General features: G+C 72.2%; 50 protein-coding genes and 1 pseudogene (2 of these 51 cut by a window edge). 16 read left to right on the top strand and 35 right to left on the bottom strand.

The genetic code is table 11. The features are described from left to right. A protein-coding gene (locus QF034_RS28835; protein ID WP_307177654.1) for a proline dehydrogenase family protein crosses the window boundary here: on the bottom strand, window positions 1-286 show its 5' portion. It extends 641 nt beyond the left edge of the window; only the first 286 of its 927 coding nucleotides appear in the window; the start codon lies at window positions 284-286; the stop codon falls past the left edge of the window. A gap of 190 nt (window positions 287-476) precedes the next feature. On the opposite strand from QF034_RS28835, the gene QF034_RS28830 reads away from it, so the two are divergent. The 5 genes from QF034_RS28830 (at window position 477) to QF034_RS28810 (ending at window position 7,315) form a co-directional block, all read left to right on the top strand. Beyond that, entirely contained in the window at window positions 477-2,090 is a 1,614-nt protein-coding gene (locus QF034_RS28830) for a helix-turn-helix domain-containing protein (protein WP_307177653.1), read from the top strand. Window positions 2,091-2,426: 336 nt separating this feature from the next. Then, window positions 2,427-3,920, top strand: coding sequence for an ABC transporter substrate-binding protein (locus tag QF034_RS28825; RefSeq protein ID WP_307177652.1), 1,494 nt, complete (start codon window positions 2,427-2,429; stop codon window positions 3,918-3,920). Then, window positions 3,917-5,680 carry an ABC transporter permease subunit gene (locus tag QF034_RS28820; protein WP_307177651.1) on the top strand — a complete coding sequence of 588 codons (1,764 nt, stop codon included), beginning with the start codon at window positions 3,917-3,919 and terminating at the stop codon, window positions 5,678-5,680. Before QF034_RS28825 ends, QF034_RS28820 begins: the two co-directional genes overlap by 4 nt. Further along, window positions 5,670-6,638 carry an ABC transporter ATP-binding protein gene (locus tag QF034_RS28815; protein ID WP_307177650.1) on the top strand — a complete coding sequence of 323 codons (969 nt, stop codon included), beginning with the start codon at window positions 5,670-5,672 and terminating at the stop codon, window positions 6,636-6,638. Before QF034_RS28820 ends, QF034_RS28815 begins: the two co-directional genes overlap by 11 nt. After that, window positions 6,635-7,315 (top strand): ATP-binding cassette domain-containing protein, encoded by a 681-nt coding sequence (locus QF034_RS28810; RefSeq protein WP_307177649.1) that lies wholly within the window; start codon window positions 6,635-6,637, stop codon window positions 7,313-7,315. The genes QF034_RS28815 and QF034_RS28810 overlap by 4 nt, the downstream gene beginning before the upstream one ends. Here QF034_RS28810 and QF034_RS28805 read toward each other — a convergent pair. Next, window positions 7,302-7,886, bottom strand: coding sequence for a TetR/AcrR family transcriptional regulator (locus QF034_RS28805; protein WP_307177648.1), 585 nt, complete (start codon window positions 7,884-7,886; stop codon window positions 7,302-7,304). The two genes, QF034_RS28810 and QF034_RS28805, sit on opposite strands and share 14 nt — an antisense overlap. A gap of 87 nt (window positions 7,887-7,973) precedes the next feature. On the opposite strand from QF034_RS28805, the gene QF034_RS28800 reads away from it, so the two are divergent. Further along, a complete protein-coding gene (locus QF034_RS28800) occupies window positions 7,974-9,515 on the top strand; it encodes an MFS transporter (protein ID WP_307177647.1) in 1,542 nt (513 codons plus the stop codon). Window positions 9,516-9,571: 56 nt separating this feature from the next. Here the strand turns inward: QF034_RS28800 and serA are convergent, their stop codons facing one another. From serA to QF034_RS28770, 6 genes are all read right to left on the bottom strand, one after another. Next, on the bottom strand, window positions 9,572-11,161 hold the full coding sequence (gene serA / locus QF034_RS28795) for a phosphoglycerate dehydrogenase (protein ID WP_307177646.1): 1,590 nt from the start codon (window positions 11,159-11,161) through the stop codon (window positions 9,572-9,574). Between the two features lie 268 nt (window positions 11,162-11,429). After that, complete coding sequence (gene ilvC / locus QF034_RS28790; RefSeq protein WP_020271499.1) at window positions 11,430-12,428, bottom strand: ketol-acid reductoisomerase; 999 nt, start codon at window positions 12,426-12,428, stop codon at window positions 11,430-11,432. A gap of 121 nt (window positions 12,429-12,549) precedes the next feature. After that, on the bottom strand, window positions 12,550-13,074 hold the full coding sequence (ilvN, locus tag QF034_RS28785; protein WP_010048631.1) for an acetolactate synthase small subunit: 525 nt from the start codon (window positions 13,072-13,074) through the stop codon (window positions 12,550-12,552). A 21-nt stretch (window positions 13,075-13,095) separates the two neighbouring features. Next, the gene (locus QF034_RS28780) at window positions 13,096-14,943 is read right to left on the bottom strand and encodes an acetolactate synthase large subunit (RefSeq protein WP_307177645.1); all 1,848 of its coding nucleotides are present in this window, start codon (window positions 14,941-14,943) and stop codon (window positions 13,096-13,098) included. A 231-nt stretch (window positions 14,944-15,174) separates the two neighbouring features. Continuing rightward, the gene (locus tag QF034_RS28775) at window positions 15,175-18,195 is read right to left on the bottom strand and encodes a putative bifunctional diguanylate cyclase/phosphodiesterase (RefSeq protein WP_307177644.1); all 3,021 of its coding nucleotides are present in this window, start codon (window positions 18,193-18,195) and stop codon (window positions 15,175-15,177) included. A 424-nt stretch (window positions 18,196-18,619) separates the two neighbouring features. Further along, window positions 18,620-19,570, bottom strand: coding sequence for a 2-hydroxyacid dehydrogenase (locus QF034_RS28770; protein WP_307177643.1), 951 nt, complete (start codon window positions 19,568-19,570; stop codon window positions 18,620-18,622). Between the two features lie 77 nt (window positions 19,571-19,647). Between QF034_RS28770 and QF034_RS28765 the strand changes: the two genes are divergently transcribed. Together QF034_RS28765 and QF034_RS28760 are read left to right on the top strand one after the other, a co-directional pair. After that, window positions 19,648-20,646: an aldo/keto reductase gene (locus QF034_RS28765; RefSeq protein WP_307177642.1), complete on the top strand. Its 999-nt coding sequence runs from the start codon at window positions 19,648-19,650 to the stop codon at window positions 20,644-20,646. A gap of 126 nt (window positions 20,647-20,772) precedes the next feature. Next, a complete protein-coding gene (locus tag QF034_RS28760) occupies window positions 20,773-21,945 on the top strand; it encodes a PQQ-dependent sugar dehydrogenase (protein WP_307177641.1) in 1,173 nt (390 codons plus the stop codon). Here the strand turns inward: QF034_RS28760 and QF034_RS28755 are convergent. From QF034_RS28755 to QF034_RS28725, 7 genes are all read right to left on the bottom strand, one after another. Next, window positions 21,942-22,139: a DUF6191 domain-containing protein gene (locus tag QF034_RS28755; RefSeq protein WP_307177640.1), complete on the bottom strand. Its 198-nt coding sequence runs from the start codon at window positions 22,137-22,139 to the stop codon at window positions 21,942-21,944. The genes QF034_RS28760 and QF034_RS28755 overlap by 4 nt on opposite strands. A gap of 50 nt (window positions 22,140-22,189) precedes the next feature. Continuing rightward, entirely contained in the window at window positions 22,190-25,270 is a 3,081-nt protein-coding gene (locus QF034_RS28750) for a helix-turn-helix transcriptional regulator (protein WP_307177639.1), read from the bottom strand. Window positions 25,271-25,962: 692 nt separating this feature from the next. Beyond that, window positions 25,963-26,148 (bottom strand): hypothetical protein, encoded by a 186-nt coding sequence (locus QF034_RS28745; protein ID WP_307177638.1) that lies wholly within the window; start codon window positions 26,146-26,148, stop codon window positions 25,963-25,965. A gap of 199 nt (window positions 26,149-26,347) precedes the next feature. Then, the gene (locus QF034_RS28740) at window positions 26,348-26,878 is read right to left on the bottom strand and encodes a hypothetical protein (RefSeq protein ID WP_307177637.1); all 531 of its coding nucleotides are present in this window, start codon (window positions 26,876-26,878) and stop codon (window positions 26,348-26,350) included. Between the two features lie 35 nt (window positions 26,879-26,913). Beyond that, the gene (locus QF034_RS28735; RefSeq protein WP_307177636.1) at window positions 26,914-27,486 is read right to left on the bottom strand and encodes a GNAT family N-acetyltransferase; all 573 of its coding nucleotides are present in this window, start codon (window positions 27,484-27,486) and stop codon (window positions 26,914-26,916) included. Next, a complete protein-coding gene (locus tag QF034_RS28730; protein WP_307177635.1) occupies window positions 27,464-29,710 on the bottom strand; it encodes an MMPL family transporter in 2,247 nt (748 codons plus the stop codon). The genes QF034_RS28735 and QF034_RS28730 overlap by 23 nt, the downstream gene beginning before the upstream one ends. Before the next feature lie 158 nt (window positions 29,711-29,868). Next, complete coding sequence (locus tag QF034_RS28725; protein ID WP_307177634.1) at window positions 29,869-30,282, bottom strand: hypothetical protein; 414 nt, start codon at window positions 30,280-30,282, stop codon at window positions 29,869-29,871. A 190-nt stretch (window positions 30,283-30,472) separates the two neighbouring features. On the opposite strand from QF034_RS28725, the gene QF034_RS28720 reads away from it, so the two are divergent. Further along, window positions 30,473-31,282 (top strand): SAM-dependent methyltransferase, encoded by an 810-nt coding sequence (locus tag QF034_RS28720; protein ID WP_307177633.1) that lies wholly within the window; start codon window positions 30,473-30,475, stop codon window positions 31,280-31,282. 56 nt (window positions 31,283-31,338) lie between these two features. On the opposite strand, the gene gatB is transcribed toward QF034_RS28720, so the two are convergent. From gatB to QF034_RS28695, 5 genes are all read right to left on the bottom strand, one after another. Further along, entirely contained in the window at window positions 31,339-32,853 is a 1,515-nt protein-coding gene (gatB, locus tag QF034_RS28715; RefSeq protein ID WP_307177632.1) for an Asp-tRNA(Asn)/Glu-tRNA(Gln) amidotransferase subunit GatB, read from the bottom strand. A gap of 15 nt (window positions 32,854-32,868) precedes the next feature. Then, window positions 32,869-33,108 carry a hypothetical protein gene (locus tag QF034_RS28710; protein WP_010041822.1) on the bottom strand — a complete coding sequence of 80 codons (240 nt, stop codon included), beginning with the start codon at window positions 33,106-33,108 and terminating at the stop codon, window positions 32,869-32,871. Beyond that, the gene (gene gatA / locus QF034_RS28705; RefSeq protein ID WP_307177631.1) at window positions 33,105-34,604 is read right to left on the bottom strand and encodes an Asp-tRNA(Asn)/Glu-tRNA(Gln) amidotransferase subunit GatA; all 1,500 of its coding nucleotides are present in this window, start codon (window positions 34,602-34,604) and stop codon (window positions 33,105-33,107) included. Before gatA ends, QF034_RS28710 begins: the two co-directional genes overlap by 4 nt. A 6-nt stretch (window positions 34,605-34,610) precedes the next feature. Further along, the gene (gene gatC / locus QF034_RS28700; RefSeq protein ID WP_004925108.1) at window positions 34,611-34,907 is read right to left on the bottom strand and encodes an Asp-tRNA(Asn)/Glu-tRNA(Gln) amidotransferase subunit GatC; all 297 of its coding nucleotides are present in this window, start codon (window positions 34,905-34,907) and stop codon (window positions 34,611-34,613) included. Between the two features lie 179 nt (window positions 34,908-35,086). Next, window positions 35,087-35,458 carry a DUF4267 domain-containing protein gene (locus QF034_RS28695; protein WP_307177630.1) on the bottom strand — a complete coding sequence of 124 codons (372 nt, stop codon included), beginning with the start codon at window positions 35,456-35,458 and terminating at the stop codon, window positions 35,087-35,089. 88 nt (window positions 35,459-35,546) lie between these two features. On the opposite strand from QF034_RS28695, the gene QF034_RS28690 reads away from it, so the two are divergent. After that, the gene (locus QF034_RS28690) at window positions 35,547-36,134 is read left to right on the top strand and encodes a TetR/AcrR family transcriptional regulator (RefSeq protein WP_307177629.1); all 588 of its coding nucleotides are present in this window, start codon (window positions 35,547-35,549) and stop codon (window positions 36,132-36,134) included. A gap of 53 nt (window positions 36,135-36,187) precedes the next feature. Here QF034_RS28690 and QF034_RS28685 read toward each other — a convergent pair whose 3' ends face one another. The 6 genes and pseudogenes from QF034_RS28685 to QF034_RS28660 all read right to left on the bottom strand — a co-directional run bounded on the left by QF034_RS28685 (window position 36,188) and on the right by QF034_RS28660 (window position 44,051). After that, window positions 36,188-38,464 (bottom strand): putative bifunctional diguanylate cyclase/phosphodiesterase, encoded by a 2,277-nt coding sequence (locus QF034_RS28685; protein ID WP_307177628.1) that lies wholly within the window; start codon window positions 38,462-38,464, stop codon window positions 36,188-36,190. 257 nt (window positions 38,465-38,721) lie between these two features. Beyond that, the gene (ligA, locus tag QF034_RS28680; RefSeq protein ID WP_307177627.1) at window positions 38,722-40,917 is read right to left on the bottom strand and encodes an NAD-dependent DNA ligase LigA; all 2,196 of its coding nucleotides are present in this window, start codon (window positions 40,915-40,917) and stop codon (window positions 38,722-38,724) included. Window positions 40,918-40,932: 15 nt separating this feature from the next. Continuing rightward, window positions 40,933-41,940 carry a methionine synthase gene (locus QF034_RS28675; RefSeq protein WP_307177626.1) on the bottom strand — a complete coding sequence of 336 codons (1,008 nt, stop codon included), beginning with the start codon at window positions 41,938-41,940 and terminating at the stop codon, window positions 40,933-40,935. A 29-nt stretch (window positions 41,941-41,969) separates the two neighbouring features. Continuing rightward, complete coding sequence (locus tag QF034_RS28670) at window positions 41,970-42,659, bottom strand: SDR family oxidoreductase (RefSeq protein WP_307177625.1); 690 nt, start codon at window positions 42,657-42,659, stop codon at window positions 41,970-41,972. A 50-nt stretch (window positions 42,660-42,709) separates the two neighbouring features. Further along, window positions 42,710-43,251, bottom strand: a pseudogene (locus tag QF034_RS28665) (LOG family protein). Next, window positions 43,248-44,051 carry a class I SAM-dependent methyltransferase gene (locus tag QF034_RS28660; protein WP_307177624.1) on the bottom strand — a complete coding sequence of 268 codons (804 nt, stop codon included), beginning with the start codon at window positions 44,049-44,051 and terminating at the stop codon, window positions 43,248-43,250. The pseudogene QF034_RS28665 and the gene QF034_RS28660 overlap by 4 nt, the downstream one beginning before the upstream one ends. Before the next feature lie 81 nt (window positions 44,052-44,132). Here QF034_RS28660 and QF034_RS28655 point away from each other — a divergent pair, with 81 nt between their 5' ends. Beyond that, window positions 44,133-44,456 (top strand): DUF427 domain-containing protein, encoded by a 324-nt coding sequence (locus tag QF034_RS28655; RefSeq protein WP_307177623.1) that lies wholly within the window; start codon window positions 44,133-44,135, stop codon window positions 44,454-44,456. A 61-nt stretch (window positions 44,457-44,517) separates the two neighbouring features. After that, entirely contained in the window at window positions 44,518-45,300 is a 783-nt protein-coding gene (locus tag QF034_RS28650; protein ID WP_307177622.1) for an alpha/beta fold hydrolase, read from the top strand. Between the two features lie 55 nt (window positions 45,301-45,355). On the opposite strand, the gene mnmA is transcribed toward QF034_RS28650, so the two are convergent. Further along, window positions 45,356-46,486, bottom strand: coding sequence for a tRNA 2-thiouridine(34) synthase MnmA (gene mnmA, locus QF034_RS28645; RefSeq protein ID WP_307177621.1), 1,131 nt, complete (start codon window positions 46,484-46,486; stop codon window positions 45,356-45,358). Between the two features lie 60 nt (window positions 46,487-46,546). Between mnmA and QF034_RS28640 the strand changes: the two genes are divergently transcribed. Then, on the top strand, window positions 46,547-47,212 hold the full coding sequence (locus tag QF034_RS28640) for an N-acetylmuramoyl-L-alanine amidase (protein ID WP_307177620.1): 666 nt from the start codon (window positions 46,547-46,549) through the stop codon (window positions 47,210-47,212). Between the two features lie 29 nt (window positions 47,213-47,241). Here QF034_RS28640 and QF034_RS28635 read toward each other — a convergent pair whose 3' ends face one another. The 3 genes from QF034_RS28635 to QF034_RS28625 all read right to left on the bottom strand — a co-directional run bounded on the left by QF034_RS28635 (window position 47,242) and on the right by QF034_RS28625 (window position 49,047). Next, complete coding sequence (locus QF034_RS28635; RefSeq protein WP_307177619.1) at window positions 47,242-48,411, bottom strand: cysteine desulfurase family protein; 1,170 nt, start codon at window positions 48,409-48,411, stop codon at window positions 47,242-47,244. Window positions 48,412-48,560: 149 nt separating this feature from the next. Beyond that, on the bottom strand, window positions 48,561-48,827 hold the full coding sequence (locus QF034_RS28630; protein WP_307177618.1) for a DUF4190 domain-containing protein: 267 nt from the start codon (window positions 48,825-48,827) through the stop codon (window positions 48,561-48,563). Between the two features lie 52 nt (window positions 48,828-48,879). Then, on the bottom strand, window positions 48,880-49,047 hold the full coding sequence (locus QF034_RS28625) for a hypothetical protein (protein WP_307177617.1): 168 nt from the start codon (window positions 49,045-49,047) through the stop codon (window positions 48,880-48,882). A 116-nt stretch (window positions 49,048-49,163) separates the two neighbouring features. On the opposite strand from QF034_RS28625, the gene QF034_RS28620 reads away from it, so the two are divergent. Next, window positions 49,164-49,802: a TetR family transcriptional regulator gene (locus tag QF034_RS28620; RefSeq protein ID WP_307177616.1), complete on the top strand. Its 639-nt coding sequence runs from the start codon at window positions 49,164-49,166 to the stop codon at window positions 49,800-49,802. A 576-nt stretch (window positions 49,803-50,378) separates the two neighbouring features. On the opposite strand, the gene QF034_RS28615 is transcribed toward QF034_RS28620, so the two are convergent. Then, window positions 50,379-51,356, bottom strand: coding sequence for a helix-turn-helix transcriptional regulator (locus QF034_RS28615; RefSeq protein ID WP_307177615.1), 978 nt, complete (start codon window positions 51,354-51,356; stop codon window positions 50,379-50,381). 101 nt (window positions 51,357-51,457) lie between these two features. Between QF034_RS28615 and QF034_RS28610 the strand changes: the two genes are divergently transcribed. Further along, window positions 51,458-52,042: a TIGR03086 family metal-binding protein gene (locus QF034_RS28610; protein WP_307177614.1), complete on the top strand. Its 585-nt coding sequence runs from the start codon at window positions 51,458-51,460 to the stop codon at window positions 52,040-52,042. Here QF034_RS28610 and QF034_RS28605 read toward each other — a convergent pair. Continuing rightward, window positions 52,029-52,889: a thioesterase family protein gene (locus tag QF034_RS28605; RefSeq protein ID WP_307177613.1), complete on the bottom strand. Its 861-nt coding sequence runs from the start codon at window positions 52,887-52,889 to the stop codon at window positions 52,029-52,031. The two genes, QF034_RS28610 and QF034_RS28605, sit on opposite strands and share 14 nt — an antisense overlap. Window positions 52,890-53,024: 135 nt before the next feature. On the opposite strand from QF034_RS28605, the gene QF034_RS28600 reads away from it, so the two are divergent. Continuing rightward, entirely contained in the window at window positions 53,025-54,260 is a 1,236-nt protein-coding gene (locus tag QF034_RS28600) for an alpha/beta hydrolase (protein ID WP_307177612.1), read from the top strand. Here QF034_RS28600 and QF034_RS28595 read toward each other — a convergent pair. The 3 genes from QF034_RS28595 to QF034_RS28585 all read right to left on the bottom strand — a co-directional run. Beyond that, window positions 54,151-54,825: a trimeric intracellular cation channel family protein gene (locus QF034_RS28595; protein ID WP_307177611.1), complete on the bottom strand. Its 675-nt coding sequence runs from the start codon at window positions 54,823-54,825 to the stop codon at window positions 54,151-54,153. The two genes, QF034_RS28600 and QF034_RS28595, sit on opposite strands and share 110 nt — an antisense overlap. Window positions 54,826-54,889: 64 nt before the next feature. After that, window positions 54,890-56,029 carry an ABC transporter ATP-binding protein gene (locus tag QF034_RS28590; protein ID WP_307177610.1) on the bottom strand — a complete coding sequence of 380 codons (1,140 nt, stop codon included), beginning with the start codon at window positions 56,027-56,029 and terminating at the stop codon, window positions 54,890-54,892. Continuing rightward, a protein-coding gene (locus tag QF034_RS28585) for an ABC transporter ATP-binding protein (RefSeq protein WP_307177609.1) crosses the window boundary here: on the bottom strand, window positions 56,026-57,096 show its 3' portion. The gene runs 12 nt beyond the window's last position; the window shows 1,071 of its 1,083 coding nt (coding positions 13-1,083); the start codon falls outside the window, past its right edge; it ends in the stop codon at window positions 56,026-56,028. Before QF034_RS28585 ends, QF034_RS28590 begins: the two co-directional genes overlap by 4 nt.

Here is a 57,096-nt window from a genome sequence, read left to right as displayed (position 1 = left end):
ACATCTCGGCGCGGGTGCCGAGCTCCAGCGGCTTCAGGCGGTCGATCAGCTCCAGGTAGGCGTCCCGCGCGGCGGCGGCCTGGGTGGGGTTGGTGATGTCCTCGCCGACGACGTCCATCGTCAGCTCCAGGCCCTGCCCGGTGAGCTCCCCGATGACCGGCACGACGTCGTCGACGTCCTCACCCGCGATGAATCGGTCGACGACCTGTTTGGTCACCGGGGCCGCCGAAACCAGGCGTCGCATCCGGTCGCTGCGCGACGCGGCGAGAATCACGGGACCCAGCACGGGGCACCTCCAGAGCACAACCAACGGATGGCCGGACCCCGGGCGGATGACGCTTCGGGTACGGCGCGGAGAACCACCGTGAAACCTAAGGATCCCCCCGATCGTCGGCCATCGACAGCTGTCACGCATCCGTGCCGCAGATCTCAGACAGATGTATGAAGGGGCTCCTGGAGTGCGGGACAATGCCGGGATGACGTCGGAACACAGGGATGACTACGAGGAGCTGGTCGACGAGATCTCGGAGCTGCTCGGGGCGCCTGCGACGCTGGAGAACCGGGATTTCGAGCTGATCGCCTTCGGCGCGTACGACAGCGAGGGCGACCTCGATCCGTCGGCCCTGGACCCGGTGCGCACCCGCTCGATCCTGACCCGCCGCTCGACGGCGGCCGTCCGGGCGTGGTTCGAGGGCTTCGGCATCACGCGGGCGACCGGCCCGGTCCGCATCCCGCCGACGCCGGAGGCCGGGGTGTACCGGGGCCGGATCTGCCTGCCCGTCCGCCACCGGGGCGTGGTCCACGGCTATGTCTGGCTGCTGGACGACGATCCCGGCCCGAGCGAACGCCAGCTGTCCGCCGCCATGCAGGTCACCACCCGGATCGGGGCGCTGCTCGCGGACGAGGCCCAGCACGGCGCCGACCTCAGCCGCGAGCTGCGGGCCGTCCTCACGGCCGACCGCGACTGGCAGCGCGACATGGCCATCGCGGAACTCCGCACCGCCCTCGGCCCGCGCGCCGACGGTCTCCACACGGTGCTCTGTGTCGCCCCCTGGCCCACGGCCGACCCCGACGACGCCCCGTCGGTCCGCACGATGCCGGGCGCGACAGCCCTGTGCACCCTGCCGTGGGGGGCCTCGTCCCAGTGCGTGGCCGTCCTGATCCGCCTGCGCTCGCCGGACGTACTGACCCCGGCGACGACAGCGGCGACCCGCCTGCTGGAACGGGCGGGCGAGGGGAGTGGGCCGGGCGGCGGCACGGGGCGGGTGGCGACCGGCCTGGGCTCGCGCGGAACGGCCGGCGCCTCGGGTGCAACGGCCTCACGCGGAACTGCCGGCGTCTCGGGCGGAACAGCCGACCCCACCTCCCGCGAACCAACCGGCAGCCCCTCCCCCGGGCCAACCGGCACCACCTCCCGCGGACCAACCGGCATCTCGCCCGGAACGGCCGACCCCACCTCCCCCGGCCCCACCCCTGCCGGAGCAGCCGGAGACGCTTCGCGTGCGGTCGGTGCCTCGGGCAGGACGGCCTCCGGTCCCCCTTCGTCCGGAGCGGGCGGCACCCCGCGCAGTGCCCGGGCCGGACAGCCCGGGACCGCTTCCCACGGGCCGGCCGGTCGCGCTTCGCGCGGGGCGGGCGCCGGGGCCGGGGCCGCCGCCGCGGGTCTCTCAACGCCCCGCTCCGGGCTCGCCGAGCTGGGAACCGCCTGGTGGGAAGCCTCGGCGGCGGCGCGGGCCGCGTTGGCCGAACCCCGGCTGGGGCCCGTCGCCGAGTGGGCGTCCATCGGGCCGTTCCGGCTGCTCACCGCGCTGCCGCCTGAGGTGGCCCGCGACCCCGCCGTGCACGCCCTGCTCTTCCCCGTCCACCGGGAGCTGGCCCGTACCGCCGAGGTCTACCTCGACTGCGCCGGCCAGGCCGCCCGGGCCGCCGCCGAGCTGGGCATCCACCGCCAGACCCTGTACTACCGCCTCTCCCGGATCGAGAAGCTCACCGGCCTGGACCTGGACGACGGCGAGGACCGCCTGCTCCTGCACATGGCGTTGAAGGGCGCCCGGCTCGCACAGGGGCACGGCATCGGACCGTCCGGGTAAGTCCGTCGCCCGAACGGGCGGTTTCAGGGCGGGCCCGCGCACCGCCGGACGCGCGCCCCGGCCACGGTTTCTCCTGGTGCGCCATCGGGGATCCTCGGCACCGCCCGCGTCGATCTGCACACCCGGCCGACCACCACCGGCGCGTCCCGCCACCACCGCTACGCCCACGCGTACCGGCGACGCCACCGGGCGCCGACTCGCCGCCCGGGCGCTGCGGACGTACTTCCGCCCCGTCCCCTGACGGCCGGGCCGTCGGGCCGCTTATGAAAACGATTGTCATCATGCTACGGTCGTGGCGCCTTCAATCATTTACCTGGCCTTGACCGAGGTGTCCCCGTGCGCGTCCCCGCTCGACTCATCCCCCTGGCCGCCGTGACCGCGGCCTCCGCCCTGCTCACCGGCTGCTTCTCCGGTGGGCCGTCGGCCACGGACGACGCCGGGGCAGGGGGCAAGCGCATACGCGTCGCGATGATGCAGCCACCGCGCTCGGCGCTGTCCCCGCTGTCGGACGACGCCTTCAAGCTGTCGCGCTGGTCGACGGCGGAGACCCTGGTGAAACTGGACGCGGACGGCGACGCGGAACCGGCACTGGCCACCGAGTGGGCCCGGTCCGGCCGGAGCTGGACCTTCACCCTGCGCGACGGCGTCACCTTCCACGACGGGACGAAGCTCACCGCCGCAATCGTCGTCAACTCCCTCACCAAGGCCGCCGCCGCCTCCCCCAAGCCCCGCATCCTCGACGGCGTCGACCTGACCGCGAAGGCCGACGGCGACAAGGTCACCGTCACCACGGCCACCGAGGACCCCCTGGTCCCGCAGCGGCTCAGCTCCCCGCAGCTGTCGATCCTGGCCGCCAAGGCCTACCGGGGGAAGACCGTCAACCCCGTCGGCGCGGGCACCGGCCCGTTCGAGCTGACGAAGGTCAACGGCACCTCCTCCGCCGCCCTCGACCGCTACGACGGCTACTGGGGGAAAAAGGCCAAGGCCCCCGGCATCGACGTCCGGTTCGTGCCCGACGGCACCGCCCGGGCCGCCGCCCTGCGCAGCGGCGAGGCCGACATCGTCGAGGCGGTGCCGGTCTCGCAGGCGGCGGTGCTGGACCAGGACCTGATCACCGAGGTGCCCATGCCGCGCACCAACACCCTGTACCTGAACACCGAGAAGGGCGTCTTCGAGGACGCCGCGCTGCGGGCGGCGGCCCGTGAGGCGATCGACGCCGAGTCGATCGTGAAGGGCGTGTACGAGGGTCGCGCCGATGTCGCCGAGGGGCTGCTCGGCCCCGCCCTGCCGTGGGCGGCCGGATTGCGCAAGCCGGTGAGGCGGGCCGAGGCCGGCGACCCGGCCGGCAAGACGATCACCATCGGCACCTTCACCGACCGCGCCGAGCTGCCCGAGGTCGCCGCCGCGCTGCAACAGCAGCTCCAGAAGGCCGGGTTCAAGGTGAAGCTCGACGTCCGCGAGTACGCCAACATCGAGTCCGACGCGCTGGCGGGCGCGTTCGACGCGTTCATCCTCTCCCGCGCCACCGTCCTGGACTCCGGCGACCCGGCCGCCTACCTCTACAGCGACTTCGCCTCCGACGGCTCCTTCAACATCCCCCAGCTCGCGGACCCGGCCGTGGACAAGACCCTGAAGAAGGCCGGCGAGACACCGGCCGGCGACGCCCGGCGCAAGGCGGTCAGCGCCGCCGAGGCCGCCGTCCTCGGCACCGACGCGGCCGTGCCCATGCTGCACGAGCGCGTGATCCAGGGTGACGCCGCCGGCGTGACCGGCGCCGCCCACGACCCACGCGAGCGGGAACTGGTCACGGCGGACACCCACGTCAAGTGAAAGCCCGTATACGACGGTTGGCCGGCGCCGCCGCGCTGACCCGCCTGTTCTGCCTGATCACCGTCCTGGCCGCCGTCGGCCTGCTGCCCTGGCTCTCCGGCCGGGACCCGGCGCTCGCCGTGCTGCGGGCCCGCTCCGCCGAGCAGGACCGGACCGAGGAAGCCCTGGACTCCGTACGCCGGGACCTCGGTCTGGACGCCGGGCCCCTGTCCCTGCTCGGCGGCTGGGCCTCCGACCTGTTGCACGGCGACCTCGGCACCTCCTGGGTGTCGGGCACCGAGGTCCTGCCCTCGGTGGTGGCCGGGCTCCAGGTGTCACTGGCGCTGATGGGCGCCTCGCTCGGCCTGGCGCTGATGGTGGCGTGCACGCTGGTCGCGCCGGTGCTGGTGCGGGACCGGTCCTCGGCCGGGGCGTGGGCCGCGATGCTGGTCGCCGTACCCGAGTTCCTGCTGGCCACGGTCGTGCTGCTGGTGTTCGGGGTGTGGCTGGGGTGGCTGCCGACGTCGGGCTGGGTGGGGCCGGAGAACATGGTCCTGCCCGCCGTGGCCCTCGGCGTCCCCGGCGGCGGCCTGCTCGGCCGTCTGGTCGCGGACGCGCTGCCCGCCGTGCTCGACGAGCGGTGGGTGGAGCTGTGGCGGGGCGCCGGGGTGAGCCGGGCGCGGATCGCGGGGGCGGCGCTGCGCCGCGTCCTGCCGCCGCTGGTCCCGCAGTTCGGGATGGTCGCCGTGGGGCTCACCGGGGGCGCGGTCGCCGTGGAGACGGTCTTCGCCGTGCCGGGCATCGGCCGTACCGCGCTCGGCGCGGCGAAGTCACAGGACCTGCCGCTGCTCCAGGGCGCGGTGCTCGCGCTGCTCGCGCTCGGCCTGGTCACGGGCGCGCTGGCGGCTCTCGCCCGGCGGCGGCTGCTGGGCCCGGCCCTGCGGGACGCCTCGCTGGCGCTGCCCCCGGCACGGCCGGTGCGCGCCCATCCCGCGATCCCGCTGTCGCTGTTCACCGTCCTCGCCGTGACCATCGGCTGGGGCCTGCTGCGCGACCCGTACACCGTCGACACCACGGCCCGGCTGGCCGCGCCCTCCCTGACCCACCCGCTCGGCACCGACGGCCTCGGCCGTGACGTGCTCGCGCGCCTCGGCCACGGCGCCGCGTCCACGGTCGGCACGGCCGCGGCCGTCTGCCTGCTGAGCCTGCTGGTCGCGCTCGCCCTGGGCTTCCTGCCCCGGATCGCGGAGGGCGCGTCGGACATCGCCAACGCCCTGCCTCCGGTGATCGTCGGCATCCTGGTCGCGGCGGCCGTCGGCCCGGGCACCGGCGGCGCGGCCCTCGCGGTCGCGCTGATCTCCTGGCCCGCCCTGTCCGCGCACGCGGCGGCGCTGGTGCAGGAGGTGCGCGCGTCGGCGTTCCTGACCGCCCAACGGGCCATCGGGGCGAGCCCGTTGTGGATCCTCACACGGCACGTCCTGCCGTCGGTGGCCGCCCCGGTCGCCCGCCATGCCGTGCTGCGCCTGCCGGGCATCGCCCTGGCCCTGGCCTCGCTGGGCTTCCTGGGGCTGGGCGCCCAGCCGCCCGCCCCCGAGTGGGGCCTGCTGCTCGACGAATCCCGCGCCTACGTGGAACGCGCCCCGTGGGCGGCCCTCGCCCCGGCGGTGGCGCTGGCCCTGCTGGCGGGACTCGCGGTGTCGGGAGCGGCACTCACACGGGGCCGGAGGATACGGCGCGCCACCCCGGCTCCAGCCCAGAAGGAGGCCCCCGTTGGAGTCTGAACCACTGCTGTCGGTGCGTGAGTTGCGGATCGCCTTCGACGGGGTCGAGGCCGTGCGCGGCCTGTCCTTCGACGTCCGGCCTCGCGAAGTGCTGGCGATCGTCGGCGAGTCGGGAGCGGGCAAGTCCCTGACGGCCCGCGCGCTCCTCGGCATGCTGCCGCGCGGCGCGACGACGAGCGGGACGATCGGCCCGGACCTCTCGGCCCACCGGGGCCGGCGCATCTCCCTGGTCCCGCAGGACGCCCTGTCGGCCCTGTCCCCCGTGCACCCGGTGGGCGACCAACTCGCCGCGGCCGTACGGTCGGTGGCCCGGGTCTCCCGCAAGGAGGCCCGGGCCCGGGCGGTCGCGGCCCTGGACCGCGTCGGCATCCCGGACGCGGCACGCAGGGCGCGTGCGTATCCGCACGAGTACTCCGGCGGGATGCGGCAGCGCGCGGTGATCGCCATGGCCACGATCAACGAACCGGACGTCGTGGTCGCCGACGAACCCACCACCGCCCTCGACGAGGAGCGCCGCGACCAGGTGCTGCGGCTGCTCGCCCAGCAGCGGGAGGCGGTCGGCGCCGCGCTCGTCCTGGTCACGCACGACATGGACGCCGTGGCGGGTCATGCGGACCGGGTGCTGGTCATGTACGCCGGGCGCCTCACCGAACTCGGCCCGGCGGGCGAGGTGCTGGCCCGTCCCCGCGCCCCCTACACGGCCGGCCTGCTGGCGTCGCTCCCGCAGCACGCGCCCCCGGGCCGCCGTCTCCCGGCCCTGCGCGGCACCCCGCCCGCCCCGGGCACGCTCCCGCCGGGCTGCGCCTTCGCCCCACGCTGCCCGCTCGCGGCGGACCCCTGCCACACGGACGAGCCGGATCCCCGGCAGGTGTCCGGACGCCTGGTCGCCTGCCATCGCTGGGAGGAACTCCCCCACCCGGCCACAGAGTTGTTCCTGAAGGAGGGGCAGCCCGCATGACCGATCCCCTGCTCGACGTCCGCGACCTGGTCGTCCGCTACGGCCCGGTCACCGCCGTGGACGGCGTCTCCTTCGCCGTGGCCGCCGGCGAGACCCTCGCCCTGAACGGCCCGTCCGGCTGCGGCAAGTCCTCCACGGCCCTGGCGGTGCTGCAGCTGCGCCGCCCGGCCGGCGGTGAAGTCCGCTTCGATGGGCGGGAGTTGACGTCCCTCACCGAACGCGAGCTGCGTCCGCTGCGGCCCCGTATGCAGCCCGTCTTCCAGGACCCGTACGGCTCGCTGAGCCCCCGCCACCGCATCCGCGACGCCATCGCCGAACCGCTGAGGGTCCAGGGGCGCTGGGATCCCGCCGCCGGCCCGGCCCGGGTCGCCGAACTCCTCGACCGGGTCGGCCTCGACCCGGCGTACGGCGACCGCCGGCCGCACGAACTGTCCGGCGGCCAGTGCCAGCGCGCCGGCATCGCCCGCGCCCTGGCGTCCGAACCGCGGCTGCTGGTGCTCGACGAGCCGGTGTCGTCACTCGACCCGTCGGTACGCGCGGGCGTGCTGAACCTGCTCGCCGGCCTCCAGGACGACCTGGGTCTGGGCTACCTGTTCATCTGCCACGACCGGGCGGTCGTACGGCACTTCGCGGACCGGGTCGTCGAGATGCGCGAGGGGCGGATCAGCGCTTCGTGACTCCGGCGATGACCTGACGCAGACCCTCGGCCAGTTGCTCGGCATCGGGCGCGGTCTTCGGATCGAAGGTCCACTGCGCGATGAGGCCGGTCATCAGGGTCACGTAGAACATGCCGAGGGTGTCCACGGTCTCGTCCGAGACGTCCTCCTCCCGGCCGCCCATGAGCAGCGGGACGAGTCCGCGCGCGGCCTCCCGCTGGGCCAGCGCCAGGTGATCGCGCACCTCGGGCATCTCGTCGCCCATGACCAGGATCTCCATGCTGAGGTGCCAGATCGAACCCGGATCCCGCATGGTGCCGATGATGTTCGACCATACGCCCCGGAACCGTTCGAGGGAGCCGGGCTCGGTGACGCTCGCGGCGTTCCCGTTCCCGTCGAAGGCGTCGCCCATTCCCTCGACCAGTGACACGTACGCCTGCGCCAGCAACGCGTCCTTCGACCCGTAGTGGTAGCCGATCGACGCCAGGTTGGTGCCCGACTCCTTCACGATGTCGCGCGCCGTCGTACGCGCGAACCCCTTCTGCAACAGGCAGCGCTTGGCGCCTTCGAGCAGATCCTCACGGTGTCCCATGACTCGTCACCCTACTCCGACATCCAGACGTCCGTCTTAAACAGCCGTACTAGACAAGCGTTTAAGACGCCCGTACAGTCCTGCCCCATGACGACGAACCCCACCCCGCCGGCCCGCGCCGGCCGCCGCGAATGGACGGCGCTCGGCGTGCTGATGCTGCCGTTGCTGCTGGTCTCGATGGACGTCTCCGTCCTCTACTTCGCGATCCCCGCGATCAGCGCCGACCTGGAGCCGAGCGGCACCCAACAGCTGTGGATCTTCGACATCTACGGCTTCGTCCTGGCCGGCCTGCTGATGACGATGGGCTCGCTGGGCGACCGCATCGGCCGCCGCAGGCTCCTGCTGTTCGGCGCCGCCGCCTTCGGCACGGCCTCCCTGGTCGCGGCCTACGCGAACAGCGCCGAGACCCTGATCGCCGCCCGCGCGGTCCTCGGTATCGGCGGTGCGACGCTGATGCCGTCGACGATGGCGCTGGTGCGCACGATGTTCACCGACCCCGCGCAGCGCACCAAGGCGATCGGTGTGTGGTCGGGTGTGATGACGGCCGGCATCGCGCTCGGCTCGGTGCTGAGCGGGGTGCTCGTCGAGCACTTCTGGTGGGGCTCGGTCTTCCTGGTCAACCTGCCCGCGATGGTGCTGCTCCTGGTCCTGGGGCCCGTCCTGCTGCCCGAGTCGAAAAGCCCGCGCCCGGGCCGCTTCGACTGGCTGAGTGTTCCCCTGTCGATGGCGGCGGTGCTCCCCGTGATCTACGGCCTGAAGGAGCTCGCGTCGCAGGGCTGGAACGTGCGGTACGTGATGTCGGTGACGGTCGGCCTGCTCTTCGCCGCCCTGTTCGTCCACCGCCAGCGCACGGCGGAGTCCCCGCTGATCTCGCCGGCACTGTTCCGGGGCCGCGGCTTCACCCCGGCCGTCGTCCTCAACCTCGTCGCCGCGTTCGGGATGATGGGCTCGGCCTACTTCACGACCCAGTACATCCAGTCGGTCCTGGACAAGAGCCCTCTCGAAGCGGCGCTGTGGAGCCTGCTGCCGTCGGTGCCCATCGGGCTGGCGGCCCCGGTCAGCGCCCAGCTCGTGCAGCGGGGCGTGCCCCGCGCGTACGTCGTCGGCACAGGCTTCGCGGTCACCGCGGGCGGCTACGTACTGCTGGCCCTGACCGGCACGGACTCCCTGTGGCTGCTGCTGGCCGCGTGCGCCGTCCTGGCCTGCGGTGTCGTCGCCGTCATGTCCCAGGTGGCGGACCTGGCCCTGAGCGCCGCCCCGGTGGAGAAGGCGGGCGCGGCCTCGTCGCTGCTGGAGACCGGCACGGAGTTCGGCGGCGCGCTGAGCATGGCGTTCCTCGGCTCCATCGGCACGGCCGTCTACCGCCGTGAAATCCCGGCCTCGGCGCCCGCTCCGGCCCGCGAGACCCTGGGCGGCGCCCTGGCCGTCGCCGACCGGCTTCCGGGGCGCGCGGGGGACGCCCTGGCGACCGCGGCACGCGAGGCCTTCACCAGCGGGATGCACGCGGCGGCGGTCACGGGCGCGGTGCTGCTGGTCGGGGCGGCGGCAGCGGCGACGGTGACACTGCGGCGGGTCCGGGTACGGGAAAACGCCGGACGAGCTGATCAACTCAGCCCGTCCGGCGTGTGAAGTCGAACCCGTTCGGGGGCGAACGGGGGTCCGGGGGCGTCAGCCCCCGGGACGCATCAGACCAGGTTCACCGAACGAGCCGAGGTCGCACCGATCTCGGCCGCGACCTCGGCCAGCACACCGGAGGTCACCGTGTCGTCCACGGTCAGCACCGCCAGCGCCTCGCCGCCGGCCACGGCCCGCGACACCTGCATACCGGCGATGTTGATGCCCGCCTCGCCGAGGATGCGGCCCACCGTGCCGACGACACCCGGTCGGTCCTCGTACTTCAGGACGACCATGTGCTCGGCGAGCGCGAGGTCGACGTCGTACTCGCCGACGGCGACGATCTTCTGGAGGTGCTTGGGGCCGGCGAGCGTGCCGGAGACCGACACCTCCTCGCCGTCGGCGAGGGTGCCGCGCACGGTGACGACGTTGCGGTGCTCGGTCGCCTCCGAGCTGGTGGTCAGCCGCACCTCGACGCCGCGCTCCTGGGCGAACAGCGGGGCGTTGACGTACGACACCGTCTCGGCGACGACGTCCTCGAAGACACCCTTGAGAGCGGACAGCTCCAGCACCTTCACGTCGTGCTGGGTGATCTCGCCGTACACCTCGACGTCGAGGCGGACCGCGACCTCACCGGCGAGCGCGGTGAAGATACGGCCGAGGCGCTCGGCGAGGGGCAGGCCCGGCTTGACGTCCTCGGCGATGACGCCGCCCTGGACGTTCACCGCGTCGGGCACGAGCTCACCGGCGAGGGCGAGGCGCACCGAGCGGGCGACGGCGATACCGGCCTTCTCCTGGGCCTCGTCGGTGGAGGCACCGAGGTGCGGGGTGGCGACGACCTGGTCGAACTCGAAGAGCGGGGAGTCCGTGCAGGGCTCCTTGGCGTACACGTCGAGACCGGCACCGGCGACCCGGCCCTCCTTGAGGGCGGAGTACAGCGCCTCCTCGTCGACGATCCCGCCGCGCGCGGCGTTGACGATCCGCACGCTCGGCTTGACCTTGCGCAGCGCCTCGTCGCCGATGAGACCGACGGTCTCGGGGGTCTTGGGCAGGTGGACGGTGATGAAGTCGGAGACCTCGAGCAGCTCGTCCAGGGACAGCACCTTGACGCCCATCTGGGCGGCGCGGGCGGGCTGGATGTAGGGGTCGTAGGCGACGACCTTCATGCCGAAGCCGGACATGCGCTGGGCGACCAGCGCACCGATCCGGCCCAGACCCACGACACCGAGGGTCTTCTCGGCGAGCTCCACGCCCGTGTACTTGCTGCGCTTCCACTCGCCGTTCTTCAGCGCGGCGTTGGCCTGCGGAATGTGGCGGGCAGTGGCGACGAGGAGACCGCAGGCCAGCTCGGCGGCGGTCACGATGTTCGAGGTGGGGGCGTTGACGACCATCACGCCGGCCTTGGTGGCGGCGGAGACGTCCACATTGTCCAGGCCGACGCCGGCTCGCGCGACGACCTTGAGCTTGTTTGCGGCGGCGATCGCCTCGGCGTCGACCTTGGTCGCCGAGCGGATCAGGATCGCGTCCACCTCGGCGATGGCCGGGAGCAGCTCGGCTCGGTCCGCCCCGTTGCACTGCCGGATCTCGAAATCCGGGCCAAGCGCGTCGACGGTGGCGGGCGACAGCTCTTCAGCGATGAGTACGACGGGTTTCGAGCTCACGTGAGTCCTCACAAGTCCAGTGCTGCGGACGGCCGTCCCGACGGCCGCAGGCGGTGGAGGGGGCTAGCCGCGTGGAAGACGCACGACGCTGTGGGCCTGACGCGTATGTAGTGCAGCAGTCTAGTGGCGCCGAGGGCGTCGTCTTACGCCGCTGCGGAAGGATCACCCGTCCGTGGCCGGACGGGATGGACAACGCCGCACTTCCGACGTTACCCCGGGTCAGCCGAAGGGGCCGGGGCCTGTCGCTCCGGCCCCCCGGCCGTGAGGCTTACGCCTCCTCGTCGACCCAGCTCATGAGCTTGCGCAGCTCCTTGCCGGTGGTCTCCAGCAGGTGCTCGGAGTCCTGGGTCTTGTACTCGTTGTACTTCTTCAGACCGCCGTGGTACTCGTCCATCCAGGCCTGGGCGAACGTGCCGTCCTGGATCTCGGCGAGGACCTTCTTCATCTCGGCCTTGGTGGCGTCCGTGATGATGCGCGGGCCGGTGACGTAGTCGCCCCACTCGGCGGTCTCGGAGATCGACCAGCGCATCTTCTCCAGGCCGCCCTCGTACATGAGGTCCACGATCAGCTTCAGCTCGTGCAGGCACTCGAAGTACGCGATCTCCGGCTGGTAGCCGGCCTCGGTCAGCGTCTCGAAGCCCGCCTTCACCAGCGCGGCCGTACCACCGCAGAGGACGGCCTGCTCACCGAACAGGTCGGTCTCGGTCTCCTCGGTGAAGGTCGTCTTGATGACGCCGGCGCGGGTGCCGCCGATGCCCTTGGCGTACGACAGGGCCAGCGCGAAGGCGTTGCCCGTGGCGTCCTGCTCGACGGCGGCGATGCAGGGAACGCCGCGGCCCTCCTCGTACTGACGGCGGACCAGGTGGCCCGGGCCCTTCGGGGCGACCATGCAGACGTCCACACCGGCCGGGGGCTTGATGAAGCCGTAGCGGATGTTCAGGCCGTGGCCGAAGAACAGCGCGTCGCCGTCGTTCAGGTTGGGGGCGATGTGCTCCTCGTAGACCTGGGCCTGGATCGGGTCCGGGACGAGGATCATGATGACGTCGGCCTCGGCGGCGGCCTCCGACGGCGTCACCACGCGCAGGCCCTGCTCCTCGGCCTTGGCCTTGGACTTGGAGCCCTCGTGCAGACCGACGCGGACGTCGACACCCGAGTCACGGAGCGACAGCGCGTGGGCGTGGCCCTGGCTGCCGTACCCGATGACCGCGACCTTGCGGCCCTGGATGATGGACAGGTCGGCGTCGGCGTCGTAGAACAGCTCGGCCACTTTGGGTTCTCTCCTCGGGAGTGCAGGTGTTGCGTCCCACCGTATGACGGGGGGCGGAAGGGAAGTCTGAGGGTCTCGGAATACGGGCGGCCGACGGCGCGCCGACCGCCCGTTTCAGGTCTTACGCCGACCGGTCCAGCGCGCGCAGCGACCGGTCCGTGATGGAACGGGCACCGCGGCCGATCGCGATCGTGCCCGACTGGACGAGCTCCTTGATGCCGTACGGTTCCAGCATCTTGAGCATGGCGGACAGCTTCTCGCCGGATCCGGTGGCCTCGATGGTGACGGCCTCCGGGGAGACGTCGACGGTCTTGGCGCGGAACAGCTGGACGATCTCGACGATCTGGGAGCGTGTCTCGTTGTCGGCGCGGACCTTCACCAGGACGAGTTCGCGCTGCACCGCCTGCGACGGCTCCAGCTCGACGATCTTCAGCACATTGACGAGCTTGTTGAGCTGCTTGGTCACCTGCTCCAGCGGCAGGTCCTCCACCCCCACGACGATGGTGATCCGGGAGATGTCGGGGTGCTCGGTGACGCCGACGGCGAGCGAGTCGATGTTGAAGCCGCGGCGGGAGAACAGCGCGGCGATCCGGGCGAGGATGCCGGGGGTGTTCTCCACCAGGACGGAGAGCGTGTGCTTGGACATGATCTCTTCGGTCTCTCTCGCTCAGTCGTCTTCGTTGTCGCCGAAGTCGGGGCGGACGTCCCGTGCGGCCATGATCTCGTCGTTGGAGGTGCCGGCGGCGACCATCGGCCAGACCATCGCGTCCTCGTGGACGATGAAGTCGACGACGACCGGGCGGTCGTTGATCGAGTTCGCCTCCTCGATCACCTTGTCGAGGTCGTCCGGGTTCTCGCAGCGGATGGCGTAGCAGCCCATGGCCTCCGACAGCTTCACGAAGTCGGGGACGCGGGTGCCGCGGGCCTGCGGATTGACGTCGTCCGGGCCGGAGTGCAGCACGGTGTTGGAGTACCGCTGGTTGTAGAAGAGCGTCTGCCACTGGCGGACCATCCCGAGGGCGCCGTTGTTGATGACGGCGACCTTGATCGGGATGTTGTTCAGGGCGCAGGTGGTGAGCTCCTGGTTGGTCATCTGGAAGCAGCCGTCGCCGTCGATCGCCCAGACGGCCCGCTCGGGGGCTCCGGCCTTGGCGCCCATGGCGGCCGGGACGGCGTAGCCCATGGTTCCGGCGCCGCCGGAGTTCAGCCAGGTGCCCGGCTTGTCGTACTCGATGAAGTGGGCGGCCCACATCTGGTGCTGGCCGACGCCCGCCGCGAAGATCGTGCCCTCGGGGGCGAGCTGCCCGATGCGCTCGATGACCTGCTGCGGGGAGAGCGAGCCGTCGCCGGGCTGGTCGTAGCCGAGCGGGTAGGTCTCGCGCCAGCGGTTCAGATCGTTCCACCACATGCTGTAGTCGCCCTGGTGGCCCTCGCTGTGCTCCTTCTGCACGGCCTGGATCAGGTCGGCGATGACCTCGCGGGCATCACCGACGATCGGCACGTCGGCGACGCGGTTCTTGCCGATCTCGGCCGGGTCGATGTCCGCGTGGACGATCTTGGCGAAGGGCGCGAAGCTGTCCAGCTTGCCGGTGACGCGGTCGTCGAAGCGGGCGCCGAGGGCGACGATCAGGTCGGCCTTCTGCAGGGCGGTGACGGCGGCCACGGAGCCGTGCATGCCGGGCATGCCCAGGTGCTGCGGGTGGTCGTCGGGGAACGCGCCGAGCGCCATCAGGGTGGTGGTGACGGGCGCGCCGGTGAGCTCGGCGAGGACCTTCAGCTCGGCAGTGGCCTTGGCCTTGAGCACGCCGCCGCCGACGTACAGCACGGGCCGGCGGGCCTGGGTGATGAGCTTGGCGGCCTCGCGGATCTGCTTGGCGTGCGGCTTGGTGACGGGCCGGTAGCCGGGCAGGTCCATGGTCGGCGGCCAGGAGAACGTGGTCTTCGCCTGGAGGGCGTCCTTGGCGATGTCGACCAGGACCGGGCCCGGGCGGCCGGTGGAGGCGATGTGGAACGCCTGGGCGATGACCCGGGGGATGTCCTCGGCCTTGGTGACGAGGAAGTTGTGCTTGGTGATCGGCATGGTGATGCCGACGATGTCCGCCTCCTGGAAGGCGTCCGTGCCGATCGAGGCGGAGGCGACCTGGCCGGTGATCGCGACCAGCGGCACCGAGTCCATGTGGGCGTTGGCGATCGGCGTGACCAGGTTGGTGGCGCCCGGTCCGGACGTCGCCATGCAGACGCCGACCTTGCCGGTGGCCAGCGCGTAGCCCTCGGCCGCGTGACCGGCGCCCTGCTCGTGGCGGACCAGGACGTGGCGCACCCTGGTGGAGTCCATCAGCGGGTCGTAGGCCGGGAGGATCGCACCGCCGGGAATGCCGAATACCGTGTCGGCGCCGACCTCCTCGAGGGAGCGGATGAGGGACTGCGCGCCCGTCACCTGCTCGGGGGCGGAGTGCTGTCCTCCGGATCGGGGCCGGGGCTGCGGGTGATGGGCCCCGGTGGCCTGCTCGGTCATCGGCATTCTCTTCTCAGATGCTGAGGGCTTTTTGCGAAGTTTCTGCGGTTTTCGACTGCTGCACGGAAGGTGCCCGTGCAACAAAAAACCCCTCGTGCCGTAAGGCAAGCGAGGGGAGCGCGCCGGGTGGGGTCGCTGAGCGGTCGAGGCTCAGCGTCAGCCGACGCGCTGTCCAAGTACGAGAATTCGGGTGCGCATGGCACAGACCCTCCCCCCGGCACGCACTCACTGTCAAGTGGGTGGGACGGGAGTCTCATTATGTGAGCGGAGGGCCGTACCGCCTCCGATGACGGCGGACACACCCGAGCTGTACACCCGCGGAGCACCGCCCGCGAACGCCGGTTCGGCCGGTCCGTGCGGCACCGGATAACGGCCGGAAGCGAGCGCCCGGCGCAGCCGGTGCTCGTCGAGCGGCCCGGAGAACGCCATGCCCTGCCCGTGCGTACAGCCCATCGCGCGCAGGGCGACGACCTGCTCGGGCAGGTCGACCCCGTCGGCCACGGACTTCAGCCCGAGGTCGCCGGCGATGCGCAGCAGCCCACTGGTGATCTTGTACAGGCGGGCCGACTCGACGACGCCCTCGACCAGACTGCGGTCGAGCTTCAGCACGTCGACGGGCAGCCGCCGCAGGGCCGTGATCGCCCCGTAGCCGCTGCCGAACCCGTCGAGCGCGATCCGGACCCCGACCCGCCTGAGGGCACCCAGCCGCCGCTCCAGCTCGTCCAGGCCGACCCTGGGGTCGGCGTCGGACAGCTCGATGATCAGCGACCCGGACGGCAGCCTGTGCCGCGTGAGCAGCGCCTCGATGGTGCCGAGCGGCATCGACCGGTCCAGCAGCCGGCGGGCGCTCATCCGGACGACGACCGGCGCGGACAGCCCGGCCGCGTGTCGCTCGGCGGCCTGCTCGACGGCCTCCTCGATCATCCACCGGCCCAGCTCGGCGGTCTTGTCGCTGTCCTCGGCCACGCGCAGGAACTCCGCCGGGGTGAACAGCACCCCCTGCGAGGAGCACCAGCGCGCCTGCGCGGACACCGACGCGATCCGGCCGTCCTCCAGGCACACCACCGGCTGGTGCAGCAGGGCGAACTCCCCGTCGTGCAACGCGGCCCGCAGTCGCGTGGCCAGCTCCGCCTTGCGCACGACGTCCTGCTGCATCTGCGGCTTGTACAGCTCGACGCGGCCCTTGCCGCCGGCCTTGGCGCGGTACATGGCCAGGTCGGCGTTGCGCAGCAGTTCGCCCGCGCCGAGGCCGGCCTCCGCGAAGGCCACGCCGATGGAGGCGTTGACACGGACATCGTTGCCGTCGATGACGTACGGCTGGGACAGCGTCGTCCTGAGGCGGTCGGCGAGCTCCAGTATGTGCCGCTGCCGGGCCTCGCGGTCGCGGGTGTTGTCCCCGACGATCAGGGCCGCGAACTCGTCGCCGCCCAGCCGGGAGGCGGTGTCGCCGTGCCGGACGGAGTCCTGCAGGCGGCGGGCGGCCTGGACGAGCAGCTCGTCCCCGGCCTGGTGCCCGATGGTGTCGTTGACGGCCTTGAAGCCGTCGAGATCGATGAACAGCACGGCCGTGTTCCGCAGGGCCACGCCCCGGTCGGAGGCGCGGCGGCCCGACAGCGCGTGCTGGACGCGCTTGGTGAACAGGGCGCGGTTGGGCAGGTCCGTGAGCGGGTCGTGCTCGGCGTTGTGCTGCAACTGGGCCTGGAGCCGCACCCTTTCGGTCACGTCCCGGCTGTTGAAGATGAGGCCGCCGTGATGGCGGTTGACGGTCGACTCGACGTTCAGCCAGCCTCCGTCACCCGAGCGGAAACGGCACTCGATGCGCGTGGTGGGTTCCTCGACCGGATTGGCGGCGAGGAAACGCCGTACCTCGTGCACGACGCAGCCGAGGTCCTCCGGGTGGATGAGATGGGCCAGCTCCGTACCCACCAGCTCCTCCGCCGGGCGGCCGTAGACACCGGCGGCGGCCGGGGAGACGTACCTGAGGACGCCGCTGGGTGCGGCGATCATGATGACGTCGCTGGAGCCCTGCACCAGGGAGCGGAAGTGGTTCTCCTTCTGGGCCAGTTCCTGGGTGAGGGTGATGTTGTCGAGCAGCATGATGCCCTGGCGCACCACCAGCGCGAGCACGACCGTGCCGCCGGTGATCAGGACCACGCGGTCGACGCTGCGGCCGTTGAGGACGTTGTAGAGGATTCCCAGGGTGCACACGGCCGCCGCCAGATACGGCGTGAGCGCGGCGAGGGATCCGGCGATGGGCCGGGCGGCCGGGTACCGGCCGACCTCGCCTCCGGGCAGGGGCGGAGGGTGGTGCGGGCCGCTGCGCTGCCCGGGTACGTGCTCGTGCACCACGCGCGTGTGCCCTGCCGTGTTCTGCCGGTTCGCGCCGTGCCGGTCGGTGTCCGGCGTGCGGGACCCGGCCCACGGGGCGTAGGCCAGGAGCAGCGAGCCGGCGAACCAGCCCGCGTCGAGCAGCTGGCCGGAGTGGTAGTCGTGGTGCATCAGCGGTGAGGTGAACAGGGCGTCGCACATCACGGTCAGCGCGAGCGCGCCGATCGCGGTGTTGACGGCGGAGCGGTTCACCGCGGACCGCCTGAAGTGCAGCGCGAGGACCATGCTGACCAGTGCGATGTCGAGCAGCGGGTAGGCCAGCGACAGCGCGGTGTGCGCCACGCCGGGCCCTTCGGACTTCGCGGCCTGGGCGAGGGCGAGGCTCCAGGCCAGCGTGAGCAGCGAGCCGCCGATCAGCCAGGCGTCCAGCCCGAGGCAGACCCAGCCGGCCTTGGTGACCGGCCGCTTGGCGAGCACGAGCAGCCCGACGATCGCGGGCGGCGCGAAGCAGAGGAAGAACAGGTCGGCGTAGCTGGGACTGGGCACGGGCTGTCCGAGGACGACCTCGTACCACCCCCAGATCAGGTTGCCCAGGGACGCCATGGCCGAGGAGAGGCCGAACAGCAGCCAGGCGGGTCGAAAGCGGGTGCAGCGGCTGCGGCCGTAGAGGAAGCACGACACGGCTGCGGTGGCCGCAGCGGCGCTCAGTCCGAAGTCACCCATGATCAGGGCCAGTTCGCGCGAGCCCCAGCTGAACGCGGAACCGACGGCGTATCCCGCGCAGATCAGGGCGAGGACGAGCTGGAGGGCCGGGCCCGGCCGGGGGCCGGGGGCCGGCGTGCGGGGCAGCAGCGCCCCGGGGGACGGAGGCTGTGCCCGCAGCGCTCCGTCGAGCGTGGGGGCGGGGGTCGGCGGCGCGCTCACCGGACCCTCCCGGTCCCTGCCGCCCCCGGGTCCCGCGGGCCCCGGTGCACCGGCTGGGCATGCCTTCTGCGGCTGCCGGGCCTGCGGCGGTGATGGCTCTGGTCGGCGTGATGGTCGCTGTGGTGGGTGTGGTGCCCGCCGTGATCGGCGTGGTGACCGCGTCTGCTCGCGGCCGTCCGCCAGGGTCGCCGCCGGCAGCCCCGCCTCGTCGGATCGCTCGTCCATAGGCCGTGCATCGCCTGTCGCCCCCCTCACAGTCTGAAGTGTCCGTCCCCGGCGCCGAACGGTCCGCGGCGCAGCCCCTGTCGGGACGATACACCAGTCTCGTCACTCAGGGACATAGGTTCTCTACTCTGCGTAACGAGCAACGGTTATATGAGTACCCACCGCGCCCGAAGGATTGCGGACAGTACTCGGGTTCGGATCAGTCGGTTGATGCACCCGTCGTAAGGATCACGTTGCGCAGCGGCTCCCGGTTCACATAACGGTTCAACTGGTCCACCAGGAGCCGCCTGGCGCGCGGCAGGAACGCGGAGGTGGGACCGCCGACGTGCGGGCTGATGAGTACCCCCGGCGCACGCCACAGGGGATGTTCGCGCGGCAGGGGCTCCGGGTCGGTGACGTCGAGGGCGGCGGTGATGCGGCCCGTCTCCAGCTCGGCGAGCAGCGCCTTGGTGTCGACGACGGGGCCGCGGGCGACGTTGACGAGGAGCGCCCCGTCCTTCATCCGGGACAGGAAGTCGGCCCCGGCCAGGCCACGGGTGGTTTCGGTGAGCGGCGTGGACAGGATGACGACATCCGCTTCCGGCAGCAGCGCCGGGAGTTCGGTGAGCGGATGCACCGGCCCGCGCGCCGTGGTGCGCTCGGAGCGCGCGACGCGCGCCACCCGCGCCACCTCGAACGGAACGAGCCGGTCCTCGATGGCCTCGCCGATCGACCCGTACCCGACGATGAGGACGTTCTTGTCGGCGAGCGCGGGCCGGAACCCGGCGAGCCACTCCCCCCGGTCCTGCGCGCGGACGAAGTCGGGGACCCCGCGCAGCGAGGCCAGGATCAGGGCGAGGGTGAGCTCTCCGGTGCTGGCCTCGTGCACCCCGCGCGCGTTGCACAGCCGCACGCCCGGACGCAGGTGCCGCAGCCCGGGCTCCACGTGGTCGATCCCGGCCGAGAGGGTCTGCACGACCTGCACGTGGCTCATCTCCGGCATCGGACGCACGCACAGCGGACTGGGCTTCATGTAGGGGACGACGTAGAACGCGCAGTCCGCCGGGTCCGCGGGGAAGTCCTCCTCACCGTTCCAGAAGCGGTAGGCGAGGCCCTCGGGGAGTCCCTCGATCTCGCCCGGCGGGATGGGCAGCCACACGTCAGCAGTCATGCACAGGAGGCTATGTCAGGACGGTGCGACGGCAGAGGTTAGGTTGGGGTGGCCGGAACAGGGAGGGTCACGACCAGGTGGAGCGCAGGACGATCGGCGCGGCGGCGCTCGCGGTGGGGGCCGTCGGACTCGGGTGCATGCCGATGAGCTGGGCGTACAGTGCGTCGCGGCGGCGCGGCGACGAGTCGCTCAGGGCGGTGCACCGGGCGCTCGACCTGGGGTCGTCCCTGCTCGACACGGCCGACATGTACGGCCCCTTCACCAACGAACTGCTGGTGGGGCGGGCGTTGAAGGAGCGGCGGACGGACGCGTTCGTGTCGACGAAGGTCGGTCTGCTCGTGGGCGACCAGCACATCGTCGCCAACGGCCGCCCCGGGTATGTGAAACGGGCCTGTGACGCGTCGCTGCGGCGTCTCCAGACGGACGTCATAGACCTCTACCAGCTGCACCGGGCCGACCCGGAAGTGCCCGTCGAGGAGACCTGGGGCGCGATGGCGGAGCTCGTCCAGGCCGGGAAGGTACGGGCGTTGGGCCTGTGCGCGGTGGGCGCGCGGGCCGGCCGCCGCTCCGGGGCCCGGCTGCACGACGCGACGATCCGGCAGCTGGAGCGGGTGCAGCAGGTGTTCCCCGTGAGCGCGGTGGAGGCCGAGCTGTCCGTGTGGTCGCCGGAGGCGCTGGAGACGCTGCTGCCGTGGTGCGAGACGCGGGGCATCGGGTTCCTGGCGGCGATGCCGCTCGGCAACGGCTTCCTGACCGGCCGGCTGCGGCCCGGCGCGGGCTTCGAGGTGGACGACCTCCGGGCCCGGCACCCCCGCTTCACGGCCGAGATGATGGCCGCGAACCAGCCGATCGTCGCGGGCCTGCGCCGGGTGGCCCGCCGCCACGGCGAGCGCGTCACCGCCGCCCAGGTCGCCCTCGCCTGGGTCCTCGCCCAGGGCCCGCACGTGGTCCCGGTCCCCGGCACGAAGCAGGAGCGCTGGGTCACGGAGAACGCCGCCGCGGCGGCCCTGCGCCTGACGGCGGACGATCTGCGCGAGGTGGCGGAACTGCCGCCGGCACGGGGGTCCTGGGACTGAACCCCGTCCCGCGTCGGGGGCGTTTTCGGGCAAACCCCGTGTTCGGGGCCGCGCGTTCCGTGATCGGGAACTTGAGAGGCGCCGGCGGTGTATGACAGGGAGAGGACCTGCCCCGTCGAAGGGACCATGATCGTGCAACGTCGAGCCGTGCCGACCGTGTTGGCCGCCGCCGCGCTCCTGCTGACGGCCGGCTGTTCGTCCGACGGCGGAGGTGCGTCCGGCACGGACGGGAGCGCCTCCCCGAGCCGGAGCGCACCGGGGTCGTCCGCACCGACGGGACAGGCCGCGCAGGAGGCACCGCCCGCCAAGGGCTCGGTGAAGGTGGTGCGCACCGTCGCCGAGGGCCTGGACTCCCCCTGGGGCCTCGCCCCGCTGCCGGGCGGCGGCCTGCTCGTCTCCTCCCGGGACGACGGCACGATCGTCCGGGTCGACGAGAAGACCGGCAGGAAGACCGAGCTGGGCGAGGTGCCGGGGGTATCGGCCGCGGGCGAGGGCGGCCTGCTCGGCATCGCCCTGTCTCCCGACTACGCCTCGGACCGCATGGTCTACGCGTACTTCACCTCGGCCTCCGACAACCGCATCGTCCGCATGCTGTACGACGAGAAGAAGCCCTCCGGCGAGCAGCTCGGCGCTCCCGACACGGTCTTCAAGGGCATTCCCAAGGGCTTCATCCACAACGGCGGCCGGATCGCGTTCGGCCCGGACAAGATGCTGTACGCCGGCACGGGCGAGAGCGGTGACACGGGCCTGTCCCAGGACAAGGACTCCGTGGGCGGCAAGATCCTGCGGCTGACCCCGGAGGGCGAGCCGGCGCCGGGCAACCCGTTCGGGAACTCGCCGGTGTACTCGTACGGCCACCGCAATGTGCAGGGCCTGGCCTGGGACGCGAAGCAGCGCCTGTTCGCCTCGGAGTTCGGCCAGGACACCTGGGACGAGCTCAACGCGATCAAGCCGGGCGACAACTACGGCTGGCCGGAGGCCGAGGGCAGGTCCGGCGACTCGGGGTTCCACAACCCGGTCGACCAGTGGACCACGGCCGAGGCCTCGCCCAGCGGCATCGCCTACGCCGAGGGGTCGGTCTGGATGGCGGGCCTGCGCGGCAAGCGGCTGTGGCGCATCCCGCTGAACGGCACACAGGCCTCGGCCGAACCGCAGGCGTTCCTGGAGGGCGAGTACGGCCGGCTGCGCACGGTGGTCGCGGCGGGCGGCGACCGGCTGTGGCTGGTGACCAGCAACACGGACGGCCGGGGCAGTCCCAAGGACGAGGACGACCGGATCCTGGAACTGCGGGTGACCTAGCCCTCGGAGTCTTCGGAGTTTTCGTCCTCCGGCTCCTGCGGCGGGCGTACGACGACCTTTCCGGACGACAGGTCTATCGGCCCGCGTCCGGGATCGGCGTCCCCGGTGTCCTGCCGGGTCAGCTCCAAGCGGTTCTGTTCGTCTCGGGTGTGTTTGCGGCCGGGTGCGAACAGTTCCTCGAACATGTTGAACACGGAGCCCTCCCTGGGCCGCGACACCCCCGATGTCCTTTACAGCGTATACCTCAGCCTGCCGGACCGGGCATGACGGATTCGGCCGGGAACAGCCCCAGCCGGTGCGCCACCGCCGCCGCCTCGCCGCGCCCGGAGACGCCGAGCTTCGCCAGGATGTTGGAGACGTGGACGCTCGCGGTCTTCGGGGAGATGAACAGTTCCTCGGCGATCCGGCGGTTGGTGTGACCGGCGGCGACCAGGCGCAGCACGTCCCGTTCCCTGCTGGTGAGGCCCAGGGCCTCGGCGGGGTCCATGGGGGCGAGGGCCGGTTCCGCGGCGGGCGTGAGCGGCAGGCGGGCGCGCCGGGCGAGCGCGGAGGCGGCCTCGGCGAGCGGCCGGGCCCCCAGGTGGCGGGCGACGGCGTGGGCGAGGCGGAGCAGTTCGGTGGCCCGGTCGCGCTCGTCGGCCTCGCCGCCGCCGGTCAGCAGCGACTCGGCCAGGCGGTACCGGACGCGGGCGAGGTCGTAGGGGCGCTCCAGGGGTTCGAAGGCGGTGACCACCTCCGACCAGAGGTCCGGGACGCTCCGGCTTCCGGTGCCAGGGAATTCGGCGTGGTGGATGTCGGCGCGGTGGAGTTCGGCGCGGACCCACTTCTCGTGGGCGAGCCAGACGGGGGCGTTCGTGGTGAGGCGTTTGACGGCCGCGAAGATGCTCTGAAGGGTCTCCTCGCGGCCGTCCCGCGCGGTCGGCAGGGCCCGGGCGTCGGCCTCGGCAGCGGCGGCTTCGAGCAGCAGGGGCCAGGCGTAGCGCTGGGTGCCGGGCGGGAAACCGGACTTCAGGGTGCGGGCCAGTTCGGCGCGGGCGTCGGCGAGGCGGCCCTCGGCGACGGCGACCTGGAGGGTGAGGCAGGCGATCGGGAGGTCGTGCTGCGGCATGGGGTCGTGCGGGCCGTAGGAGGCGCGGCTGTCGGCGAGATGGCGGGCCGCCTCGGGCACCCGGCCGCGGGCGAGCGCGAGGAACGCCAGGCTGTTGGCGCCCGACCCGTACGGCGCGGCCGTCTGCCCTCGCCGCTGGGCGTTGACGGCCGCCTCGGCGGCCTCGTCCCAGCGGCCCAGGGAGATGAGCGACTCGGCGAGGTTGCTCCAGACCCAGCCCTCGGAATCCCGCAGGCCCATCCTGCCGGTGAGGCGCAGGCCCTCGTGAAGGACGTCCACGGCCTCCTCGGAGCGCCCGATGCCTTCCAGGGCGGAGGGCAGGTTCACGTGGCTGCGGCCCACGACCGCCGGGAGCCCCCGGGCCACGACCTCGTCCCTGACCTCGTACATGTGGGCCAGCCCGGCCTCGATCTGCCCGGCGTCGATCATGAGTCCGCCGAGGGTGAGCCGGGCGTTGGCCTCGATGTCCTCGGCGCCCACCATGCGCGCGTACTCCACCGCCCGCTCGGCGGCCGTCAGGGCCTCCGGGCCCGGCTGGTGGAGCATCGACCAGTGGGCGACCGTGGCGAGCACCTCGGCGTGCACCTCGGACGGCGGCAGGCCGCGGACCAGGTCCTGCGCGGTGGCGATCTCCTTCCAGCCGTCACCGCGGGCGAGCCGCTGCACCAGCCGGGAGCGCTGGATCCAGAACCAGGCGGCGCGCAGGGGGTCGTCCTCCTCGTCCAGCTGGCGCAGCGCACGCTTGGTGATCTTCAGGGCGCGTTCGCGCTCCCCGCAGAGCCGTCCGGCCACGGCCGCCTCGGCCAGCAGGTCGAGGTGGCTCAGCGCGGTGGCCTCCGGGCCGCAGGGCGGATAGACCTCGGCGTAGTCGACGGGGCGCAGGGTCCGGCGTACGGCTTCGGGGGCGGTGTCCCACAGTTCCATCGCCCGTTCCAGCAGCCGTAGTTGCTCGGCGTAGGCGTGACGGTGGCGGGCCTCGACGGCGGCGTCGAGGACGGCGGGCAGGGCCTTGGCCGCGTCGTGCGCGTGGTACCAGTAGCTGGCCAGGCGCGTCGCGTGCTGGTCGGCCGGGACGAGGGTCGGGTCGGCCTCCAGGGCTTCGGCGTAGCGGCGGTTGAGGCGGGAGCGCTCACCGGGGAGCAGGTCGTCGCTGACGGCCTCGCGGACCAGGGAGTGGCGGAAGCGGTAGCCGTCGTCGGCGGGCGCGGGGGTGAGGATGCTGGCGTTCACGGCGGCCCGCAGTGCCTTGATGAGGTCGTCCTCGGCGAGCCGGGCGACGGCGGCCAGCAGCCGGTACTCGACGGTGGAGCCGCCCTCGGCGACGATCCGGGCGACCTGCTGGGCGGTCTCCGGCAGCCCCTCCACCCGGACGAGCAGCAGGTCGCGCAGGGAGTCGGTCAGGCCCGTGCGGCAGCCCTCGTGGGCGGCGACGGCGAGTTCCTCGACGAAGAAGGCGTTGCCGTCGGACCGTTCGAAGATCGCGTCGATCTGGTCCGGGTCGGGCTCCTGGGCGAGGATGCCGGCGACCTGGCGGCACACCTCCTCGCGGTTGAACCGGGCGAGTTCGATGCGGCGGATGGTGCGGAGCCGGTCGAGTTCGGCGAGCAGGGGCCTGAGCGGGTGGCGGCGGTGGATGTCGTCGGAGCGGTAGGTGGCCAGGACGACGAGGCGGCCGGTGCGCAGGGTGCGGAAGAGGTAGGAGAGCAGGTGGCGGGTGGAGGCGTCGGCCCAGTGCAGGTCCTCCAGGGCGAGGACGACGGTGTGCTCGGCGGTGACGCGCTCCAGCAGGCGTGCGGTGAGTTCGAAGAGGCGGGCCATGCCGTCCTCGTCGTGCCGGGCGGCCTCGCGGGCTGCGGCCGTGCCGATCTCGGGGAGCAGCCGGGCCAGCTCCTCCTCCTGTCCGGCGGCCGCGGCGGCGAGTGGCCCGGGCAGCTCGCGGCGCAGGGCGCGCAGGGCGGTGGAGAACGGCGCGAACGGCAGCCCGTCGGCGCCGATCTCGACGCAGCCGCCGAGCGCGACGACCGCGCCCCGCCTGCGGGCAGCGGCGGCGAACTCCTCGACGAGCCGGGTCTTGCCGACTCCGGCCTCGCCGCCGACGAGCAACGCCTGGGGGTCGCCCGCGGCGGCACCGGCGAGCACCTCGTCGAGCAAGCCCAACTCGGCGTCCCGGCCGACGAACACGGGGCTGACGGACCTGGTCTCCACGGACCCGAGCATCGCATGCGGCTCCGACAGCCCGGCACCGGTTTTGCCACGCCGGCCCCCGGCCCCGGCACCGCGGACGCCCGCGGGACCGACCGCCGCCGCCGTCCGGACGTCCCCGGGCCCCGTTGTCGCCCCCGTCCGGGCACCCACGGGACCGGCCGCCGCCCCCGCCCGGACGCCCCCAACGACGGCAGCCGCCTCCCGGCGGACCGCCACCACGTCAGCACCCCCGCCCGCCCCGACGGCCACCGCATCAGCAGCCACCTCCGCCCGCACACCCCCGGGGCAAGCTGTCGCCCCCATCCGGACGCCCCCGGAACCGGCCGCCGCCCCCGCCCGGACGCCCCCGGCATAGGCAGCCGCCTCCCGGCGGACCGCCACCACGTCAGCACCCCCGCCCGCCCCGACGGCCACCGCATCAGCAGCCACCTCCGCCCGCACACCCCCGGGGCAAGCTGTCGCCCCCATCCGGACGCCCCCGGAACCGGCCGCCGCCCCCGCCCGGACGCCCCCGGCATAGGCAGCCGCCTCCCGGCGGACCGCCACCACGTCAGCAGCCCCGCCCGCCCCGGTGGCCACCGCATCAGCAGCCTCCTCCGTCCCGATGGCCACCACATCAGCGCCTCCGTCCGTACGGACGGCCACCACATCAGCGGCCGCCTCCGTGCGGGTGATCGCGGAGGCGGCCGGTGTCGGTCCCGTGTTCACGCGGCGCGGGCTGACCGTGGCCGGCGGAAGCGGCGGGTATGGCTCTCGTGCTCGGCGGAGCCTTCCGCGGCTTGACGGCGGGCGGCGCGGCGGGCCCGGGCGGCCTCGCGGACCAGGCGCTCGTGGTCGGCCCGGCGGATGAGGTCGGCGGCGCGCAGCTGCTGGAACTCGTACTCGTACATGGCGTGTCCTTGGTGAGAGGTCGGGCGGAAGGGATTCGCTTTCCGCGATGCCTCCACCTTCGTCTCCCGGGCCGGGCCGCCACATCGGGAGAGTTCCGCATCTTCCGGGGCCCGCGGGGCCTTAGACACGGCTGAGGGGCCTCAGGGACTCCGTAAGGTGCTCGCGGATTCCCTAAGACCCCTCAGGACCTGCGGTGACTCAGCCCGCCGACGGCAGGGAGAGCAGGATGCCGGTGTACTTGAGGACCGCCAGGAACAGGCCGATCACGCCGAGCGCGACACCCGCCCAGGCGACCGACTTGATCCAGGGGGCCTGGATCCTGCCGGGGGTGCCGAAGGCCGGCCGGGCCAGTACGACGACGCCGACGATCAGCGCCGTCACCGCGAACAGGCCGCCCCACAGGGCGGTGGTCTGCCAGGCGTCGCCGTAGACCGCCTGGATCTGCTTGGCCACGCCCGCGTTCTGCGCCGTCTCCAGCTGGCCGATGAGGTTCTGCCGTGCGGCAGCCACCGTGCCGAGCCAGCTGCCGGTGAGCGAGACGACGCCCAGCGCGGCGGAGACCACGGCGCCGGCGCCCTGGCCGACGCCGGAGGCGCCCTCCTCCTTGGTGCCGGCGGTCTCGGCCGGGACCTCGGTCCGGGTCACCTCGTCGGACTTGGTGGTGTCCACCGCCTTCTCGTCGGTCGTGGCCTCGGTGGCCTCGGTCTCGTCCACTGCGTTCGTTGCCATGTGTCGCACCGTAGGGTCGCTGTCTGAGAAGTCTCTTAATGATCGTCGTGAGCGGCACGCGCGCGTGCGGCGCGCCACTCGGGCGCCAGCACCGACCAGACTTCGAGATCGTGCCGTACGCCACCATAGGGGTGCGCCTCGCGTCGCACACCGTCACGGGTCATGCCGAGGCGCCGCGCCACGTTCAGGCTCGGCTGATTGGCGGAGGCGGCGACCCACTCGACCCGGTGGATGCCGCGCTCCTCGACGGCCCAGTCGATGAGAACCCGCATCGCGCGTGTGACCAGGCCCCGGCCCGTTCCGGCGGGCTCCAGCCAGCAGCCGACCTCGCAGTTTCCGGTCGCCGCGTCGAAGTTCAGGAACAGCACCCCGCCCACCAGCGTCCCCTCCAGCCACACGCCGTGCAGGGACCCCGTGTCGGCGGCGCGCATGTCGGCGTAGAGCTGGAGCTTCGCACGGGCGGAGAGCAGGTCCGTCTCATTCGTCCCGAACGGGATGTACCGCCCGATGAACTCCCGCCCCCGCTCCAGGTGCGCCAGGAACTCCCCGGCGTGCCAGGGCTCCAGGGGCCTCAGCTCGGCGTCGTCACCCAGGGATATCGCGTACATCCCGCTGCCGTTCCTCCTCGGCCAGGACGTCCGCCACCTCGGCGTCCGTCGCGGCGGCCAGCCTCTCATGCGCGGCACGGCACTCGGGCGGTTCGATGCTGATCCGCGGCAGGCGCTTGTCCATCCAGCGCGGCAGCCACCAGTTGGCGCCGCCGAGCAGGTGCATCAGGGCGGGGACGAGGAGCGTGCGCAGCACGAAGGCGTCCAGGGCGACGGCGGCGGCCAGGGCGATGCCGAACATGGCTATCACGCGGTCGCCGCTGAGCACGAAGGCGAGGAAGACGGAGATCATGATGACGGCCGCCGAGTTGATCACCCGGCTGGTCTCCGCGAGGCCGACCCGGACGGCACGCCGGTTGTCGCCGGTCTCGAGCCACTCCTCGTACATCCGGCTCACCAGGAAGACCTGGTAGTCCATGGAGAGGCCGAAGAGCACCGAGACCATGATCACGGGCAGGAAGGGCTCGATGGGCCCCGCGCTGCCGAGGCCGAGCAGTTCGCTGCCCCAGCCCCACTGGAACATCGCGGTGACCACCCCGAAGGCGGAGGCCACGGCGGCGACGTTCATCGCGGCGGCCTTCAGCGGGATGCCGATCGACCGGAAAGCGAGCAGGAGCAGCAGACAGCCCAGGCCGATGACGACCCCGACGAAGACGGGCAGCTTGGAGACGATGATGTCGGCGAAGTCGTCGTAGCCGGCCGTCATGCCGCCGACCTGCGTGTCGAGCGAGGTGCCCGCCTCGGCCCGGGGCAGCACCTCGTCGCGCAGCCGGTCGACGAGGTCGCTGGTCTGCTTCGACTGCGGCGAGGACTCCGGTACGACGGTGAGGTACGCGGTGTCGCCGCCGGAGCCGAACGTCACCGGCGTCACCGAGGCGACGCCCTCGGTGGTGCGGAGCGTGGCGTCGAGGTTGTCCAGGGCGAGCTTGTCGTCGGCTCCGTCGACCTTCGTGACGAGGGTGAGCGGGCCGTTGACGCCGGGGCCGAAGCCGTCGGCGAGGAGGTCGTAGGCCTGCCGGGTGGTGGATGTCTTCGGGTCGTTGCCCTGGTCGGAGGTGCCCAGGTGCAGGGAGAACGTGGGCAGCGCGAGGACGGCCATGACCACCAGGGCGACCGCGCCGAGCGCCTTGGGGTGGCGCTCGACGAACGCCGACCAGCGGGCGGCGAAGCCGGTGGGCAGTTCGGGTTCGGGCCCGTGTTCCGCCAGGCGGCGGCGCTCGCGGCGGCTGAGCGCCCGCATGCCGATGAGGGACAGCAGGGCGGGCAGCAGCGTCACGGAGGCCGCGACGGTGAGGATCACGGTCAGACTGGCGGCGACGGCGACGCCGTTGAGGAAGCTCAGCCGCAGGATCAGCATGCCCAGCAGGGCGATGCAAACGGTGGCACCCGCGAAGACGACCGCCCGCCCCGTGGTCGCGACGGCGTTGGTGGCCGCCTCGGTGACGGACAGCCCGCGTTTCAGCCCGCGCCGGTGTCTCGTGACGATGAAGAGCGCGTAGTCGATACCGACGCCGAGCCCGATCAGCATGCCGAGCATGGGGGCGAAGTCGGCGACGGTCATGGCGTGCCCGAGCAGCACGATCCCGGCGTAGGCGGTGCCGACGCCGACCAGGGCCGTGGCGATGGGCAGCAGTGAGGCGGCGAGCGAGCCGAAGGCCAGGAACAGCACGACCGCGGCGACGACCACGCCGACGATCTCGGCGAGGTGCCCGCCGGAGGACTGAGTGAGCGCGACGGCGCTGCCGCCCAGCTCCACCTGGAGCCCGTCGGTCTGAGCGCTCTTGGCGGTGTCGACGACGGCCTGCGCCTCGGTCCGGCTGATGTCCTGCGCCTGGTCGTCGAAGGTGACCGTGGCGTACGCCGTACGGCCGTCCGCGCTGACGCGTCCCGTGCCCGGCCCGTCGTAGGGGCTGGTCACAAAGGCCACGCCGGGCAGGTTCTCGACGCGTTCCAGGGCGCGGGTCATCGTCTGCTCGACGTCGGCGGCGCGGACACTGCCGGAGGTGGTGTGCCAGACGACGGTGTCGCTGTCGCCGCCGAGCCGCGGGAAGCCCTCGTGCAGCAGCTGGGTGGCGCGGCCCGACTCGGTGCCGGGGACCTGGTAGTCGTTCGAGTACGCGGAGCCGGCGACGGCGGCGCCCGCAGCCACCCCCGCGAAGGCGAGGAGCCACAGCAGAACGGTGACCAGACGGCGTTGGACACACCAGCGTGCGAGGGCTGCCACGAAACGTGCTCCCAGGGTGACTTTTTTTGGATCTTTGACCGGGAGCAGTCGTCCATGAACTGAACAGCCCGCAAAGAACGCATGAGCAATGCGGAGTCACTCTTACAGGCGTACGAGATCATTTGTCGGTTTCGTGGGCTTATTCACAGCGGGCGGGGTCAGTCAGACTGGTCCCCCAGCGCCATCACCATCACGCCGGCGATCAGCAGCCACAGGGCGCGCCGGGTGCGTCCGCGGGCGCCCAGCACGGCGGCGCCCGCGCAGACGGCCGCGCCGCCGGCGTACGCCGCCGGGACGAGTGCCGGTGCGGAGCGGGTGAGGCGGAGCAGGGCCGCGGCCAGACCCGCCAGGGTCAGCGCGGCGCCCGTGCCCGCCGCCGTCCAGCGGGCCCGCCGCGCGCCCTCCACCGGATCATCGGCGTCGTCCGGCTCGTCGGCCGGCTCCCCGTCCGGTTCCTCGTCCGGCTCTGCCGCATCGTCGTCCGGCACGGCATCGGGCTCGGTGTCCTGCGCGGCGGCTGCCTCCGGGCCCGTTATCTCAGGATCGGTGTCGGAATCAGCGCGTCCACTCATGGCCGAGACGGTAGCGCGTCGGGCGGGAAAACCGGGTGCGGGGCCGAGGGGCCGGCTGTTAGCGTCCGCGGGTCCGAGGAATGCCCGCGGCACCTCGCCGCCCGGCCGAAGCAGGTGCATTGTTTGACGGTCCGACCGAGCTCCGACGCATCCCCCTTCTTCCTCAAGGACACAAGGAGCCCGTTCACCGATGCGCGACATCACTTCCCGGACCTCGAACGACCCCCTCGCTGACCGCGTCAGCCACCCCCGCTACCCGCGCAGCAACCGCTACGACGCCCGCTGGACCGTCGAGAACCAGATGGGCCCGCACGCGCTGTGGCTGCTGGAGTGGCTGGCCCCCGCCCTGGGGCTCGACACCCTGAGCCCCGGCTCCCGCGTGCTCGACCTGGGCTGCGGCCGCGCCATGACGTCGATCTTCCTCGCCCGGGAGTACGACCTCCAGGTCACGGCCGCCGACCTGTGGATCAAGCCCGACGAGAACGCCGGGCGCATCGCCGAGGCGGGCGTCGCCGACCGCGTCCTGCCCGTGTTCGCCGAGGCGCACGACCTGCCGTTCGGCGAGAACAGCTTCGACGCGATCGTCTCCGTCGACGCCTACCAGTACTTCGGCACGAACGACCTGTACCTGCCCGAGCTGACGCGGCTGCTGAAGCCCGGCGGGCGGATCGGGGTCGTCGTACCGGCGCTGCGCGAGGAGATCGACGGCGCCGAGCCGCCGGAGCACCTGAGGCCGTACTGGGAGCCGGGGTTCTGGTGCTTCCACACGGCCGCCTGGTGGCGGCGCCACTGGACCCGCAGCGGGGCCGTGGAGGTCGAGACGGCCGACTGGCTGGAGGACGGCTGGCGCGACTGGCTGCGCTGGTGCGAGGTCGTGGCCGAGGAGCACACGGACGAATTCCACATCCGGATGGCCGGCCAGTGCGCCGAGATGCTGCGCCTGGACCAGGGCGGCACGCTGGGCTTCGTCCGGGTCGTCGGCCGTCGCCCGGAGGCATAAAGGCGCAGGGGGGATGCACCGGGACCGGTGCATCCCCCCTGTGGGGTTCGCGGAGGTCAGCCCTCGCTGACGCCCAACTTCTGAAGGATCAGTTCCTTCACGCGGGCCGCGTCGGCCTGGCCGCGCGTGGCCTTCATGACCGCGCCGACCAGGGCACCGGCCGCCGCCACCTTGCCGCCGCGGATCTTGTCCGCGATGGCCGGATTGCCGGCGATGGCCTCGTCGACGGCGGCGGTGAGCGCGCCCTCGTCGGAGACGACCTTCAGACCGCGCTTGTCGACGACCTCGTCCGGGGTGCCTTCGCCCGCGAGGACGCCTTCGATGACCTGACGGGCCAGCTTGTCGTTCAGGTCGCCCTTCGCGACGAGCTCGGTGACCCGGGCGACCTGCTGCGGCGTGATCGCCAGCTCGTCGAGCGCCTTGCCCGACTCGTTGGCGCTGCGGGCCAGCTCGCCCATCCACCACTTGCGGGCGGAGGCGGCGTCGGCCCCGGCCTCGATGGTGGCGACGATGGGCTCCAGCGCACCGGCGTTGAGGATCGCCTGCATGTCGGTGGCGGAGACGCCCCACTCCTCGCGGAGCCGGTTGCGGCGGACCAGCGGCAGCTCCGGCAGCGCGGAACGGATCTCCTCGACCCACTCACGGGACGGGGCCACCGGGACGAGGTCGGGCTCCGGGAAGTACCGGTAGTCCTCGGCCTCCTCCTTCACCCGGCCCGAGGTCGTGGACCCCGTGTCCTCGTGGAAGTGGCGGGTCTCCTGGATGATCGTCCCGCCGCTGCTCAGCACGGCCGCGTGCCGCTGGATCTCGAAGCGGGCCGCGCGCTCCACGGACCGCAGCGAGTTCACGTTCTTCGTCTCCGAACGCGTGCCGAACTTCTCGGTGCCGTTGGGGCGCAGCGACAGGTTCACGTCGCAGCGCATCTGGCCCATCTCCATCCGGGCCTCGGAGACACCGAGCGCCTTGATGACCTCGCGCAGCTCACGGACGTAGGCCTTCGCCACCTCGGGGGCGCGCTCGCCCGCGCCGACGATCGGCTTGGTGACGATCTCGATGAGCGGGATGCCGGCGCGGTTGTAGTCCAGGAGCGAGTGCGAGGCGCCGTGGATACGGCCCGTCGCGCCGCCCACGTGCGTGGACTTGCCGGTGTCCTCCTCCATGTGGGCGCGCTCGATCTCCACGCGGAAGGTCTCGCCGTCCTCCAGCTGTACGTCGAGGTAGCCGTTGAAGGCGATCGGCTCGTCGTACTGGGAGGTCTGGAAGTTCTTCGGCATGTCCGGATAGAAGTAGTTCTTCCGGGCGAAGCGGCACCATTCGGCGATCTCGCAGTTCAGCGCGAGGCCGATCTTGATCGCGGACTCGACGCCGGTCGCGTTGACGACCGGGAGCGCGCCGGGCAGGCCGAGGCACACGGGACAGGTCTGCGCGTTGGCGTCCTGGCCGAGGGCGGTCGAACAACCGCAGAACATCTTGGTCTTGGTGCCGAGTTCGACATGGACCTCAAGGCCCATGACGGGGTCGTACGACGCGAGTGCTTCCTCGTACGACACCAGGTCGGTCGTGGTGGTCACGGTGAAACTTCCCTCTCAGCCCAGCAGGACGTCGTCGTCGCCCAGCCGCTTCAGCTCGCGGTACAGGATCGCGAGGCCGGTGACGATGGCGACGGCGGACACGGTGGCGTCGATCAGGACCAGGGTGTCCTTCTCGGCGCGGGCCTTCTTCAGCCGCTTGGCGACGCCGATCGCGCCGAACGCGGTCCCGGCCATGGACAGGTACGTGCCGGACCTGGACTTCTTGAAGCCCTTGGCCTTGGTCAGTGCACTCACAGCGACGGAGCCTCCTCGATCAGCGGGTGGCCCCACTTTTCCACGAAGGCGGCCTCGACGGCGGCGCCGACCTTGTAAAGACGGTCGTCCTTCATGACCGGGGCGATGATCTGCAGACCGACCGGGAGGTTGTCCTCCGGGGCGAGACCGCACGGCAGCGACATGGCCGCGTTGCCCGCCAGGTTGGTCGGGATGGTGCACAGGTCGGCGAGGTACATCGCCATCGGGTCGTCGGCGCGCTCGCCGATCGGGAAGGCGGTGGTCGGGGTCGTCGGGGAGACGATCACGTCGACCTGCTCGAACGCCTTGTCGAAGTCCTGCTTGATGAGCGTGCGGACCTTCTGGGCGCTGCCGTAGTACGCGTCGTAGTAGCCGCTCGACAGCGCGTACGTGCCGAGCATGATGCGGCGCTTGACCTCGGGGCCGAAGCCGGCCTCGCGGGTCAGGGAGGTGACCTCCTCGGCGGAGTGCGTGCCGTCGTCGCCGGTGCGCAGGCCGTAGCGCAGGCCGTCGAAGCGGGCGAGGTTGGAGGAGCACTCGGACGGCGCGATCAGGTAGTACGCCGACAGCGCCAGGTCGAAGGACGGGCAGTCCAGCTCGACGATCTCGGCGCCCAGTTCCTTCAGCAGCGCGACGGACTCGTCGAACCGCTGGATGACACCGGCCTGGTAGCCCTCGCCGCGGAACTGCTGGACGACGCCGACGCGCATCCCGGCGACGCTGCCGTTACGGGCGGCCTCGACGACGGGCGGGACCGGGGCGTCGATCGAGGTGGAGTCCATCGGGTCGTGGCCGGCGATCACCTCGTGCAGCAGGGCCGCGTCCAGCACCGTGCGGGCGCAGGGGCCGCCCTGGTCGAGGGAGGAGGAGAAGGCGACCATGCCGTACCGCGACACCCCGCCGTACGTCGGCTTCACGCCGACCGTGCCCGTGACGGCGGCGGGCTGGCGGATGGAGCCGCCGGTGTCGGTGCCGATGGCGAGCGGGGCCTGGAAGGAGGCGAGCGCGGCGGAGGAACCGCCGCCGGAGCCGCCGGGGATCTTGGTGAGGTCCCAGGGGTTGCCGGTCGGGCCGTAGGCGCTGTTCTCGGTGGAGGAGCCCATGGCGAACTCGTCCATGTTGGTCTTGCCGAGGATGACCACGTCGGCGGCCTTGAGCCGCTTCGTGACGGTCGCGTCGTACGGCGGGATCCAGCCTTCGAGGATCCTCGAACCGACGGTGGTCGGGATCCCCTCGGTGGTGAAGATGTCCTTGAGCGCCAGGGGAACGCCGGCCAGCGGACCGAGCTTCTCCCCCTTGGCGCGCTTCTCGTCGACGGCACGGGCCTGGGCGAGCGCGCCCTCGCGGTCGACGTGCAGGAAGGCGTGCACCTTCTCGTCGACGGCCTCGATCCGGGCGAGGTGGGCCTCGGTGACCTCGACGGCCGTGAGCTCGCCGGAGGCGATCTTCGCGGCGGTCTCGGCGGCCGTGAGCTTGATGATGGGGCTGTCCGTCATGGCGGGTTACTCCTCCCCCAGGATCTGCGGCACCTTGAAACGCTGCTGCTCCTGGGCCGGGGCTCCGGAGAGCGCCTGCTCGGGGGTGAGCGAGGGACGGACCTCGTCCGGGCGCATGACGTTGGTCAGCGGGAGCGGGTGCGAGGTCGGCGGTACGTCTTGGTCGGCGACCTCGCTGACGCGGGCCACCGCGCCGATGATGTCGTCCAGCTGTCCCGCGAAGTGGTCGAGCTCTTCGGGCTTCAGCTCCAGACGCGCCAGCCGGGCGAGGTGGGCGACCTCCTCGCGCGTGATGCCAGGCATGCAGCGATCCTCTGGGGTGAGTGAATGGATGTGGCCCAATCCTATGGGGCGCGGGGCCGTGCCCGTGAAACGGTTTGGCCCGGCCGTCGGTGACGGCCGGTTCTCCCGGGCCTCGCCCCTCAGGACGTGACCGTCGTACAGCTCCCGCATCCAGCCGCCGGATGACGGTGTGAGCGCACTCAGACGGCGAAGAGCAGTCCGGCACTGATCAGGACGACGACCGCGGTGGCGAAGTGGATTCCGAAGGCCACCGCCTTCGCACCGCCGTGGCGCAGCACGATCAGGGTGTCGCCGAGCGGCACGAGTGCCACCGCGAGCATGAACCAGGCCTCGGGCCGGGCCCCCGCGAAGACGAGCACCGCCAGGCCGGCCAGCCCGAAGGTGCCGTCCCGCAGGCCTTTGATCGCCAGGTAGGCGCCGGCATCGCCGCCGGGGTCGGCCGGAACGCCGTAGCCCGCGGCCGCCGGGGCCGGCTGGAACAGGAACCGGTAGCCGAGGAACAGGCAGAACAGGTTGAGCACGACGGCCAGGGTGTACGCGGTGACGGTCACGTCTCTCCTCGTTTTCTAGCGACGCTAGGGACAAGAGCGAAGCTAGCAGAGCACCGACAGGAACGCTAGCGGTGCTAGGATCTCGGGCATGACGATCCAGACGCGCCGGGAGCGCGAACGAGCGGAACGCGAGCGGCTGATCGTGACGGCCGCACGGGAACTGGCGGAGGCGGAGGGCTGGGACGCGGTGACCACGCGCCGGCTCGCCGACGAGATCGAGTACAGCCAGCCGGTCCTCTACAGCCACTTCAAGGGCAAGGGCGCGATCATGGCGGCGGTGGCGGTGCAGGGCTGTGCGGACCTGGCCGACGAGCTTCGAGCGGCGCGCACGGCGGCCGGGAGCGCCCGCGAGGCGCTGGCGGCGGTGGGCGGGGCGTACACCGACTTCGCCCGGCGGCGGCCCGCGCTCTACGACGCGATGTTCACGCTCACCGTGGACCTGCCGTTCGCCACGCCCGAGGCACCGGCGGCCCTCCAGGACGCCTTCGGCGAACTGCTGCAGGCCGTCCGGCCGATCGCGGCCGAGGGCGAGGACACGGGATTGCTGACGGAGACCTACTGGGCCGGGCTGCACGGGCTGGTGACCCTGATGCGCAGCGGGCGGCTGCCCGAGGAGGCGCACGAGCGCCGGCTGGCGCTGCTGATCGGCCACTTCGTGCCCCAGGGCACGAACTGAGCGCTCGTCCCGGGGAGTACGCCACGGGCGAGCGCGAGCGCAACAGCGAAGGCCTACTCGTCGGCCGTCGCCGCGGGCAGCGCGGCGCGCGGGCGCTGCCAGCCCCGGGGCCCCCGTGCCCGCAGCCACGCCGTGGTTTCCTCCGGGGGCATCGCCGCCGCGACCAGCCAGCCCTGGACGGCGTCGCAGCCGAGGTCGCGCAGACGCTCCCAGGTCTCGTCGTCCTCGACGCCCTCGGCGACCACGAGCAGGCCGAGGGAGTGGGCGAGGTCGACCGTGCAGCGCACGATCTCCGCGTCCTCGGTGTCGACCGCGAGCCGGGCGACGAAGGAGCGGTCGATCTTCAGCTCGCTGACCGGGAGCTTGCGCAGGTGCACGAGCGAGGAATAGCCCGTGCCGAAGTCGTCGAGGGACATCTTCACGCCGTGCGCGGTCAGCTGGTTGAGGGTGTCGGCGGCACGCTGCGGGTCCTCCAGGAGGACGTGCTCGGTGATCTCCAGTTGGAGCGCTCCCGCCGGGACGCCGTGCCGGGCCAGCCGGGCGGCGACGGAGCCGGCGAAGCCGGGGGTGTGCACATCGCGCGGGGAGACGTTCACCGCGACCGGGACGAACAGGCCCTGGCTTCGCCAGCGCGCGACCTGGCCGAGGGCGGTCTCCAGCACGTACTCGGTGAGGTGGGGCATCAGGCCCGAGGACTCGGCGATCGCTATGAACTCGTCCGGCGGCACCTTGCCCCGCTCGGGGTGCACCCAGCGGACCAGGGCCTCCAGGCCCGCGACCTGACCGTCGAAGCGGACCTTGGGCTGGTAGTGCAGATGCACCTCGTGGGCGTCGAGGGCGCGGCGCAGATCGCCCAGCAGGCCGAGCCGGTCGGGGGTGTTGGAGTCGCGCTTGGACTCGTAGACCTCCACGCCGGTGCGGTCCCGCTTCGCCTGGTACATCGCCACGTCCGCCCGCCGCAGCAGCCCTTCGGCGTCCAGGGCGTGGTCGGGGAAGACGGCGACTCCGGCGCTGGCCTCCAGCACGAGGGTGAGGCCGTCGAGGTCGAGCGGGGAGCTGAGCGCGGCGACGAGGTTGCGGGCGACGCGGGTCGCGGAGGTCGTGGAGTCGGCGACGGGCAGTAAGACGGCGAACTCGTCCCCGCCGAGCCGGGCGGCCTCCGCCCCGCGCGGCAGCGCCACCCGCAGCCGGTCGGCGATCTGCAACAGCAGCCGGTCACCGGCGAGATGACCGAGCGTGTCGTTGACCGACCGGAACCTGTCGAGGTCGATCAGCATCAGCGCGGCGCGGGCGTCGATCCGCTCCGCGTCGTCCAGTGCGGTCCAGATGCGCTCCAGCAGCCACTGACGGTTGGGCAGCCCGGTCAGCGGGTCGCGCAGTTGCTCCTCCGCGCGGGCCCGGGCTATCCACAGGGTGGAGTCCAGGGCGATGAGGGGGATGGCGAACAGCGGCAGCAGGATCGGCTTGGCCACGGCGACCACGCAGACCAGCGGCGCGATCCCCAGCAGCGCGACCGCGACGAGGCCCTGTCTGACCAGCGCGGTGCGGGCGACGGTGGGCAGGCCCGGGCGCGGGGCGTGCAGGTACCAGAGCAGGACGCGGCTGACCGTCAGGTAGGCGATGGCGACCAGGGCCACCTGGGGTGCGGTGGTCAGTGTCCAGGCGGCGGGCTCCGCCGGGGACTCGACGGACGGCACGCTTCCGAAGACGCCCAGCACGAGCGCGCCGGCGCCGATGCCGAGGAGGTCGACGGCGCCGTGCAGCACGCCCTGGCGCCAGCGGTTGCGGCGGGCTATCCCGACGAGCACGACGACCGTGAGGCTGACCATGCCGGCCGGAACCCAGCCGTAGAGCAGCAGCACGGCGAGCGTGAGGGCGGCCCCCGAGCCGGTGCCGCCCCACCAGCGAGAGCGGCCCAGCATGACGAGGTGGCCGACGATGACGCCGGTCAGCACGGCCAGCGCCCAGCCGGCCGTGCCGGACGGGAAGAGGGCGTGGCCATCGGTGAAGGCTCGGTAGAAGCCCGCGCCCAGGACGAACCCGGCCGCCGCGACGACGGCCGCGGGCAGCGCGGGCCAGGAGTGGTGCCGTTCGCCGTCCGCGCCCTCGGCGGCCAGTCCGGAGGTGTGTTCGGTGATCGGCTGTGCGCCGGGGCCGTCGGCGGCGCGCCCCGCGCCGGCACGCCCGTCCGGGGTGTACTGTCCGACGGCGCGCACTTCCGCGCCCGGACGCCCCGCCGGCCGGCCCGTCCCACGGACTGCACGCCATACGACCGCCATGCGGCGCAGGCGCAGCCGTGAGCCCGGCACGGCGCTCTCGGTCGGTTCCATTCCCGTCCCTCTCACAGCCGGCGGTGCCCACGCCCCGCGGCCCGGTGCCCGACAACCCTTGGGCGGCCCGCGTTGGAAAACCCTTCCCCGTGCTCCGCGAGCACGAAGATGCCCCGACCGCAGCTGGGCACGGCAGGCGCACATCTCAACAGTAGGCCGCAGAAGGCTTCCACGGGCAGCGGTCGCCGACGGTTGCCCGAATGCGCCCCGGCCACCCGTATGCATCTGGTATGCGCCGAACGGGTGGCCTTCAACCGCTACTCCTCGGCCGAAAGAGCGACTTCGGCCGCCGCGTCCGGTCCTTGTTCCAGCAGGACCCCGAAACCGTCCTCGTTCAGGACCGGGACCTTCAGCTGCATCGCCTTGTCGTATTTCGATCCAGGGCTGTCACCCACGACGACGAATGACGTCTTCTTCGAAACCGAGCCGGTCACCTTCGCTCCGCGGCTCTGCAGCGCCTCCTTGGCGCCGTCCCGCGTGAAGTGTTCGAGGGTGCCCGTGACGACGACTGTGAGCCCTTCGAGCGGGCGCGGCCCTTCGTCCTCGCCGGTGCTCTCCTCCTCCATGCGGACGCCGGCGGCCTTCCACTTTCGGATGATCTCGCGGTGCCAGTCCTCGGCGAACCACTGCTTGAGGGAGGCGGCGATGGTCGGGCCGACGCCCTCGGTGACCGCCAGCTCCTCCTCCGTGGCCTGGTCGATGCGCTCGATCGAGCGGAACTCGCGGGCCAGCGCCTCGGCCGCGACCGGCCCGACGTGACGGATCGACAGGCCGGTGATGATCCGGGCGAGGGGGCGCTGCTTGGCCGCCGCGATGTTCTCCAGCATGGCGAGCGCGTTCTTGCGGGGCTGGCCCTCCTGGTTGGCGAAGATCGTGGCGACCTTCTCCTCGCCGCTCTTCGGGTCGCGCTTGGGCAGGCCGCTGTCCGGGTCGAGGACGTACGCCTTGATGGGCAGCAGCCGGTCGACGGTGAGGTCGAACAGGTCGCCCTCGTCCACCAGCGGCGGGTCCTCGGGCTCCAGCGGCTTGGTGAGGGCGGCGGCGGCGACGTAGCCGAAGTGCTCGATGTCCAGGGCCTTGCGGCCCGCGAGGTAGAACAGGCGCTCGCGCAACTGGGCCGGGCAGGTGCGGGCGTTCGGGCAGCGCAGGTCGACGTCGCCCTCCTTCATCGGCCTGAGCGCCGTACCGCACTCGGGGCATTCGCTCGGCATCACGAACTCGCGCTCGCTGCCGTCGCGCAGGTCGGCGACCGGCCCGAGGATCTCCGGGATGACGTCACCGGCCTTGCGCAGCACCACCGTGTCACCGATGAGGACGCCCTTGGCCTTGACCACGTCCTGGTTGTGCAGCGTGGCGAACTCGACCTCGGAGCCCGCCACCGTGACCGGCTCGACCTGGGCGTACGGCGTGACCCGGCCCGTGCGGCCCACTCCCACGCGGATGTTGACGAGCTTGGTGTTGACCTCCTCCGGCGCGTACTTGTACGCGATCGCCCAGCGCGGGGCGCGCGAGGTGGAGCCGAGGCGGCCCTGGAGGGGGATCTCGTCGAGCTTGACGACCACGCCGTCGATCTCGTGCTCCACGGAGTGGCGGTTCTCGCCGAAGTAGGCGATGAACTCCCGTACGCCGTCGAGGCCGTCGACCACCTTGTTGTGCCGGGAGGTGGGCAGGCCCCAGGTCTTGAGCAGGTCGTAGGCCTGGGAGAGGCGGGTCAGGCCCGTGAAGCCCTCCAGGGCGCCGATGCCGTGGACCACCATGTGCAGGGGGCGGGTGGCCGTGACGCGGGGGTCCTTCTGGCGCAGTGAACCGGCCGCCGCGTTGCGCGGGTTGGCGAAGGGTTTGTCACCGGCCTCGACCAGACGGGCGTTGAGCTCCTGGAACTTCTCCATCGGGAAGTAGACCTCGCCGCGGATCTCGACGAGGTCGGGCACCGAGTCGCCCTTGAGACGCTCCGGGATCTCCGCGATCGTCCGGACGTTCGGCGTGATGTCCTCGCCGGTGCGGCCGTCGCCGCGGGTCGCCGCGCGGGTGAGACGGCCGTGCTCGTAGGTGAGGTTCACGGCGAGGCCGTCGACCTTCAGCTCGCACAGGAAGTGGTAGTCCTGCTCGCCCAGTTCCCTGGCGATGCGCTCCGTCCAGGCGGCCATCTCCTCGTCGTTGAAGGTGTTGTCGAGGGAGAGCATGCGCTGGCGGTGCTCGACCGCCGTGAACTCCGTCTCGTACGATCCGGCGACCTTCTGGGTCGGCGAGTCCGGGGTGCGCAGCTCCGGGAACTCCTCCTCCAGCGCCTCCAGGGAACGCAGCAGCTGGTCGAACTCCGCGTCACTGACGACGGGAGCGTCCTTCACGTAGTAGCGGAAGCGGTGCTCCTCGATCTGCTCCGCGAGGCGCGCGTGCTTCTCCCGTGCCTCGGCGGGCACCGTCGTCGTCTCCGCTTGCTTGTCGCCGGCCACCGTGTCGTCCTCCCGTTACTCTGGGTTGTCCGCGAGGGATCTCGCCGCCCGGACGCAGTGGGCGAGGGCCGTGCGCGCGTACCCCGGGGAGGCCCCCGCGAGTCCGCACGCCGGCGTGACCGTGACCGCCTCCGCGAGAAGCCCCGGTGACAGCCCCAGCCTGCGCCACAGCGTCCTGACACCCATGACGCTACCGGCAGGGTCTGACAACGGGCCCTCCGCGGACGGGACGACACCGGCGAAGAGCCGGGTACCGCCCTCCACCGCCTCCCCGATCACGTCGTCGTCACGCTCGGTGAGCAGGGAGAAGTCGAAGGAGACGGCCGCGACGCCGGCCCGGCGGAGCAGCGCGAACGGGACGTCGGGGGCACAGGAGTGGACGACGACGGGCCCGCCGGTGTGCACCCCGACGAGGTCGCGCAGCGTCTGCTCGACGACCTGCCGGTCGGCGGCCCGGTGCGTGCGGTACCCGCTCGCGGTCTTCACCTGGCCGCGCAGGACGGCGGTGAGGGACGGCTCGTCGAGCTGGAGGACGAGCTGCGCGCCGGGGACCCGCCGCTGCACCTCGGCGAGGTGCTGGCGGAGACCTTCGGCGAGGGAGGCGGCGAGGTCGCGGCAGGCGCCGGGGTCGGAGAGGGCGGCCTCGCCGTTGCGCATCTCCAGGTGGGCGGCGAGGGTCCAGGGGCCCACGGCCTGCACCTTCAGCGGCCCCTCGTAGCCCTGCGTGAATTCCTCCAGCGCGTCGAGGTCCTCGACGAGCCAGGAACGGGCCCGTTTGGTGTCCCGCCCCGGGCGGTCGCCGAGCCGCCAGCCGCTGGGCTCCACGCGCGCGTACAGCTCGACGAGCAGGCCGGCGGTCCGCCCGATCATGTCCGCGCCGGGTCCGCGGGCGGGCAGTTCGGGCAGGAAGGGGAAGTCCTCGAAGGTTCCGGTGGCGGTTCTGACGGCCTCTCGGGCGTCGCCCCCGGGCAGGGAGCCGACCCCCGTGGCGGCACCGAACCTGAACTGGCTGTTTTCGCTCACCGCAGCAGCCTACGCAGCGGCCCGGCCGGTCAGTGCCCCGGTCGTACCGTCAGGTCGTTGACCTCGGCGTCCCTCGGCAGGTCCAGGGCCATCAGGATCGTCGTGGCGACCGACTCGGGGTCGATCCACTTCGACGCGTCGTACTCCTTGCCCTCCTGCTGGTGGACCTTGGCCTGCATGGGGCCGGCCGTGCGGCCGGGATAGACGGAGGTGACACGGACGCCATTGCCGTGCTCCTCGTGGCGCAGGGAGTCGGCGAGGGCCTTCAGACCGTGCTTGGAGGCGGCGTACGCGGACCAGCCGGCGTGGGCGTTCAGGCCGGCGCCGGAGTTGACGAAGACCACGTGGCCCCGGGTGGCGCGCAGCTGGGGCAGGAAGTGGCGGGTCAGCTCGGCCGGGGCGACGAGGTTGACGTTGAGCTGGTGGCGCCAGGTCTTCGGGGTGAGCTCCCCGACCGGGCCGAGGTCGACGACCCCGGCGATGTGCAGCAGCGAGTCCACGCGGTCGGGCAGCGACTGGTGGGAGAAGGCCCAAGACAGCTTGTCGGGGTCGGCGAGGTCGCCGACCAGGGTCCTCGCCCCGGGGAACTCGGCCGCCAGCTCCTTCGCGCGGCCCGCGTCGCGCGCGTGCAGCACGAGGTCGTCCCCGCGCGCGTGCAGACGGCGGGCCACGGCCGCGCCGATGCCGGAACCGGCTCCGGTGATCACATGAGTAGCCATGCCCGCCATGCTCGCATCACGCGAACCTCACCCAGGGCAGCAGCCCGGGTTCACGCCACGCCCCGGCTCTCCTCCAGGTATGCCAGCGCCCCCACTGGCTCCTCCGCGAAGAACACCAGGTCGGTGAGCGGGCGGGGCAGGAAGCCCTCGTCCTCCATGCGGCGGAACTGCTCCTTCAGGCCGTCGTAGAAGCCCGCGGTGTTGAGCAGGACCACGGGCTTGTCCGTGTGGCCGTGCTTCTTCAGCTCCAGGATCTCCGTCGCCTCGTCGAGCGTGCCGGTGCCGCCGACCATGATCACCACGGCGTCGGCCTTCTCCAGGAGCAGCTTCTTGCGCTCGGCGAGGTCACGGGCGACGACCATCTCGTCGACGCCGGGGCGGGCCTTGGCGGAGAGGAACTGCACGGAGACGCCGACGAGCCGCCCGCCCGCCTCCTGCACGCCGTCGGCGACCACCTTCATGAGACCGACGTCGGAGCCGCCCCACACGAGGGTGTGGCCGCCCTTGCCCAGCAGCTTGGCGAACTCCCGCGCGCGGGAGTGGTGTAGCGCTCGTCGAGGTCGGCGGCGGAGAGGAAGACACAGATGTTCATGAGGCCACCGTACGGGCCCGGTCCGCCGTCGCGGTGATCCGCATTTTGGACTGCCGGTGCGGGAGTTGTTCCCAGTCGTCCATGAACCGGGCGTCCAGGCCGTACCGGGCGGCGAGTGCCGTCAGCGTCGCCGTCCGGTAGTAGAAGTCCTCGTGCAGCACCTGGTGCTCCTCGCCCTCGGTGCGGTCGAACGTGAAGTCGAAGAACCCGCCGGGCGCGAGGATCCGGCCGACGTGGGCGAAGCATTCCTCGATGACGTGCAGCGGCGAGTGCGAGAAGACGCTGTGCGCGTGGACGACGTCGAAGTAGGCGTCGGGCAGGAAGGCGAAGGTGAGGTCGTCGGCGAGCGCCAGGTAGGGCAGTTTGGACTGGAGGCCCTCGGCCACGAGGGTGTCCTGGGCGGCGAGCAGGATGTGCGGCGAGATGTCGATGCCGTAGTAGTGCCCGGCGTCGAGGTGGTCGATGAACAGGCGCCCGGCGCGCAGGTTGCCGCAGCCGATCTCCAGCATGCGGTGGTGCGGCTGGAGGCCGTGTCCCACCAGGTAGTCGAACTGCATGCGCCCGATCCGCTCCCACGCCTGGCGCGAGGGGTTGTGTCCCACCGCCGCCTCCGCGCTGCGCGCCGCGTCGGAGGCCATCACGGCGCGGTAGTACGCGATGTGGTCGCGGTACCGCAGCCGCAGCCAGGCGTCCCGCGCCGCGCGCCGGGCGTGCGCGGGCACGCGCTCCGGGTGGCGCAGGGCGTACCGGACCTGGTGGACCAGGGCGCTGCGGTTTCGGGCCCGTTCCGTGGCTCGCATGGGTGGCCTCCTGCGGCGAGGGAAGAACTCCGCTTCAGCGTGCGCTGTATCCGGGGAGTCGGCTACCCAAGGAGGGCGATCGTGACCACCGGGCATCGCATCACCGTCGAGAAGAGTGACCGGCCCGTGCGCGTGGCGCACGCCGGGCAGGTCCTGGCCGAGAGCGACCGGCCGCTGGTCCTGCGCGAGACGGGCTGTCCCGACCGCTACTACATCCCGGCCGAGGACGTCCGCCTCGATCTGCTGACCCCGTCCGCCACGCGCACGTACTGCCCGTTCAAGGGCACCGCGTCCTACTGGTCGCTGCCGGACGCCGCGGACCTCGTCTGGGCGTATCCGGAGCCGAAGCCGGACGTCGCCGAGATCAAGGACCACCTGTGCTTCTACGAAGTCGAAGTGTTGTGATCGGCTGACGCGCGGCCCGCCTCACCCATGAACACCGTGCCGTGCGGCAGTCTGCACTGACATGGACAACAGGATCCTTTCGCGTGACGGCACCCGCATCGCGTACGAGAGCACCGGCCGGGGCCCCTCGGTCGTCCTGGTGAGCGGGGCGATGTCGACGGGCGGCACCCTGGCGCCGCTCGCCGTGTCGCTCTCGGAGCGTTTTCAGGCCGTCGTCTACGACCGCCGGGGCCGCGGTGCCAGCGGGGACACGGCGCCGTACGCCGTCGAGCGCGAGGTCGAGGACCTGGCGGCGGTGATCGAGGCGGTGGGCGGCGAGGCTTTTCTGTACGGCATCTCGTCGGGCGGGGCGCTGGCCCTGGAGGCGGCGGCGAGCGGTCTGCCGGTGCGGCGGGTCGCGGTGTACGAGACGCCGTTCGCGATGTCGCAGGAGGGTGCCGAGGAGCGCGCGGAGTACACCCGGCGGCTGACACAGGCGCTCGGTGAGGGGCGGCGCGGGGACGCGGTCGAGCTGTTCCTGCGGCTGACCGGCCTCGCCGAGGGGGTGATCCAGGGCGCCCGCCAGTCCCCCATGTGGGCCGCCATGGAGGCGATCGCCCCGAGCCTCGCCTACGACGACGCCGTCATGCGCGACGGGCGGGTTCCCCGGGACCGGCTCGCGTCGGTCGGCGTTCCCGTCCTGGCGGTGGCGGGCGACGCGAGCCCCGGCTGGCTGCGCGAGGCGGCCCGGGCGATCGCGGACTCCGTCCCCGACGGGTCGTACCGCACGCTCCAGGGCCAGACGCACATGGTGGAGCCGAATGTGATGGCGCCGGTGCTGGTGGAGTTCTTCTCGCGGGGGTGAGAGGGACGGGGGCACGCGCGCGTGGAGGCCTGACCGCCCCCTGAGGTCCGCAGCGTCAGGCGACGCCCGCCGTCGCACGCGTCGTCGACGCGATCGTCGCCGACCCCACCACGCGCGTGCCCTCGTACAGGACGATCGCCTGGCCGGGGGCGACGCCGCGGACCGGCTCCGCGAAGGACACCTCCAGCCGGCCGTCGACCAGCCGGGCGGTGACCTCGGTCTCGCCGCCGTGGGCGCGGAGCTGGGCCGTGTAGGTGCCCGGGCCGGTGGGGGCGACGCCGCACCAGCGCGGCTTGATCGCGGTCAGGGCGCTGACGTCCAGCGCGTCGGCCGGGCCGACCGTGACCGTGTTGGTGACCGGGGAGATGTCGAGGACGTAGCGCGGCTTGCCGTCGGGCGCCGGGGTGCCGATGCGCAGGCCCTTGCGCTGGCCGATGGTGAAGCCGTACGCGCCCTCGTGCGTGCCGAGGCGGTTGCCGGACTCGTCGACGATGTCGCCCTCGGAGCGGCCGAGCCGGTTCGCGAGGAAGCCCTGGGTGTCGCCGTCGGCGATGAAGCAGATGTCGTGCGAGTCGGGCTTCTTGGCCACCGCCAGGCCCCGGCGCTCGGCCTCCGCGCGGATCTCGTCCTTGGTGGTGACCGTGTCCCCGAGCGGGAACATCGCGTGGGCGAGCTGCTTGTCGTCCAGGACGCCGAGGACGTAACTCTGGTCCTTGGCCATGTCGGAGGCGCGGTGCAGCTCGCGGGTGCCGTCCTCGTGGACGATCACCTTGGCGTAGTGGCCTGTGCAGACCGCGTCGAAGCCCAGCGCCAGCGCCTTGTCCAGCAGCGCCGCGAACTTGATCTTCTCGTTGCAGCGCAGGCAGGGGTTGGGGGTGCGGCCGGCCTCGTACTCGGCGACGAAGTCCTCGACGACGTCCTCGCGGAAGCGGTCGGCGAGGTCCCACACGTAGAAGGGGATGCCGATGACGTCCGCGGCGCGGCGGGCGTCGCGCGAGTCCTCGATGGTGCAGCAGCCCCGCGCGCCCGTCCGGAAGGACTGGGGGTTGGCGGAGAGCGCGAGGTGGACGCCGGTCACGTCGTGGCCCGCCTCGGCCGCGCGGGCGGCGGCTACGGCGGAGTCGACTCCGCCGGACATGGCGGCCAGGACGCGGAGGGGACGGGAGCGCTGCGGGGTGTCAGTCATAACCCTTCCAGGGTAAGGGGGCGCGGGAACCAAGGCCGCCGGGTATCCGTTGGCGATCACATGGGGGCGAGACGAGCAGACAAGGACACGGACCGGCGCATCGGGCGGCGGGCCCTGATCGTCGGCGGGGCGGCGGCCGCCGTGGGCTCCGCGGTGCTGGCCCGTGACGAGCTGGGCCGGCTGTGGTGGCGCGTGCCGGGCGTGGAGAAGCCGCGCAAGGCGGGCGAGGTCGACTACGCGGGCGCGCGCTGGCTGGCCGCGTCGGACGCGAACTGGCGCCGTGCGGACCGGCCCGACGACTACGGGATAGACATGGTGGTCGTCCATGTCACCCAGGGCAGCTTCGACAGCGCGGTGAAGGCCTTCCAGGACCCGGGGCACAAGGCGGCCGCGCACTACATCGTCCGTAAGGACGGGCACATCGCCCAGATGATCCGCGAGCTGGACGTGGCGTACCACGCGGGCAACCGCGACTACAACGAGCGCAGTGTCGGCATCGAGCACGAGGGCTTCGTGGACCGCCCGCAGGACCTCACGGACGAGATGTACGAGGCCTCGGCCCGGCTCACGGCCCGGATCTGCGCGCGCTACGACATACCCGTCGACCGCGAGCACATCATCGGCCACGTGGAGGTCCCGGGCACGGACCACACGGACCCCGGGCCGCACTGGGACTGGGACAGGTACATGCGGCTGGTGCGCCAGGCGCGGACGTCGCCGGCCTGACCGGTCGAGCAGGGCGGCGACGGCGGAGACTACGTCAGCCCCGCCGCCCGCGCCCGTTCCACCGCCGGGCCGATGGCCTTCGCCAGGGCCTCGATGTCGTCCTCCGTGGAGGTGTGGCCGAGGGAGAAGCGGAGGGTGCCGCGGGCCAGGTCCGGGTCCGTGCCGGTGGCGAGGAGGACGTGGCTGGGCTGGGCGACGCCGGCGGTGCAGGCGGAGCCGGTGGAGCACTCGATGCCCTGGGCGTCGAGCAGGAGCAGCAGGGAGTCGCCCTCGCAACCGGGGAACGTGAAGTGCGCGTTGGCCGGCAGGCGTCCCTCCGGGTCCGGGTCGCCGCCGAGGATCGCGTCCGGCACGGCCTCGCGGACGGCGGCGACGAGGGTGTCGCGCAGGGCGCCGATCTCGCGGGCGAACCACTCGCGCTGCTCGGCGGCCAGCCGCCCGGCGACGGCGAAGGAGGCGATGGCGGGCACGTCGAGGGTGCCGGAGCGGACGTGGCGTTCCTGGCCGCCGCCGTGCAGGACGGGGACGGGGGTGTGTTCACGGCCGAGGATCAGGGCGCCGATGCCGTACGGCCCGCCGATCTTGTGGCCGGACACCGTCATCGCGGCGAGGCCGGAGGAGGCGAAGTCGACGGGGGTCTGGCCGAAGGCCTGGACGGCGTCCGAGTGCATCGGGACACCGAACTCGGCGGCTACGTTCGCAAGATCGCGGATCGGCAGGATCGTCCCGATCTCGTTGTTCGCCCACATGATGGTGGCGAGTGCCACGTCGCCGGGGTTGCGGGCGATCGCCTCGCGCAGGGCGTCCGGGTGGACGCGGCCGTGGGTGTCGACCGGCAGGTACTCGATGGTGGCGCCCTCGTGTTCGCCGAGCCAGTGCACGGCGTCGAGGACCGCGTGGTGCTCGACGGGGCTGGCGAGGACGCGGGTGCGGGCCGGGTCGGCGTCTCGGCGTGACCAGTAAAGGCCCTTGACGGCGAGGTTGTCGGCCTCCGTGCCGCCCGAGGTGAAGACGACCTCGCTGGGGCGGGCGCCGAGGGCTTCGGCGAGGGTCTCGCGGGCCTCCTCGACGGTACGGCGGGCCTGCCGGCCGGATGCGTGGAGGGAGGACGCGTTGCCGGTGGCACCCAGGTGGGCGGTGAGCGCCTCTGCCGCCTCCGGGAGCATCGGGGTGGTCGCGGCGTGGTCGAGGTAAGCCATGGTGAGCCCGATTCTACGGCTCCCCTCCGGCGGTCCTCAGATCAAGGTTGGCCGAACCTGAAGGGAGGTGAACCGCTTTCCCGCGCGGCTGCGGCCCGTCGTCCCCGGGCCGGCCGCGGCTCGTCGGTGCAGGACGGTCCGACGGCGGCTCAGAAGCTCCACGAGATCGTGCTGTCGGCCTGCACGAACACGGCCAGGACCAGCAGGTCGGCGACGCCGAGCCCCAGACCCAGCAACGCGCGGCCACGGCGCTGGGTGCCGCGCCACAGGGCGACGCTCGCCAGCACGATGGCGATCGGGCCGAGGAAGACGTTCAGGACGAGCAGGCCGAGGAGGCCCAGGATGAAGGACGCGACGGCCATGCCGTCGGTGTCGCGGATACCGGTGCGGCGCGTGGCCGGAGCGGTGAGCTGCATGGTGATCGACTCCCGGTGTCGGGTCGGTGGTGGGCGGTGAGCGGGTGCGGCGTCAGTGGGCCTGCGTGTGGCGCCGGCGGCCGTGGCGCTCGCGGAGCGCGAAGACGCCGAGCCAGACGGCGATGACGACGCCCGTGGCCACGGAGAAGGTGAGCGGCGCATGGGCCACGGTGCCCAGGACGAAGCCCAGCAGCAGGAGTGCGGCGACGATGAACAACACGGGAAACAACCCCCAGGGTTTCGGTGAACGGTTGTGGGTACAGTTGTTCACTGACTTCCCAGTCTAGCCTATCTCATGACTTTCCAATTACAGAGAACAGTTGTTAACTGCATGGTATGAGTCACACCCTCGGCATCCGGCAGGCCCAGAAGCAGAAGACCCGGCAGGCGCTCCTGGACGCGGCCCTCGGGCTGCTGGAGGAGCAGAGTCTGAGCAGCCTGGGGCTGCGCGAGGTCACCCGCGCCGTCGGTGTCGCCCCGACCGCCTTCTACCGCCACTTCCGCTCCACGGCGGATCTGGGCGTGGCCCTGGTCGAGGAGGCGCTGGGCAGCCTGCACCCGATGATCCGGACGACGGTGTCCACGACGGGCGACAGTGAGGAACGCATCGCGCGCACCATCGAGCTGATCGCCCGTCACGTCGACGGGTACCCCGCACATGTCCGGTTCATCGCCCGTGAACGACATGGCGGAGTCCAGCCGGTCCGGGAGGCCATACGGGACCAGCTGGCCCGGTTCGCCCAGGAGGTCAAGGACGAGCTGGCCAAGGACCCGGTGTCCGCGGGCTGGACCGAGGACGACCTGCTGATGCTCGCGCACCTCTACGTCGACCAGATGCTGATCACCGCGTCGCTCTTCCTGGAGGCGCTGGAGGGCCCGGAGCGGGAGCGCGAGGAGCGGACCCGGCACGTCACGCAGGTGGCGACCCGGCAGATGCGGCTGATCGGCCTGGGCCGCCACCACTGGCTGGACTGACCGCACGGCAGCTGGACCGACCGCACGACAGGACGCCGCGGGACGACGGCAGGGGCGCCTATCCGTCCTGCTGCCCCTGCCCGCCCGTGCCCTGGCCCCCATCGCCCGGGGCACCGCAGCCGCCGCCCCGGCCGCCCCCGGGACCGCCCTGGCTGCCCTGCCCGCCACCCGGCGCCCCGCTGGGCATCCCCGAAGGCGCCCCGGACGGCGCCCCCGTCGGCTTGGCGCCACCGGAAGCAGCACCCGTCGGTGCCCCGGACGGAGCCCCTGAGGGCGCCCCGCTCGGCGCCCCCGACGGCGCCTGGCACGCCTGCCGTTGTCCGGAACCGCCGCCGCTGCCCGAAGATGTCGAGGAGTCGCCGGAGCCGCAGGCCACCAGGGCCAGGGGCGAGAGCGCCAGCAGGGCCACGGCGGGGACGAGACGCGCACGCATCATGAGAAACAACTCCAGGGAAGATGAGGGAGTCCTGAGGCGGGCACTCAACCAACGCCGCTTAGGGCTCTCTTGGGACCGCCCTGTGACCGCCCTGTCAGCAGGGCAAAGCGCGTCTCAAGACACCCCGCCGACCAGGCGTTTCACCCCGGGGCCTCGCCGGAGCGCTGGTACAGCTCCGTGACGGAGGCGGCCGCCCGGGCCAGTTCCTCGCGCACCTGAGGGGGCGAGAGGACCTCCACCTGGTCGGCGAACACGAGCAGTTGGCGGGTCTCCGGGAGGAATCCGTACGTCAGCCGCACGGTCGCCCACTCGCTCTCGCCGTCGTCCTCGAGGACGTGCGCCGGGAGGAAGGCCGTCAGCCGCAGGAACATGTCGAGCCGCTCGCGCCGCACCCGGACGGTGACGTCCAGCCCGCTGGGCCGCTCCTCGACCTGACGGCGCAGACCCTCCCAGGCGTCGGCGAGTTCGACGCCCGGGCGTCGCCGTACGGGCTCGTCGAGGAGACGGGCGGAGCGCACCCGGTCCGCCCGGAAGAGCCGGGGTTCGGCCCGCCGGTCGGCGACCAGGTACCAGACGCCGGCCTTGGCGACGAGGCCGTACGGGTCGACGGTGTACGTCCGCGCCTGGCGCTCTCCGCTGTGCCGGTAGCGCAGCCGGAGCCTGCGGTCGGCGAAGACCGCGTCGCGCAGCACCTCCAGGTCGACGGCCGGCTGCGGCCTGCCGCGCCAGCGGGTGGCGTCGACGAGGATGCGACGGGAGACCGTCTCGGCGGCCGGGCGGTGCGGGGCCGGCAGCGCGGCCATCACCTTGCGCAGGGCCGAGCCGAACGCCACGTCCAGGCCGAGCGCGGCGTGCGCGCCCTGCGCGGCCAGGACGAACAGCGCGCGGGACTCGTCGGCCGTCAGGCCCGTGACGTCCGTACGGAACCCGGCGAGCAGTTCGATGCCGCCGTGCCGGCCGCGTTCGGCGTAGACCGGGACGCCGGCGGCCGACAGGGACTCCACATCGCGGTAGACGGTGCGGACCGACACCTCCAGCCGCTCGGCGAGTTCGCGGGCGGGGACCCGGCCGCGGGTCTGGAGGAGCAGCAGGATCGACAGCAGGCGGTCGGATTTCACGGCATCAGCATCGTGGCAGGCGAGGGCCCGGGCAAATGTTGACGGCAGCTGTCAGGTTTTCCGGCCATGCTCCTCCTGTCCACGCACTCAGGAGGAGTTTCATGACCAACGATCCCCGTCCGCTGTTCGCCCGCGCCACGGAGCAGGCCGCCGAGCTCATCCGGTCCGTGCGCGCGGAGCAGCTGGACGGCCCCACGCCGTGCAGCGAGTTCGACGTGCGCACCCTGCTGAGCCATCTCACCGGCGCGACCCACCGGGTGGCCGTCGTCGCCGAGGGCGGTGACGCGGTCGCGGTACGGCCGTTCGCCGAGGGCGTGCCGGACGACGGCTGGACGGCCGCGTACGACGAGGCAAGGACCCGGGCCGTGAAGGCCTGGGCGGGCGACGACCTGCTGGACGCCGTGGTGCGCCTGCCGTTCGGCGAGATGCCCGGCCGGGCCGCCATGTCGGCCTACGTCCTGGAGACCGTGACCCACACCTGGGACCTGTCCGAGGCCCTGGGGCATCCGCGCGAACTCGACCCGGAGCTCGCCGCGTTCGCGCTGACCGTGGCCCAGCGCATGCTGCCGGACGAACAGCGGGACGAGAACACGCCGTTCGCCACGGCCCGGCCGGCCCCCGAGGGCGCCGACGTCTACGGCAGGCTGGCGGCCTGGCTCGGACGCGAGCCGCTCAGCCGAGCCTGACCCGCGCGAGCTGACGGGACTGCGCCACCAGCCGGTCGGCGCTGTCCCACACCTCGGCGTCCTCCTCCAGGAAGCCGCCGGCGAGGTTGCGGGTGGTGATCGACACGCGCAGCGGACCCGGCGCCGGGCGGCAGCGGACGTGCACGGTCAGCTCGACGGTGGGCACCCAGCCCGTCAGCCCGAGTTCGAAGGCGGTGGGCGGCAGGGCGTCCACCGCCAGCAGCAGGGAGAGCGGGTCGTGGTCCCGGCCGTCCGCGAGCCCGAACCAGGCCCGCATCTCGCCCTTGCCGGAGGGCTTGCCGAGGGCCCAGCCCAGGGTCGAGGGGTCCAGCTTGAGCATCAGCCGGTCGGCGATGGCCGAGCTGCCGGAGACCGGGGCGGGACCGTCCTGCGGGCCGAAGCAGTGCTCCAGCGGCGGGATCGCGGGCGGAGCGGCCGTCGTCCGGACGTCGTCGGGAAGGGCGTCGAGGTTGCCGTAGGAGGCCAGGACGCGGATGCGTTCCACCTCGCGGCCCTCGTCGTCGTACTGGAAGAGGGAGGCCTGGCCGGTCGACAGGGTCCGGCCGGTGCGGACGACGTCCGTGCGGACGACCGCCGGGCCGGGCTGGGACGCGGTCAGGTAGTGCGCCGAGATGGTGAAGGGGTCGGCGTGCGGCAGGGTGTCGCCGAGTGCGCGGCCCAGGACGGCCAGCAGATAGCCGCCGTTGACGGCGCTGATGATCGTCCAGCCGGCGGAGAGGTCGATGTCGTAGACGCCGGGCGCGCGTCGGGTGAGCGCGGTGTCGCGGTCGAACTCGCTGTCCCCGATCGTGGCCCGGACGGCCGGGGCGGAGGCTGCTTCTGGCATGGCTGAACAGTACAAGAACTAACTACTAAGCGGTAGCTTTGCGCTGTTCGGACGCGAGTGAGACCCGGGCAATTTCTCGGTAAGTGTCCGCACTCGTCCGTAAACCCGGAAGGCCGTCCGTCCCTCTGAAGAGACATGAGCCTCACCGGGACTCCGTTCCTGTCCACGCTGATCGCGCTGTCGGTCGTCGCGCTCGCGCTGCCGCTGGCCCTGTGGTCGCGCGTCCGCGGCCCCCGCGTCCTGCGCGCCGCGACGCGCGCACTGATGCTGCTGTTCGCCCAGGGGACCGCCGTGGCACTGGTCTTCACACTGGTCAACAACGCCAACAACCTGTACGACAACTGGGCCGACCTGCTCGGCACCGGCGACCACGTGCAACAGGCGGCCGACCTCGGCGCCGACGGCACCGGAGGCATCGCGCTGAAGCGGCTGCCCCCGGTGCGCCAGACCTTCCGGCCGGCCACCGGGCCCGGCATGGGCGCGGCCGGCGGGGTGCGCGTCACCCAGCTCAAGGGCCGGGTGTCGGGCGTGAACGCCGAGGTCTACGTCTGGCTCCCGCCGCAGTACGACGAACCGGCCTATCGGCACCACAGGTTCCCGGTCGTGGAGCTGCTGCCCGGCTACCCCGGCTCGGCGAAGGCCTGGTTCGGCTCGCTGCACGCGCACGAGCAGTTGGAGCCGCTGATGCGGGACGGGCAGGTCGCCCCGTTCATCCTGGTCGCGCCGCGCACCAATCTGCTGGCCGGGGTGGACACCGGCTGCGCCAACATCCCGGGCACGGTCAACGCCGACACCTGGCTGAGCGTCGACGTGCCGATGATGGTCATGGACAACTTCCGCGCCGAGTCCGCCCCGCGGGGCTGGGCCGTGGCCGGCTACTCGGCCGGGGCGCACTGCGCGGCCAAGCTCGCCGTCGCCCACCCCGACCGCTACCGGGCCGCCGTCAGCCTGTCCGGCTACAACGACCCGATCGGCGAACGCGATTCGCTCGCCGCGCAGACCCCCGCCCTGCGAGCCGGGAACAACCCCTACCTGCTGCTGCGCGGGGCGCCCGTCCCGCCGCGCGTCTCGCTCTACCTGTCCGGACAGCCGCACGACGGCTACGAGGCGGCCGTCGCCCTGGAACAGACCGCGAAGGCGCCGACGACCGTGCACGTGGTGTACATCCCGAGGAGCGCGGGCGGTCACACCATGGCGCTGTGGCGGCCGCAGGTGGTCCCGGCGTTCCGCTGGCTGACGGAGGTGACGGGCCTCGGCCACGTCACGGCAGGACGGGCTGCTCCTCCTCGCTCACCGTCGACCGCCGGTGCCACGCCCGCGGAGCTCGCCAGTGGAACCGCATCGCGAGCAGGCGCAGTACGAAGGCGGTGATCACCGCGAGGCCGCTGGTGAGCGGGTTCAGGGCGTCGTAGCGGATGCACAGGGCGACCAGGGCGGCGCCGACGATCGCCGGGACCGCGTACAGGTCACGGTCCCAGCGCAGCAGCGAGGGCACCTCGTTGGCGAGGACGTCGCGCAGCACACCGCCGCCCACCGCGGTGGTCAGACCCAGGCCGGCGGAGGCGGTCAGGCCGAGTCCGTACTCGTACGCCTTGATCGTGCCGGCGACGCAGAACAGGCCGAGGCCGGCCGCGTCGAAGACGTTCACGGCGACCTGGATGCGCTCCACCTGCGGGTGCAGGAAGAAGACGAGGAGGGTGGCGAGCAGCGGGGTGAGGAAGTACCCCAGGTCCGTGAAGGCGGCGGGCGGTACGGCCCCGATGACCAGGTCACGGAAGAGCCCGCCGCCCAGCGCGGTGACCTCGGCGAGCACGGCGATGCCGAACACGTCGAAGTTCTTGCGCACGGCCAGCAGGGCGCCGGAGATCGCGAAGACGAAGATGCCGATCAGGTCGAGCGTGTGCTGGACGGACGGGCTGAAGAGTTGCTGGAGCACCCGAACATTTTTACCCACGGGTGAGCCCCCGCCCCCAGGTGCGGGGACGGGGGCTCGGGCGGGGTCACTTCTCGACGGGGGTGGCGCCGCTGTTGTCCGCCGCGACCTCCTTGGCCGAGGACAGCAGCTTGGTGTCCTGGGGCTGCTGGTCCTCGAAGTTCTCCGGGTGGTGGCAGGCGACGCGCTGTCCGGCCCGCAGCTCCACCAGCGGGGGCTCCGTGGTCTTGCAGATCTCCGTCGCCTTCCAGCACCGGGTGTGGAAGCGGCAGCCGCTCGGCGGGGCGATCGGCGAGGGCACGTCGCCCTTGAGCAGGATGCGCTCGCTCTTGACGCCCCGGCGCTTCGGGTCCGGTATCGGCACGGCCGACAGCAGGGCCTTGGAGTACGGGTGCATCGGCGACTTGTACAGCTGGTCGCGGCCGGCCAGCTCGACGATCTTGCCGAGGTACATCACCGCGATCCGGTCCGAGACGTGCCGGACGACCGACAGGTCGTGCGCGATGATCACGTACGTCAGGCCCAGTTCCTCCTGGAGGTCGTCCAGCAGGTTCACCACCTGCGCCTGGATCGACACGTCCAGCGCGGAGACCGGCTCGTCCGCCACGACCAGCTTGGGGTTGAGGGCGAGCGCGCGGGCGATGCCGATGCGCTGGCGCTGACCGCCGGAGAACTCGTGCGGATAGCGGTTGTAGTGCTCGGGGTTGAGGCCGACCACCGACAGCAGCCGCTGGACCTCCTTCTTCACGCCGCCCTCGGGCTCGACGCCCTGGAGCCGGAAGGGGGCGCCGACGATCGTGCCGATCGTGTGCCGGGGGTTCAGCGAGGAGTACGGGTCCTGGAAGATCATCTGCACGTCGCGGCGCATCGGGCGCAGCGCGCCGGTCTTCAGGTGCGTGATGTCCCTGCCCTCGAACTCGACCGAGCCGCCGGTCGGTTCGAGCAGCCGCGTGATCAGCCGGCCCATGGTGGACTTGCCGCAGCCCGACTCACCGACGACGCCGAGCGTCTCGCCCTTGCGGACCTCGAAGTCGATGCCGTCGACGGCGCGCACCGCGCCGGTCTGCCGCTGGAGCAGGCCCTTGCGGATCGGGAAGTGCTTCTGGAGGCCGGTCACCTTCAGCAGGACCTCGCCGTCGGCGGCGGTGTCCTGGGTGAGGGTGCTCCCGCTCGTGTCCGGTGTGCTCACCGCTTTGTCGTCGCTCACAGCTTCGGCGCAATCTCTTCGGTCCAGATACGCTCCCGCTGCTCCTGCGTCATGTGGCAGGCGGCCCAGTGCGAGCCGCCGACCTCGGTCAGCTCGGGACGGACCGTGCGGGTGACGTTGTCCTTCGGGATGTCCGCGTACGGGCAGCGCGGGTTGAAGGCGCAGCCCGACGGCAGGTTGATGAGGGAGGGCGGCGCGCCCTTGATCGGGATGAGCCGGTCCGTCTCCTCCCGGTCCATACGCGGCATCGAGCCGAGCAGGCCCCAGGTGTAGGGGTGCCGGGGCTCGGAGAACACGTCCTCTGCGGGGCCGCGCTCGACGCACCGGCCGCCGTACATGACCAGCAGGTCGTCGGCCATCTCGGCGACCACGCCCAGATCGTGGGTGATCATGATGACCGCGGAGCCGAACTCCTTCTGCAGATCGTGGATCAGGTCCAGGATCTGCGCCTGCACGGTGACGTCCAGGGCGGTGGTCGGCTCGTCCGCGATGAGCAGCTCGGGGTTGTTCACCAGCGCCATGGCGATCATGGCGCGCTGGCGCATACCGCCGGAGAACTCGTGCGGGTAGCCGTCCACGCGCTTGGCGGGCTCGGGGATGCCGACCCGGTCCAGCATCTCGATCGCCCGCTGCCGGGCCACCTTCTTGCTGACGTCGTTGTGGACCCGGTACGCCTCGACGATCTGCTGCCCGACCGAGTAGTAGGGATGCATCGCCGACAGCGGGTCCTGGAAGATCATGGCCATCTTCCGGCCGCGCAGCCGCCGTACGTCGTCGGGGTCGGCCGCGATCAGCTCCTGGCCGTCCAGCCAGACCTCACCGGAGACGTGAGCGCGCGCCGAGCGGTGCAGGCCCATCACGCCGAGGGAGGTGACGGATTTGCCGGAGCCGGACTCGCCCACGATGCCCAGGGTCTTGCCCTTGCGCACGTCGAAGCTGACGCCGTCCACGGACTTGACCAGACCGTCGTCGGTGTCGAAGTGGATGCGCAGATCGCGGACGGACAGGAACACATCGTCGTCCACGGACGGGGCGACGGTGTCCGGTTCGCCGAGCGCGGCTTTGTC

Origin of the sequence: Streptomyces africanus (genome assembly GCF_030816955.1) — a bacterium.
Classification (GTDB): Bacteria; Actinomycetota; Actinomycetes; order Streptomycetales; family Streptomycetaceae; genus Streptomyces; species Streptomyces africanus.
Note: the sequence above shows the minus strand (reverse complement) of the source record. Positions and strands in the feature narration are given on the sequence as shown.

Bases quoted from the DNA above. Each gene is read 5' to 3' on its own strand.
- QF034_RS28640 (WP_307177620.1), top strand. From the start codon at position 46,547: ATGGGGGCGAGACGAGCAGACAAGGACACGGACCGGCGCATCGGGCGG.
- QF034_RS28735 (WP_307177636.1), bottom strand. From the start codon at position 27,486: ATGTACGCGATATCCCTGGGTGACGACGCCGAGCTGAGGCCCCTGGAG.
- QF034_RS28610 (WP_307177614.1), top strand. From the start codon at position 51,458: ATGACCAACGATCCCCGTCCGCTGTTCGCCCGCGCCACGGAGCAGGCC.
- gatC (WP_004925108.1), bottom strand. From the start codon at position 34,907: ATGCCTGGCATCACGCGCGAGGAGGTCGCCCACCTCGCCCGGCTGGCG.
- QF034_RS28630 (WP_307177618.1), bottom strand. From the start codon at position 48,827: ATGCAGCTCACCGCTCCGGCCACGCGCCGCACCGGTATCCGCGACACC.
- QF034_RS28600 (WP_307177612.1), top strand. From the start codon at position 53,025: ATGAGCCTCACCGGGACTCCGTTCCTGTCCACGCTGATCGCGCTGTCG.
- QF034_RS28650 (WP_307177622.1), top strand. From the start codon at position 44,518: ATGGACAACAGGATCCTTTCGCGTGACGGCACCCGCATCGCGTACGAG.
- ilvN (WP_010048631.1), bottom strand. From the start codon at position 13,074: ATGTCCAAGCACACGCTCTCCGTCCTGGTGGAGAACACCCCCGGCATC.
- QF034_RS28740 (WP_307177637.1), bottom strand. From the start codon at position 26,878: ATGGCAACGAACGCAGTGGACGAGACCGAGGCCACCGAGGCCACGACC.
- QF034_RS28725 (WP_307177634.1), bottom strand. From the start codon at position 30,282: ATGAGTGGACGCGCTGATTCCGACACCGATCCTGAGATAACGGGCCCG.
- QF034_RS28780 (WP_307177645.1), bottom strand. From the start codon at position 14,943: ATGACCGAGCAGGCCACCGGGGCCCATCACCCGCAGCCCCGGCCCCGA.
- mnmA (WP_307177621.1), bottom strand. From the start codon at position 46,486: ATGACTGACACCCCGCAGCGCTCCCGTCCCCTCCGCGTCCTGGCCGCC.
- QF034_RS28690 (WP_307177629.1), top strand. From the start codon at position 35,547: ATGACGATCCAGACGCGCCGGGAGCGCGAACGAGCGGAACGCGAGCGG.
- QF034_RS28670 (WP_307177625.1), bottom strand. From the start codon at position 42,659: ATGGCTACTCATGTGATCACCGGAGCCGGTTCCGGCATCGGCGCGGCC.
- QF034_RS28685 (WP_307177628.1), bottom strand. From the start codon at position 38,464: ATGGAACCGACCGAGAGCGCCGTGCCGGGCTCACGGCTGCGCCTGCGC.
- QF034_RS28805 (WP_307177648.1), bottom strand. From the start codon at position 7,886: ATGGGACACCGTGAGGATCTGCTCGAAGGCGCCAAGCGCTGCCTGTTG.
- QF034_RS28605 (WP_307177613.1), bottom strand. From the start codon at position 52,889: ATGCCAGAAGCAGCCTCCGCCCCGGCCGTCCGGGCCACGATCGGGGAC.
- QF034_RS28760 (WP_307177641.1), top strand. From the start codon at position 20,773: ATGATCGTGCAACGTCGAGCCGTGCCGACCGTGTTGGCCGCCGCCGCG.
- QF034_RS28750 (WP_307177639.1), bottom strand. From the start codon at position 25,270: ATGCTCGGGTCCGTGGAGACCAGGTCCGTCAGCCCCGTGTTCGTCGGC.
- gatA (WP_307177631.1), bottom strand. From the start codon at position 34,604: ATGACGGACAGCCCCATCATCAAGCTCACGGCCGCCGAGACCGCCGCG.
- QF034_RS28720 (WP_307177633.1), top strand. From the start codon at position 30,473: ATGCGCGACATCACTTCCCGGACCTCGAACGACCCCCTCGCTGACCGC.
- QF034_RS28830 (WP_307177653.1), top strand. From the start codon at position 477: ATGACGTCGGAACACAGGGATGACTACGAGGAGCTGGTCGACGAGATC.
- QF034_RS28800 (WP_307177647.1), top strand. From the start codon at position 7,974: ATGACGACGAACCCCACCCCGCCGGCCCGCGCCGGCCGCCGCGAATGG.
- QF034_RS28810 (WP_307177649.1), top strand. From the start codon at position 6,635: ATGACCGATCCCCTGCTCGACGTCCGCGACCTGGTCGTCCGCTACGGC.
- QF034_RS28660 (WP_307177624.1), bottom strand. From the start codon at position 44,051: ATGCGAGCCACGGAACGGGCCCGAAACCGCAGCGCCCTGGTCCACCAG.
- QF034_RS28635 (WP_307177619.1), bottom strand. From the start codon at position 48,411: ATGGCTTACCTCGACCACGCCGCGACCACCCCGATGCTCCCGGAGGCG.
- QF034_RS28620 (WP_307177616.1), top strand. From the start codon at position 49,164: ATGAGTCACACCCTCGGCATCCGGCAGGCCCAGAAGCAGAAGACCCGG.
- QF034_RS28745 (WP_307177638.1), bottom strand. From the start codon at position 26,148: ATGTACGAGTACGAGTTCCAGCAGCTGCGCGCCGCCGACCTCATCCGC.
- QF034_RS28770 (WP_307177643.1), bottom strand. From the start codon at position 19,570: ATGACTGCTGACGTGTGGCTGCCCATCCCGCCGGGCGAGATCGAGGGA.